Source organism: Ruegeria sp. YKSE079, from assembly GCF_059612845.1.
Map to the genome: position 1 here is coordinate 57526 of NZ_JBXWRJ010000018.1, position 43227 is coordinate 100752.

Sequence of the window (43227 nt, forward strand, 5' to 3'; positions counted from 1 at the left end):
GTGCGCGGCCTGACCACCCGGTTCGGCCCTCAGGTCGTGCATGACAATCTTGACCTCGACGTCTGGCGCGGCGAAGTGCTCGGCGTTGTCGGAGGTTCGGGCACCGGCAAGTCGGTCCTGTTGCGAACGATCGTCGGGCTGAACACGCCTGCGGCCGGGTCGATCGAGGTTCTGGGCGTTGACTTCCTCAACGGTCCCGAAGAAGACCGCCTGAGGATCGAACAAAGCTGGGGTGTGGCCTTTCAGGACGGTGCGCTTTTTTCGTCGCTGACCGTGTTGCAGAACGTGATGGCGCCGATGCGCGAACATCTCAAGCTCAGCGAACACCTGATGAAAGCGCTGGGGGAGTTGAAGATCAGCCTCGTCGGCCTGCCCCGGCTCAGCTGCGGGAAATTCCCGTCCGAGCTTTCAGGCGGCATGCGAAAGCGCGCGGCCTTGGCGCGCGCGCTGGCGCTGGACCCCGAGATCGTGTTTCTGGATGAACCGACCGCCGGGCTCGATCCGATTGGCGCGGCGGCCTATGACGATCTGATCGGCGAATTGCAGCGTGCGCTTGGGCTGACCGTTTTCATGGTGACGCATGACCTCGACAGTCTTTACGCGATCTGCAACCGGGTCGCGGTACTTGCGGAAAAACGCGTCCTGGTTGAGGGTCCTATTGATGACATGACATCTGTAGACCATCCTTGGGTACAGGAATATTTCACCGGTCCGCGCGCCAGAGCCGCGCAGAACAGGGAACGGGACAGTTAGGGGCAGCGGATGGAAACCAAGGCAAACTATATCCTGATAGGAGCCTTTACGCTGGCAGGCATTCTGGGCGTTTTCGGTTTTCTGTTGTGGCTCGCCAAGGTCGAGGTGAACCGCCAATACGCCTATTATGACATTCTGTTCGACGATGTCTCGGGCCTCGCGACCGCTTCAAGCGTTCGCTACAACGGCTTGCCCGTCGGTCAGGTCCTTTCGCTTCATCTTGACGACGACGATCCGTCAAAGGTGCGTGTACATATCGAAATCGACGCCGAAACACCGGTCAGGCAAGACACGATCGCTGAACTACAAGCCCTCGGCGTCACCGGCGTCAGCTATGTCGCGCTGTCCGGCGGCACGCCGGCTTCCGCACCATTGCCGTCCGGCGGCACCATAAAAAGCCGCCGAAGCGCACTGCAATCGATATTCGAAGGGGCGCCTGAACTGATGAGCAAGGCCATTTCCTTGCTCGAAGACCTGCAATCCATCGTGAACGAGGAAAACCGAACCGCGGTTTCGAAGCTGCTCGAAAACCTGTCCTCTGCATCGGGCCGGTTGGATCAGGCCCTGTCCGATTTCGAAACGCTGTCCAAGGATCTGGGCGGCGCATCCCGCGAAATCGCGGCCTTTACCGACAAGCTAGGCAAGCTGACGGAAACGGCGGAAACCACACTCAACACGGCAACCACCGCATTGAACGACACGCGCGACGCGGCCGTTTCCACTCTGGATACGGCAAAACAGACCTTTGCCACTGCCGACGGGCTGATGAAGAACGAAATAACCGAATTCATCGGCAAGGGCACCGAAGTCGCCGAGACCGTCAATCGCGTGGTGGCCGAGGTGGGTACAGATGTGACCAGGGTTGCCGAACGCCTGAACGCGTTGTCCGACGAAGGCAGCGTGGCACTTGCAGTCGCGACCGAAACATTTTCCAACGCCAATGAGACCCTGTCAGACATCAGCAGCGCCATGGAAAGCGCCGGGACAACGCTGTCCTCTGCCAACGAGACATTCGAGTCGGTGAACAAGGTTGTGAACGAAGACGTCGGCCAGATCGTGACGGACTTGCGCGGGGCAATCGACACATTCAAAACCACCGTCGACAATGTGGCCAACAATGTCGACCGCATCGCCGACAACGTGCTGGACGCGTCGCAATCCGCGTCGGATCTGATGGGGACGGTCGATGGCATCGTTCAACAGAACCGCAGGCAGGTTTCGGATTTCATGCGCGTGGGCCTGCCGCAACTGCAACGCTTTGTCGAAGAATCCCGCCGCCTTGTCGTCAATCTCGACCGTCTTGTGGACCGTATCGAACGCGACCCGGCACGCTTCCTTCTTGGCACTCAGGCATCGGAGTTCCGTCAATGAAACGATCTGACTTTCTTGCCCTCGTCATCGGGGGGGCTCTTCTGAGCGGCTGCACCGGTCTGGATACGCTTAAGAAAGCGGCAGAACCGAACGATCTTTACGTTCTGACCCCCAAAAGCACGTTTTCCGCGTCACTCCCGCGTCTCAGACAGCAGATCGTGATCGAAGAACCGACCGCTACGGCGGCGGTCAATACTGATCAAATCGCGGTCCAGCCCACGCCGCTTCAGGTTCAGTATCTGCCGCGCGCCCGCTGGGTCGACCGCGCGCCACTCATCGTGCAGGCATTGCTGATCGAAAGCTTCGAGAATTCCGGCAAGGTCGCTGCAGTCGGCCGTTCGACCGTGGGATTGCGGGCGGATTACGTGATCGTGCCGGAACTGCGCGAGTTTCAGGCTCATGCAATCGGCGGCGACGATCAGACGAAATCGCTACGCGTCGATGTCAGGCTGAACATCAAAATCATCGATACTTACGAAGATCACATCATCGGATCAAATTCGTTCGAAAAAGCAATCATTTCTGCTTCGGACAAAGCTCCCGATCTGGCGATGGCCTTTGATCAGGCTTTGGGTAACGCGATGAAAAACGCGGTCGAATGGAGCATTCGCAGGATCCATTCCCATGCCGCACAAAACCCCAGACCGGATTTGTTGTGATCACACGCCGTTGACTTGTGTCTGGATCGGGTAGCGGGGATGACCCGGCTCTTTCAATGTGCGAATTCGCGCAAAACCGCCCCGGCGTTCTCGTTGGTCCTTGCACCGTTGCGCATGGCCAAACGCCCGTTCACCATGACATGGGCAACACCTGACGCATAGCGCCTTGGATGACGCGCCGAACAGTTGCTGGCGATGCTGGCCGGATCGAAGACGCAGATATCTGCCCTGTGTCCCGGTGCCAGACGCCCACGGTCCTTCAGCCCCAACCGATCCGCCGGGACAGAGGTTATGCGCCGGATGGCATCGGGAAGTGACAGAACCTTTCGGTCTCGAACATAATACTGAAGAAATCGTGCGGCCCAGCCATACCCGCTCAGCGATCCGACGTGATCCCTGAGAATTCCGTCCCTGGCCACGGCGATAGTGTCGGAAATCACCGCGCATTCAGGCTGTTTCAGACACAGATCTATATCAGCGTCCCGAAATGACTTTGATGTCCAGAAGACGCCCATCAGATTGTCGCCCTCTTCCAGAAGGATATCGAGAACCGCATCATATGGATCAACGCCGCGCATCCGTCCGATCTCGGCAAAATCGGCACCGACCAGATCCTTGTTCACCGACGCGTTCAGCAGAACGATATCGCTCCATTTCCGGGCCTTCACGATCAGCCACATGGGCTGCGGATTGGCCTTGATCCTTGCGCGCTGTTCCGGATCCGAGAGGCGTTTCAGCACTTCGTCCAGTCCTCCCGCCTGCGCCCATTTGGGCAGGATTGCCGCCGTCAGCGTATGGTTCCAGTCATGGGGAATGACGTCAAAGGCTACGTCGACATCGTGGCGGCGGGCCAGATCGATCATTTCCAGCGTGTGCTCCATCGCATAGTCCGGCGCGCCGAATTTCGGCTGGATGTGCGAAATCTGCAGTTTCGCGCCCGATTGGCGGGCCGTCGCGATGGCTTCGGCAAAGCCCAGGTCATAGTGCGTATCGCGGTTTCTCACATGGGTTGCATAGAGCCTTCCGCGTTGAGCTGCCTTTTCACACATCGGCACCAGATGTTCGGGCGCGGCCAGAATTCCGGGCCAATACTCCAGACCGGTCGAAAATCCACCAGCTCCCTCCTCAAGCGCCTGTTCCACCATCCGGCTCATCCGGTCAATCTCGTCCGGCTCACCCGCCCGCAGCGCATCCCCCAGAACCGCGCGATGAATGCTGCCATGACCCACAAAGGCCATGACGTTTACGCCAAGCTCAGTGCTTTCCAGAGCATCCAGATAATCGCCAAAGCTGTGCCAGTGCGGATGATCGGCCTTGTCGGTGTACCACGGGGAAACGGCCGGGATCTCGCTGTGACTGCACACGGGCGCACAGCTGATCCCGCATTGCCCGACAACCTCGGTCGTGACGCCCTGGTGCACCTGGCTTTCGGCGCGCCCATCGGCAATCAGGGTGAAATCGGAATGCGTGTGCATGTCGACGAAACCGGGCGAAACGGCCAGCCCGCTGACGTCGATGATCTCTGCCGATCCGTTGTCTTCCAGTTGGCCAATTGCCGCGATCCGGTCGCGCGTAATACCAATATCGGCGGTGAAACTTTCCGCGCTCACTCCGTCGAAAACTTCACCGCCCTTGAGGATCAGATCGAACATCTCCTTATTCCCCTACTTTGCCGGCCCATAGACCCAGTCGGGCAGGAACAGGGTCAGATCCGGGATTAGGATCAGGATCACCATGCCGATGATATAGGCCAGAATGAACGGCAGCACGGCAACCGAAATCCGTTCGATTGAAACTCCGGAAATCCGCGCCGCGACCGTCAGGTTTGCCCCCAACGGAGGGGTCAGGAACCCGATCTCGCAGGTGATCACCGTGAACACTCCGAACAGGACCGGATCGATGCCCAACGACACGGCCAACGGCAGGAACACGGCGGTGAACAGAACGATCTGGGCCAGCGATTCCATGAAGGTGCCGATAAAGATGTAGAACACCCCGATCAGCAGCATCACCAGGATCGGGTTTTCGGTGATCGACGTGATCCCCTGTTGCACAGCGGTGGGCACGTCGTAGAACGCGGTCAATTGCCCAAAGGCCAGCGTAGGCGTCAGCAGGATCAGGATGCCGGTCAGCAAAGCCGTGAAACGCAGCGCCTCGACGATCTTTCTTGCGGTCAGTTCGCGATAGATGAAAAGCCCCACGAACAACGCGTAAAACACCGCAACGCCTGCGGCCTCGGTCGGCGTGAACGCACCACCATAAATGCCGCCGAGGATCAGCACCGGCGCTCCGATCGACCATTTTCCCTCCCAGGCGGCGTGAAGGAACGGCCGCCATGAAAAAGGATGCCCCGTCCCGCCATAGTTCCGACGGCGGGCGATGATATAGGTGGTGACCATCAGCAGGATCGTCACCAGCACGCCCGGAATGAGCCCCGCCAGAAACAGGCGCGGGATCGATGTCTCGGACACAAGACCGTATATGATCATCAGGTTCGACGGCGGGATCAGGCTGCCAAGCGCTCCGGCGCTGGCGGTTATCGCGGCGGCAAATGGGACGTCATAACCGTCCCGCCGCATCGCCGGCACCGTGACAGAGCCGATGGCCGCAGTCGTTGCCGGCCCCGACCCGGACAATGCGGCAAAAAGCATGCAGGCAAAAACCGTCACAAGCCCCATCGACCCGCGATAGGCGCCAACCAGTTTGGTCGCAATTGCAATCATCCGGTTGGCCATGCCGCCAACCTCCATCAACCGACCCGCCAGAACGAACAGCGGGATGGTCAGCAATGGAAAAGGCGTCAGGCTGGAATACCCCGTCTGCGCCATCAACGTGTAAGGGATTTCTATGAGATAGAGCGCCAACGCAGTGGTTATGCCAACAGCCACGAAAAGTGGTGTGCCGATGATCGTAAGCCCGACGAAGGCAATCGCAAGAATGAGAAGCGGATTCACAGCTGATGCTCCTGCTCGTCGGTGGTTTCATCCCATTCCTCGTGCAGCATTCCCGGGATACCTTCGCCGCCATCCCTGTACCATGTCACATAGGTCTGGATCAGGCGCACGAGCATCAGCGCGTAACCGATCACAAGCACGGATTGCGGATAGAACTGGTCGATGCCCAGACTGGGACTGCGCGAAGTGAATTTCCACAATACGGCCAGATAATCCCAACTGACCCGGATCATGAAAATCGAAAACGCGGCCCATGCCAGATCGGCGGCAAAGATCACGATACGGCCCGTCCGCTCGGGCAGGGCTTTGACGCCAACGAGGATTCGGATGTGAAAGCGTTCCCGCACGCACAGCGAGGCCCCCATGTAGACAGCCCAAACCATGCTGATCGAGGCAATCTCTTCGGACCAGTGCAATGCGGTCTCAAACACATAGCGCGCGATCACTTGCGCAAAGACGCTAAAAGAAATCACCACGAGAGCGGTGCAGCACACCACTTCTTCGAAGTGCCGTTCCAGCCATTTCAGCGCTGACATATCGGGCACCTGTTCCTTGGGCTTGGTCAGATCAGGCAGGGCGCACGCAGCGCCCCGCCAAAGCGGCGGATCTTCAGTTGGCCGCCGCCTGAATGGCGTTGACGAGTTCCACGAAGTCTTGCCCACGCTCTTCTGCAAATGCCTGCTGCACCCCCTGAGCGGCGGTAATGAAGTCGGCCTTGTCAGGCGTGGTCATCGCCATGCCGCCCTCGGCAACCAGCCATTCGCGGATTTCCTCGGTTTCCGAAGCGACCTGACGGCGCAGTTCCGCCCCGGCCTCGTTCGCGGCTTGCTGAACCATGGCACGCTGTTCGTCACTCAACCGTTTCATGAAAGCGTCCGATGCAAAAAGCGGCGCCATCGCCACGAAATGTTCGAGGATGACAAGATGGGGCTCGAACTCATAGAACTTCATGTCGCGAATGAACGAGGTTCCGTTGTCGCCACCGTCCACGGTTCCGGTCTGCAAGGCGGTTGGTGTTTCCGACCAGGCAAGCGGCACCGGCTCTGCCCCAAAGGCTTCGAAGGTCGCAATCATCACCTCGTTCTTGGGAACCCGGATCTTCAACCCTTCCATGTCCGCCATCGTATTGATTGCACGCTGCGAGTTGTAAAAATCCCGATAGAGCGCCGGACCGAAGCTCAGCAAATGAACGCTGGTCTCGGCCTGCAGCCTGTCCTTCATGATCTGACCGACTTCACCATCGACCACCCGTTCCAGATGGTCCTTGTTCTGGAATATGTATGGCAGAACCGTCACATCCATCAGTGGCCAGTGCGGCGACACGTTGTTCGCAGTGATGAAAAATCCATCAACTGTTCCCAACTGCATCGCCTTGAACGCCTCGTCCTCTGTCGAAATCTGGTTGCAGCAACGCAACTTGACTTCGATCGCTCCGTCCGAGATCGCCTCAAGCCGTTCCTTGAACAGCGTACCGAAACGGCCATAGATGGAGGCTTCGGGCGCGCCGAAACCCAGGTTCATTGTCACATCGGCGGCCGCTGCCGGTAACGCCGAAAGGCTCAGCCCGGCGGCAAGCGACACTGAGGTAGCCAGTTTAATCAAAGAACGTCTGCGCATATCTCTCCTCCCTGACAGCACAATTCGCCCATCGGCCCGGTCCCCGTCTTGTTTGCGAGCGGCTGCTTTGCCGGACGTCGATCGACGTTGTTCCAAAGGCTAGCCGAAGCCCATACCTCCAGAAAACAGGGTTTTGTGAAGCGTAATGTCACATAAAATGCAGTTAAGGCCGAAGCAGAAGATGTTCGAACGCACCTTTCTGAGCCAGAGATTTGCCCGTGTCGATGATGGCACGCACTACGGCAGAATTCTCAAGCTGCGATGCATAGCCGATGCCGTAAACCGGTTCATCCACCTCGCCCGAGATGGGAATCGGAGTATATCCCCCCTGCCCGTCGCGGTCATTGGGTCCGCAGATGTTCAGGATCGCATAGCCGAACTTGGCGCCCACCAGACCGCGCAAGACAGCGCCCGACTTGGTGCTGTGGACAATATCCGGAACCAACCCCTGTTTTTGAAACATGCTAAGGAAATAATCCCGCGTTCCATGCACATCGAGCATGATCAGAGGTTGTTCGGAAAGCTCATCAAGTGTGACCGACTTGTGCTCGGACAATGGCGAATGATGCGGAACAAGCGCCCAGGGTCTGGCCCGGAACAAGGGGACAAAGCGGTTGTCGGGATGCGTGTAACGGCGATAGGTCAATACCGCATCCACTGCACCAGAACGCAGCAATTCGTTCACGACCAGCATGTCGCCTTCCATCACATCGATACGGATGTCGGGGTAACTGTCGGCGATGCAGCGCAGCAGCGGTGGCAGAACGTAGGGGGCCGTCGGTTCGTAACAGGCCAGCCGCAGCGTCCCCGTCGGATCACCGACAAGCGACAACAAGTCGGATTCGAAAACTCTGGATTGCTCAAGGAAAGTGGCGATCTGTTTGCCCGCCATCTGTCCCAATTCGGTCGAAATCAGCCCTTTTGCCGGTATCCTGCGAAACAGTTCCGCGCCAAGGCTTTGTTCGATATGATCGATCGCCGCCGTGATCGACGATTGCGAGATGTTCATCTCGACGGCGGCGCGCGCAATCGAACCTGTCCGCATCGCAGCATCGAAATAACGCAATTGTTTGAGCGTGAATTTCATCTCAATCCACCATTCAATATATCTTATTGAGAGGTTAAATCCATTTTGCCGTGGAATAAAGTTGCGATACTCCGGCTGTTACCCGGGAGGACAGCATGCAACCCACGACCGTTTTCCGTTGCCGCAAGATCATCACCATGGACCCGAACCGCCCCGAAGCGACCCATGTGGCCGTGCGTGACGGCAAGATCCTTGCCGTAGGCGATCAGAACTGCGCCTGGCCCGGCGATGAAACGATCCTCGACGACAGTCTGGCCGACGCGGTTTTGATGCCCGGTTTCGTCGAAGGTCACGCACACATGATGGCGGGCGCGATGTGGCGCTATGCCTATGTCGGATTTCACGACCGCATGGACCCGAACGGCGTCCTGCATCGGGGGCTTGAAGACATCCCGGGCGTGATAGAACGGCTGCGCCTGTATGATGCGGACCTTCCCGAAGGCCATGCGTTGATTGCCTGGGGGTTCGATCCGATTTTCCTTTCCGGGGAAAGGCTGTCGCGGCATCACCTTGATCAGGTTTCAACAACACGGCCCATAGTTGTTCTGTTTTCGAACTTCCACCTGCTGTGTGCCAATTCGGCGGCTCTGACCGTGGCCGGATATGGCAGCCACTCCAATGTCGAAGGTTTGGTGAAGGGTGCCGACGGCGAACCAACCGGTGAACTGCAGGAAATGGCAGCGATGTTTCCGGTCATGCGCCGGACCGGGATCGACTTTCGGGCACTGACCCAGACCCCAGAGATCATCCGCACCTATGCCCAGGTCTGTCTGAGGGCCGGGGTGACGACGACCACCGACCTGTTCGCGGAAATGGATGACGCGGATGTCGATGTTCTGCTCGGCGTTACGTCCAAGCTGGACTTTCCCGTCCGTCTCGTCCCGGCCTTGGGCGCCACTGGCGGCGATCCCGCCGCGATTGCGCGCCGCGCCTTGGCGCTGAAGGCGCGATCGTCCGACAAGCTCCGTCTGGGGGCGGTCAAGCTGATGACCGACGGGTCGATTCAGGGCTGGACCGCGCGGGTGAAATGGCCCGGTTATGTGGGTGGACAACCCAACGGAATCTGGAACACGCCACCGGACCAGATATTCGCCCTGTGCGAGGCGATGCAGGAACACGGGGTGCAGATGCATATCCATGTCAACGGTGACGAGGCCTCTGACGTATCCCTCGCGGCTCTCGAGTCAGCGGCCCGCAAACACCCCTGGCCGAATGCAAGACATGTCCTGCAGCATTGCCAGATGATGGGAGCCGACCAGTTCCGGCGCTGCGCACGGCTGGGTGTCTGCACCAACATATTTTCCAATCATATCTGGTATTTCGGCGATCAGCATGCGGCCCTGACCATCGGCGAAGACCGGGCATGCCGAATGGATGCGGCGCGCACAGCGCTGGACCAGGGTGTTCGGATCGCGATCCATTCGGACGCGCCTGTCACGCCGATGGCGCCCCTGTTCACGGCCTGGTGTGCCGTCAATCGCCAGACCCTGTCAGGCCAAATTCTGGGAGAAAGCCAAAGGATCACAATACCGGAAGCCCTGCACGCGATCACACTTGGCGCGGCTTTCACATTGGGATTGGACGGCGAAATCGGAAGTATCGAAACCGGCAAACAAGCCGACTTCACCATACTCGGCGACGATCCCACGACCGTTTCCGCCGACCGGCTCAAGGATATCGCCGTGCTTGGGACCGTTCTGGGCGGCAGGGTTCACCTGCTGTGATGCGATTGCCCCTGACGGTCATCGGCGGCTATCTTGGTGCGGGAAAAACCACCCTGATCAACCGCTTGCTTGGCGAAGATCACGGATTGCGCCTTTTGGTTCTTGTCAATGATTTCGGCGCGATCAACATCGACGCGAATTTGCTGGCGTCCGCCGATGCAGACACAATTGCGCTGACCAACGGCTGCGTATGCTGCACAATGGGGGCGGACCTGTTCATGACGATCGGGGACATTCTGGACCGCCCCGACCGTCCCGATCACCTGATCATCGAAGCCAGCGGTATCGCCGACCCGGCCGCCATCGCCAACGTCGCCAATGCCGAACCCGACCTGAGCTATGCCGGGATCGTCACGGTTGTGGATGCAAGGCAAATCCAAGACCTTCTCAATGATGATTCCATTGGGCCTCAGATTGCCCGGCAAATCGCCGTGGCCGACCTTTTGGTGCTCAGCAAGACTGAAAAAACCACCGAAAACCCGCGCGACCATCTGAGGCCAATAAATACACATGCCCCAATAATCCAAGGTGACGCCCCCATCTCGCGATTGTTGTGGGAAATCACCCCGCGCCCGTTTTCGAGTAAAACACCGCCCCATCCGGCCTATACCGCGTGGTATTGCGAAAAGGCATTTGCCGAAGACCGGCGGTCACTGCAGGAAAAGCTCGATCGCCGGCCAGCCGGCATCTATCGCCTCAAAGGTTTTGTCGAAACCCGCGAAGGGCCTTATCAGGTGCAGATTGTCGGACGGGTCTGCGAGATGCGGGCCATCGTGGATGACACCAGCACCGGCCTGGTCGCACTGGGCCTTGCCGACCGTGTGACCGAAGCTGACATTGAACAATGGTGGCGCGGTGCTACCGATCAGACAGCTGGTGTTCGGCGCTGAACGTAAAAAACACCGCACCACGCAGTCACATTCCATATCCGGCAAGCAAAAAACACTGACGTGACGGCAAGTTGCGCTGAAACCTTGCCAGATCGTGCCATAGAGGCTCTACTGTCAGGGCCATCAATTCCGGCAAATAACAAGAAATTTAAGTCAGGGAGTGTGTAAAATGAAAAACCTCGTACTTGGAGCCGCGGCCGTTCTGGGCATGTCCGCCGGTGCAGCTTCGGCGCAGGAGTTCATCTCGATCGGAACCGGAGGTGTGACAGGCGTCTACTATCCAACAGGCGGCGCAATCTGCCGTCTGGTGAACAAGTCGCGCAAAGAGCACGGCATCCGCTGCGCCGTCGAATCCACCGGTGGCTCGGTCTATAACATCAACACCATCAAGGCCGGCGAGCTTGAGTTCGGCGTCGCCCAGTCCGACTGGCAATACCACGCCTTTAACGGCACCTCGAAATTCGAAGGCGATGCCGCGTTTCCGGGCATTCGCGCCGTCTTTTCGGTTCATCCCGAACCCTTCACCCTTCTGGTGCGCGCCGACAGCGGCATCGACAGTTTCGAAGGCCTGAAAGGCAAGCGCGTCAATGTCGGCAACCCCGGTTCCGGTCAGCGCGCCACGATGGAAGTCGTGATGAATGCATTTGGCATGGGAATGGATGATTTTGCTTTGGCCACGGAATACAAAGGATCGGAAATGGCCAAGGAAATCTGCGACGGCAATATCGACGCGATGATCTATACCATCGGGCACCCGGCGGCGGCCATCAAGGAAGCCACCACAACCTGCGACGTGAAACTGGTCAGCGTCACGGGCGAGCCGATCGACAAGCTGGTGGGCGACAATCCCTATTATCGTGTCGCGACGATCCCCGGTGGCATGTACGCCGGAAACGATCAGGAAACGACTACTTTTGGTGTTGGCGCAACATTCGTGACCTCGGCCGATGTGTCGGATGACGTGGTGTATGTCGTGGCAAAATCGGTGATGGAGAATATTGACGATTTCCGTCAGCTGCACCCGGCCTTTGAAAATCTTGACCCCGCGGAAATGGTCAGTGACGGTCTCAGCGCACCCCTGCACCCGGGGGCGGAACGCGCCTATAAAGAACTCGGTCTGATGCAATAAGCGTCAACTTCCAGCACATCGGATGCGCCCGGCAGCGGGCGCATACCCATTGGCGAAACGCCGTGGACAGGGGGACGACATGACTGACCAGACCCAACCCGAACGCAGCGCTGACGACATGGTTGCCGAGGCCGACACCGGGGCAAGAAACCCGGTGGGCTGGCAGGGCCGGTTGATCATCGGAACCTGTATCGTGTGGTCCCTTTTCCAGCTTTACATCGCGTCAAAAATACCCGGCATCATCGCCCAATCGACCGGCATCGGGATTTTCGCCAATATCGTCGCACAGGCCCGCTTTGTGCACCTGGCCTTTGCCATCATGCTGGCGACGCTTGCTTTTCCGCTTTTCAAGACCTCTCCGCGCGACCGCATACCCGTCTATGACTGGGTCTTGCTGATCCTCGGCGTGGGCGCTTGTCTGTATCTGGTGATCTTCCGGTTCCAGATCGCCGACCGCCCCGGCCTTTGGACCCCCACCGACATCGCGGTTTCAGCCACCGGGATGTTCGTTCTGATGGTGGCCGTCTATCGCTCGCTCGGATTGCCGCTGGTCGTCATCGCCAGCTGTTTCATCCTGTTTGCCTTTTTCGGCGGATATTCGGAATGGGCCCGCAACATCACCAATTACGGCGGCGCATCACTGTCCAAGGCCCTGGGCCATTACTGGATGCAGACCGAGGGGGTTTTCGGGGTGGCGCTCGGCGTCTCGACCACGATGATTTTCCTGTTCGTCCTGTTCGGCGCTTTGCTGGATCGGGCGGGTGGCGGCAACTGGTTCATCAAGGTCGCCATCGCCATGCTGGGCGCCCTAAGGGGCGGACCAGCCAAGGCTTCGGTGCTGTCCTCGATGATGACCGGCATGATCTCGGGCTCATCCATCGCCAACACGGTCACCACCGGGACGTTTACTATCCCCCTGATGAAACGGATCGGCTTTCCCGCCGAAAAGGCCGGCGCGGTCGAGGTGGCGTCATCCACCAACGGTCAGCTGACCCCGCCGGTTATGGGGGCCGCGGCCTTCCTGATGGTGGAATATGTCAACATTCCCTATATCGATGTGGTCAAACACGCCTTTCTGCCGGCGGTCATCAGCTATATCGCCCTGCTCTACATCGTGCACCTTGAAAGCCTGAAGATGGGGCTGGAAGGCCTGAAAAAGGAAGGTCGCAAGATCGGCGTCCTGATGATCCTGATCCTGTTCCTGTCCGGTTTCATTTTCCTGGGCCTCTGCACCTTCCTGATGATCGGTTTGCGCGCCCTGCTCGATCCGGTCATGACCGAAAGCGTCTATGGCGCCGTAGCCATCGTCGCGGGTCTCTATCTGATTCTCGTCTACATTTCCTCCCGTTATCCGGACATCGAAATCGACGACCCGAACGCCCCGGTCCCGGCGGCGCCACGACTGACACCGACGCTGATTGGCGGAGCCTATTTCGCGCTGCCGATCTTCATCCTGATCTGGAATCTCATGGTGCGCACCGACAGCCTGGAGCGGCTTTCGCCCGCCCTGTCCGCCTTCTGGGCCACTGTCTTCATGATCATCATCGCCCTGACTCACCGCCCGATCAAAGCGTTTTTCAGGGGCCAGGATTTCGCCGGTGAAACCCTGCACGGCTGGAATGACTTTGTTCAGGGTCTGATCCTCGGCGCGCGCAACATGATCGGGATTGGCGTGGCAACGGGTGCGGCCGGTATTATTGTCGGAACCATCTCCCTGACAGGCGCGCATCAGGTCATAGGTCAGGTGATCGAGGTCATCTCGGGCGGCAACCTGATGATATTGCTCGTTCTGGTCGCCGTTCTGTCGCTGATCCTCGGCATGGGGCTTCCGACAACGGCCAATTACATCGTTGTCTCGTCTCTGATGGCTCCGGTCATCGTGTCGGTGGGGGCGCAGTCCGGCCTGATCGTGCCGCTGATTGCCGTTCATATGTTCGTCTTCTATTTCGGCATCCTCGCCGATGACACGCCGCCGGTCGGCCTTGCGGCATATGCGGCGGCGGCCATATCGCGGGGCGATCCGATCAAGACGGGCATTCAGGGCTTTGCCTATGACATCCGGACAGCGCTTTTGCCGTTCCTCTTCATTTTCAACACCGATCTGTTGCTGATCGACGTGGGTCTCGCCAAGGCGGTGCTGGTCTTTTTCGTGGCCCTTCTTGCGATGTTGCTGTTTGCTGCGGCCACGCAGGGTTATTTCGTGGCCAAATCAAGGGCATGGGAAAGCGTGGTGTTGCTGTTCATCGCCTTCCTGCTGTTCCGGCCCGGGTTCTTCCTGGATCAGGTCAGCGAACCTTATGCAAGCGCCGATGGACCCGCAGCCATTGCGCTGATGGCCGATGCCGATGACGGCAAGGACATCCGCATAACAATTGCAGGCCCGGATTTCGACAACGCCGAAATTCGCCCGACCACGATCGTGATCCCGGCCGTTGCCGGCGATGCCGAGGCCGCACTCTCGGCTCAGGGCCTGTCCTTCATCGAAAGCGGTGACACCTTGGAAATGGAGGAACCGTTTGGCGGGCCCTTTGGATCGCTCAGTATCGATTATGACTTTTACGGCGATACCCCGGTTCATCTGGTAAAGGCCGAGATAGAAAACGACCGAATGCCGAAAGAAATCTTCTTCATCCCTGCCCTGCTGTTGCTGGCGGGCATCGTCATGATTCAGCGGCCTCGCGCCACGCAACCCGCATTCTGAGGGAGTATGGCCATGTTCAAGACCCTACTGATAGCCGTCGACATCAGCGACCCTCTTGGAGCGGCGCGCAGCACACAAGCCGCAGTCAACATGGCGCGTGCCGAGAAAGCGACCTTGCATGTGCTGAACGTCATTCCCGACAGCGGCATGGCGATCGTGGGCGCAATGCTTGGACCGGATCATTCGAAAAAGATTGCAGATCAGGCCAAATCCGAACTCGAAACCTGGGCCAGGGATGCAATCCCACCCGATATCGATGCGCGGCTGCATATCTCGCATGGCACGATCTATGACCAGATCATCAAGGTCGCCGATCAATTGGGTGCCGATGCGATCTTTGTCGGCGCGCACCGGCCGGAATTGCAGGACTATCTGATAGGCCCGAATTCCGCCCGCGTGGCCCGACATGCGCGACAATCCGTGTTCGTCGTTCGGTGATATCCGCCCTGACGGCCGCGCGTTCGCCGAAAAAACCGGCGCCCAATCAATGCGAATTCGATGGGCGGTCTAACGCACTGCACTCGACACCATGGCTTCGTTTATTGTTCTGCGCGTTGTGCCTGTTTCCAGCGTAGACATGATCGGCTCGGATCTGGCGATGACTTTTCCGCTTCGGACCACCACCAGACGGTGCGCGCGCAGCCGTATCGCTTCGATCTTGTCTGCCGCCTGCAACAGGACGAAATTCGCCCTGCACCCTTCGGCAACACCGTACCTGTCCAATCCCAGTATTTTGGCGGGGTTTTCCGTCACCGCATCAAAGCACCAATCCATATCCGCTCGACTGGAAAGCTGGCCGACGTGAAGCCCCATCATGGCCACATCCAGCATGTCGGCCTTGCCCAGCGAATACCAGGGATCCATCATGCAATCCGACCCAAATCCAACGACTATTCCGGCGTCGCGCAGCTCACGAACCCGGGTCTGCCCCCTGCGCTTGGGATAAGTGTCGTGCCGGCCCTGAAGCATGATGTTGATCAACGGGTTCGGGATGGCGTGAACCTGCGCTTCGGCCATCAGGGGGATCAGCTTCGAGACATAATAGTTGTCCATCGAATGCATCGACGTCAGGTGCGATCCGGCGACCCGACCCTGCAGGCCAAGCCGCTGGGTCTCGAAAGCCAGGGTTTCGACATGTCGGCTGAGAGGATCGTCACTTTCATCGCAATGCATGTCGACCATCAACCCGCGCTCTGCCGCGATCTCGCATAGCAGCCGCACCGACTCAGCCCCATCCGACATCGTGCGTTCGAAATGAGGGATGCCCCCCACGACGTCCACGCCCATGTCCAGCGCCCGCACCGTGTTCCGCATCGCGGTCGGATCACGCAGAACGCCGTCCTGAGGGAACGCGACCAGCTGCAGATCAAGGTAATCCTTGACCCTCTCACGCACCTCCAATAGGGCCTGAACCCCTTTCAGTTCGTCGTCGCAAGTGTCCACGTGGCTGCGGATTGCGCCGATGCCCTTCGATATGGCCAGATCACAATAGCGCAACGCACGTTCGATGATGTCATCGACCGATTGAATCGGTTTCAGCTCACCCCAAAGCGCGATGCCCTCCAGCAACGTGCCGGACATGTTCATGCGCGGAGTGCCCAGCGACAATGTCGCGTCCATATGGAAATGAGGATCAACAAAGGGCGGCGACACCAGGTACCCGCCTGCATCGATCTCCTCTCGCGCCTCTGCGGCGATGCCGGGTTCAACCGCGGTGATCCTGCCGCCCTTGCACCCGATATCCAGACCCTTGCGGCCATCTGTGAGGGTGGCATTTCTGACAATCAGGTCGAACATCTCATCTCCTACCTCTGCCCCTTGAACCACGGGGTCAACAACGCGCGGGGATAGTCCGCCGAGCGAGCGGCAATCACAAGCGCGATGATTGACAGGATATATGGGGCCATCAGGAAAACCTGGCCGGGCACCAGGGCGCCCATTTCCGTTTGCAAACGCACCTGCAATGCATCGAACGCCCCGAACAGCAATGCGCCAAACAGCGCCTTTCCCGGTCGCCAGCTTGCAAAGATAACCAGCGCGATGCAAACCCAGCCGCGCCCGTTGACCATGCCAAAGAAAAAGGCGTCAAACGCGCTCATCGTCAGGAATGCGCCGCCAAGCGCCATCAGCGCGGACCCCGCAACAATGGCCCCGATCCTCAGCCCATAGACGGACAACCCCTGCGCATCGACGCTGTCGGGGTTGTCTCCGACCGCCTGAATGGCGACCCCCAGGGCCGTGCGGTTCATGACGTACCAAACAACCGCCACCATCAAAAGCGCAAGCCAGGTCAATGCGGTCTGCTGAAACAGAACCGGCCCGATGAATGGCAGGTCTGACAGGACAGGCAGCTCGATGGCCCGGAAAGGCTCGATCCTCGGAGGAGAAGAAACATTCGGCAATGCCGTGCGATAGGAAAAGTAACTGACCGACGTGGCAAACAGCGTAATCCCAAGGCCCGAGACGTGCTGTGACAACCCCAGGGGAACGGTCAGTATCGCGTGCATCAGGCCAAAGAAAGCGCCTGCCAGCGCGGCCACCAGAACGCCCCCCCACAACCCCGCCCCCAACCACACGGCCATCCAGCCACTCATGGCGCCGATCACGAAAATACCCTCGATCCCGAGGTTGAGAACGCCAGAGCGTTCGCAGATCAACGCCCCCAGAACACCAAAGATCAGCGGCGTGGCAATCCGCAGCGACGCCGCCCAGAAGCTTTCGCTCACAAGAATGGTCAGAAGATCCATCATGTCCGCGCGCTCCCGGAATGGGTGCGAACGACCCGGTATCTGGCGATGAAGCCTCCGACAAGAACACACAACAGTGCGACCGACACCACGAGATCGGCAAGAAAGGACGACACACCCAACGCGCGGCTCATGGAATCCGCTCCAACGAAAACCGAAGCGATGAAAATGGCCGCAACCACCACGCCCGCAGGCGACAGCCCCGCCAGCATGGCGACCACGATACCGGTATACCCAAAGCCCGGAGACAGATCGGACGTCACATACCCTTTCAGACCGGCAACCTCGCTGACGCCGGCCAACCCGGCCAATCCGCCGGAAATGACCGCAACGCCAAACAGCGAGCGGTTCACGTTGATGCCGGCATGCCGGGCGGCGGCGGCATTCTCGCCGACAGCCCGAAGCTTGAACCCCCAAACCGAACGCGCCAGCATGAATTGCGCGATGGCCGCCAGCACCAGTGCCAGCAACAGCCCGGAATGAACCCGCATGCGATCCACCAGCGGCGGCAGCATGCCCTGATCCAGCACCGGTGCCGATTGCGGCCAGCCAAGCCCCATCGGGTCCTGCAATGGGCCTTCCAGCATCATCTGAAGAAAGATCAGAATGATGAAATTCAACAGCAGGGTCGTCACAACCTCATCTGCCCCGAAACGCACCTTCAGAAAGGTCGGCCCGGCCATGCCGACCGCTCCCGCAGCTGCGCCCAATACAATGATCAGCGGTACAAGAAAGACACCGGGAAGATCGACTGCCCCCGATCCGATGGCGACAGCCGCCATGGCGCCAAGGTAAAGCTGCCCCTCGGCCCCGATATTCCAGAGTTTTGCGCGAAAGGCGAGTGCCGCCGCCAAGCCGGTGAAAATCAAAGGCGTGGCGCGTGTCAGCACCTCGGAAATCGCAAAGACTGATCCAAAGACGCCCTTGATCATTTCCCCATAAGCGACGATCGGATTGGCGCCCGCAGCCATCAAGGGGATCGCCGCGAAAGCCAATGACACCGCCGCCGACAAGATCGGAATACCCACCGCATACAAGCGGGACGGGTTTTCCCGTGGCTCGATCCGTATCATGCCGTCTCTCCTGCCATCATCAGACCAATCCTTTCCCGGTCATGGCTGGCGGCAGTCACAAGGGTTCCGTCACGGATAACCATGATGCGATCCGCAAGGCCCAGAATTTCGTCCAGATCCTCAGATATCAGCACGACACCCGCACCGCGTTCGCGGGCCTCCAAAAGCCGTCGCCCGACTTCGGCCGCAGCCCCCATATCAAGGCCACGCGTCGGCTGATTGGCAAGGATCAGACGCGGTGCTCGATCAAAGACGCGCGCCAGGATCAGTTTCTGGATGTTGCCGCCGGACAGCAGGCGTGACGCGACATCGACCCCCGGACCGCGCACGTCATAGGCTTTGGACAGCTTCTCGGCATTTCCCCGAATTGTGTCCTTGCGCAAAAGACCACCAGATTGAATTTCGGGATCGTCCAGCCGTTCGATCACCAGATTTTCCGCCACCGTCATCGCCCCCACGATCCCTTCGTGATGGCGGTCTTCGGGAATGCGCCCGACGCCGGACCGTATCATGACGGCAGGGCTGGGTTTGGCAATCTCTTCCCCGTTCACGCGAATGGAGCCTTCTATTGGCCGGACAAGGCCCGAGATCACATTGGCCAGCGCGCCCTGACCGTTTCCCGAAATACCAGCAATGCCAAGGATTTCGTGCGCATGCACGGTCAGAGTCGCATTTTTCAACGTGTCGCGTTGCGAACGGCCCGCGACCGAAACGCCCTCGATCGACAGGACAGGCGCGCCGGGAGCCATCTGCACCCGGGCGACCTTCGGTGTATCGGCACCAACCATCATGCCCGCAATGGCCTTTTCGTCCGCCTCGGATGTGGCCATTTCCCCGACTTTCCGCCCATGTCGCAGGACCGCAATCCTGTCAGAAAAAGACAGCACTTCCCGCAGCTTGTGGCTGATGAAAATGACGGCCAGACCTTCCTTGGTCATCAGCTTGATATTTTCGAAAAGCGCATCCGCTTCCTGTGGGGTCAGCACGGCGGTGGGTTCGTCCAGAACCAGAATGCGCGCATCCCGATAGAGCGCCTTGAGTATCTCGACCCTTTGCCGCTCGCCCACGGAAAGGCGACCAACGGGCACATCCAAAGGCGCGCTGAGACCACTTTGCGTTATGATGTCTTCGATTTTCCGGCGCGCGGCTTGCCGGTTCCGGCGCAATCTGAGCAAGGGTTCCGACCCCAGCGTGATATTGTCCAGGGCGTTTATGTTTTCGGCCAGAGTGAAATGCTGATGCACCATGCCGACACCCGCCTCAAGCGCGGCCTGCGGGTGACCAAGCGGCAGAGCGCGCAGCGTTCCGCCGCTGTCTGCCACTTCAACCGTGCCCGCGTCCGGCAGGTAATGTCCGAACAGCATGTTCATCAGCGTGGTTTTGCCCGCGCCGTTTTCCCCCAGAAGCGCCAGCACCTCGCCGCGCTTCAAGGTCAGGCTGACATCATCGTTGGCCACTACCGGGCCGAACCGCTTGCACAGCCCGGCAAGCCTGAGAACCGTGGTCTCTGTCATTGGAAAACAAGGGCCGGCGGTTTCGCCGGCCCCCATGAAATCAGTTGTCGGAAACCGGGCGGGCATCGTTCACGTTGACACGGAACAGCCCGTCCAGGATCTCGGTTTCGCGCGCGTTCACGGCATCGATCACGTCTCCCGAGACCAGGTTTTCATCCAACACCAGCGAACCGCCGCCATAGGCCATAAAGCTGAACTGGCCATAATCAGCAGCTTCGAACGATCCGGCGGATACGTTGGCAATCGCTTTGTCAATGGTGGGCTCCATGTGCCAGAGCGCCGAGGCCATGATCGTCCCCGGATAATCCTGCGAGGTGTCGATCACGTTTCCGACCGCCTTGACCCCGCGTTCGACCGCAGCGTCCGACACGCCAAAGCGTTCGGCATACATGATGTCGGCCCCTGCATCCATCATCGCAAAAGCGCTTTCCTTGGCCTTGGGCGGGTCGTACCAGCTGTCTATGAAATTCACGATGAACTTGACGTCCGGGTTGGTTTCCCGCGCGCCTTCCATGAACGCATGCATCAATCGGTTCACTTCGGGAATGGCATAACCCCCGACCATACCGATGACATTGCTTTCCGTTGCGGAACCGGCAACCATGCCGGTCAGATAGGATGGTTCGTGAATCCAGTTGTCAAAGACAGAAAAGTTCGGAGCAACCGGACCAAAGGAAGACCCCATCAGGAACGCGGTGTCGGGATAGTCCTTCGCCACCTTCCGCGCGGCGCGTTCCAGACCAAAGACTTCACCAACGATCAGTTGCTGCCCCTGCTCGGCATACTCGCGCATGACCCTTTCATAATCCGTATTTGCGACGTTTTCCGAAAACACATATTCGATGTCCCCGCGTTCGGCCGCAGTGTTCAATGCCTTGTGTATGCGGCTGATCCACTGCTGTTCCACGGGAAGCGTATAGATTGCGGCCACCTTCACTTTGTCGGCGACTGCGGTTCCGGCGGTTAGGAGGGTCGAGGCGGCAACAAACGCTGCAAGCATCACCCTTCGAGTGACTTTACGTATTCTCATTTTCCTCTCCTGTTTTTTGATAAGCGTGCATTTTTTGACCAAATAATCAATTATTTTCGGTGGCGTGCCTCCACGAAAACGATGAGGACAGCGAAAACCCTTCGCCTCCTGCTGCCTGGCTATCCGATCCAACTGAGATTTTGCAGACCGCCTGAAAAGGCGGTCCGGCATTGTCGCGGCAGACAATTGGCCCACCTTCCCCGGCTTCAGGTCGGCACCCTTGCTTCAAGCCACCGGAAGAACAACGCGATGATGCCCGCAATGACCATGTAAACCGCCGCCAGCAACAAAAGCGGTTCATAGACGATGAACGTATCCGCCCGCACGCGCGAGGAAACCGCATAGATTTCGATCACGGTAATCGTGGCAACCAGCGGCGTCGCCTTGAGCTGCAGGATCGTTTCACCGCCCAGCGTCGGCAAGACGTTTCTGACCGCCAGCGGCAGCCAGATACGGCGGAACATGGTAAATCGAGGCATCCCAAAGGACTTGGCGGCCTCCAACTGACCCTTGCCGACCCCGGCGAAAGCGCCGCGCATGACCTCTCCCTCGTATCCGGCATAGGACAGGGTCAGCGCCAGAACCGCATAGGGCCAGGCCTGACGCAGATATGGCCACAGCTCGCTCCCCCTGATCCAGGGATACTGGGGAAACAGCGAGCCAAGCCCATAGTACAGCAGCCAGATTTGCAACAGCAGCGGCGTACCCCGGATAATCGTGCAAAAGATCCGTGCAGGCGCGGCCAGATACCACGGGCCAATGGCCTGCGCCAAACCCAGCGGCACCGCAAGCAAGAACCCCAGCACCGTCGTCACCACCAAAATCCAGATCGTGCGCCAAAGCCCCTCAAGCGCCAGCGGCATGTATTTCGGAATCCAATCCCACCGCAACGTCAGGGCGCACCACAGCACGAACAGCGCAAAAAGACCCATAAGAACCAAACGGTGCGGTTGCAGCAGCGCGCGCAGGTCGATCATTTTGCGCCGCCTTTCAGTGAGGGCTGACCACGCCGCGCCCATTTCTCAACCCAGCCGAACACCGCACCCGAACACAGGGTGATCGTCAGATACAGTGCCCCTGCCGCCATGAAAAAGGTGAAATAGGCGCGTGTGCTGCTGGCCGCCTGCCGTGTCTCCAGGGTAAGCTCGGAAAACCCGACAATCGCCAAAAGCGCGGTATCCTTGGTCGCAATAAGCCACAGGTTCGCCAACCCCGGCGTGGCAAAGGACATCATCGCCGGAATCGTCACGCGCCTCATGATCATGAATGCGGGCATGCCAAACGACCTGGCCGCCTCGATCTGTCCCGGCGGAACCGCCTTAATGGCCCCACGCAAAACCTCGGTGGAATATGCGCCCTGAACAATGCCCAGCACCCAGATACCGGCCAGCACGCCGCTGATCTCGACCCGGCCATAGCCCATCATCGCGGCCGCCTTGTTGATCAGGTCCGAACCGACGTAATAGAGGATCAGGATCAGAACCAGTTCCGGAACCGCCCGGATCACCGTCGTATAGATGGCGAGCAGATCCCGCAGGACCGGCCCGCCATATAGTTTTCCATAAGCCCCGAACAGTCCGATCACCAGACCCAGGCCATAGGCCCCGAAAGCGATCTGCAGCGAATTGGCGAGACCGCGCAACAGGTTCGCACCCCAGCCCGGCGGAGACAGCGACAACAGTTGCGCGCTCTCCGCCAGACCAAGCGATGCCAGGATCGTTTCCAAGACCGACCCTTAGTTGCTGTAGATACTGGTCGTGAAATAGTTCCCGGTGATCTTGTCATGAGTGCCGTCGGCCAGGATTGCCGCAATCCCCTTGTTCAAGGATTCGCGCAACGCGTCGTCGCCTTTGCGCACACCCGCACCAACACCCTTGCCGAGAATGCTCTCGTCATTGGCAACCGCACCCTTGATCTCACAGCACCCGCCCGCATCGGTTCCCACGAAATCCGCCATTGCGATGCTGTCAGCCTGGGTGGCATCGATACGACCTGCAACCAGATCCTGATTGGCCTCGTCCTGTGTCTGATAGACGCGCAGCTCGGAGTCCTTGAAATACTCCTGGGCATAGGCCTGGTGGATGGTCGACGCCTGAATCCCGACGATTTTCCCAGCCAAAGACTCCGGCGTCGGCTGAATGTCCAACGCCTTGTCCGCAACGATGACCGCCGGCGTGTTGTAATAGGGGTCGGAGAAATCGATGGTTTTCATCCGCTCTTCGGTGATCGACATCGAAGCCATGATGGCGTCGATCTGCTGGCCGGTCAGCGACGGGATGATGCCATCCCAGGCAACGGGCGTGATGACGCAATCAAGTTCAGCTGCCGTGCAGACGGCGTTGATCACGTCGATCTCCCACCCGACCCAGTTGCCAGAGGAATCCAGCGAGGCGAAGGGCGGATAAGGTTCCGCCGCAACGCCGATCTTGACCTGTTCGGCAGAAGCGGCCCCTGTTGCGACAGCAAGTGCCGCGGCGGCAAGCATAAGTCTGGTTTTCATTGTGGTCTCCCTGTTGTCAGGCCTGCGGCCCATTTTTTTCAGTCAATGCACTGATTTCAGAAACTGTTTCAGACGGTCCGATTTTGGGTTGCCGAACACCTCGGCAGGCGGTCCCTGCTCCTCGATGCGGCCCTGATAAAGATAGACCACATGATCGGCGACCTCGCGCGCGAACTTCATCTCGTGCGTCACCAAAAGCATCGTGCGGCCCTCGGCGGCCAGATCCCTGATCACCGTCAGCACTTCTCCGACCAGTTCGGGATCTAGCGCAGAGGTCGGCTCGTCGAACAACATCACGCTGGGATCGACGGCCAGCGCGCGGGCAATCGCGGCGCGTTGCTGCTGTCCGCCCGACAGGAACGAGGGGAAAACATCCGCCTTGTCGCCCAGGCCAACCCGCTCCAACAGCTCGTGCGCGCGTCGTGTCGCCTCGGCCCGCGGTACTTTCAAGACATGGACCGGCACTTCGATCACGTTTTCCAACAGTGTCCGGTGCGTCCAAAGATTGAATTGCTGAAACACCATCGCAAGCCGCGTCCGGATACGCTCGATCTGACGCCTGTTCGCCGGGCTGCCATCGGCGCGCATCTCGACGGTTTCGCCCCCGATGACGATTGTTCCCGATGACGGCGTTTCCAGAAAGTTGATACATCTCAGCATGGTCGACTTCCCCGACCCGCTGCCGCCGATAATGGCCACCACGTCGCCCTTGTTGGCGGTCAGGGAAACGCCTTTCAGAACCTCGAGACTGCCGAAAGATTTGTGCAAATCATCGACACGAATGGCCTCTTCCGAGGTCTCGGCAATCGCTGCCCTGTCAACGGCCAAGGTTTCTGGCATGGTACGGCTTCCCCGCTTTTCCGCTTGTAGTAAGCCGCAACACCAGTAATTATGCAAGCGTATAATTACGTCGGTCATCAAGACGGAACAGCGCATGCCCGAAGAACGCCGAAAGTTTACGCGTGAAACGCCCGAGCAACGCAAGATTGCGTTGATCGAGGCCGCGCTCGAACTTGTGGCGGAAAACGGCGTCAGGGGTGCGACGGTGCGCGAAATCGCGGAACGGGGCGATGTCACGCAAGGCCTGATCCGGCATTACTTTTCATCAAAGGATGACCTGATCGTTGCCGCCTACGGGCACCATATGGATCGGATGACGGATCTCACCTTCGCCCCGGCCGCCGAATTCAGCGGGTCCGCAACAGACCGTCTGGCGATATTCGTTCGCGCCGCGCTCAGCCCGCCTGTGGTCGACCCGCGTTCGATCGCCTTGTGGGCCAGCTTTCTCAACAAGGTGAAAAACGACGCGCAGATGAAGGCCACGCACGAACGCACCTATGACAAGTTCCGAAACCGCCTCGAAGATCTGATTTGTGCCGCGCTCAGGGAAAACGGTCGGAACGAAACGCCAAGGCGGCTGCACCACCTCGCGACGGCCTGCAACGCGGTCATCGACGGGCTGTGGATGGAGGGCGGCGCACTGCCCGACATTTTCGACACCGAGGAACTGGTCGGTATCGGCCTTGAATCGGTCGGCGCCATTATCGGGTTGAAGCTTGAACAATGAAAGTACGACAATGAAAACCGCTGCAATTACAACGCGTCTGGCAGGGCTCGGTGGCGCCAAATGGGACGTCCATCAAAAAGCCCGCGAGATGCGTGATCAGGGGCTGGATGTCATCGAAATGACCATCGGTGAACCGGATGTTCCGACGCCCACCGCATTGATCGATGCCGCAGACCGCGCCATGCGCCGCGGAAGAACCGGCTATTCCGATGGCCGCGGCGAGGCCGGACTGCGCCGGGCCTTGGCCGAAAGGTACAGCCAAACGCACGCCCGCCCTTTCAGCCCCGAGAACATCCTGTGCTTTCCGGGAACCCAGACCGCGCTTTTTGCCGTGCTGATGGGCGTCGCCGAACACGGGGACGAAGTTCTGGTCGGCGACCCGATGTATGCCACGTATGAGGCCGTGATCCGCGCCACGGGCGCGGACATGGTTGCCGTTCCGCTGCAAGCCGAAACCGGCTTTCGGATGCAGGCCAAAGACATCGCTGCGCGTATCACGCCGCGCACCCGCGCCATTCTGCTGACCACGCCCCACAATCCGACAGGCGCAATTCTGACCGCCTCCGACATCAGCGCCATAGGTGATCTGGCAAAAAAGCACGACCTGTGGCTGATTTCCGACGAAGTCTACCAGGACCTCGTCTTTCCGGGGCAGGCTTTTGTTTCGCCGCTGTCCTCGCCGGACCTGGCCGACCGGGTCATTGCCGTGTCATCGATATCCAAATCCCACGCCGCACCCGGGTTTCGCAGCGGCTGGTGCGTGGCGCCGGCGGCGTTCTGCGACGCGCTGCTGCCGGTCTCGGAAACCATTCTGTTCGGAAACCAGCCGTTCATTGCCGATATGACCGAACTGGCCGTCCGCGAAGGCTCAGCTGTCGCCTCCGGCATGCGCGAGCGGTTCGCAGCGCGCGCCGCCCTGCTGGCAGATCGTCTGAACCATGATACCAGCCTGATCGTTCATGAACCGCAGGCCGGAATGTTCGCGATGGTCAACGTGGCCGCGACCGGACTGGACGGGAAAACCTTTGCCCTTGACCTGCTGGACAAGGCAGGCGTTGCCGTGATGCCCGGCTCCTCTTTCGGCGCATCGCTCGACGGCTGGATCAGGGTTGCCCTGACCATCGATGACGACACATTCACCACGGCAATCGACCGCATGATCGCCTACGCCAAAAAACTGGGGCGCGACGCCGCATGACCCACGGAACACAGATGATGAACAACCCTTCCTTCGAATTCACCCATGCAATCACCCGCCGCCCGTCCGCAAGCGTCGTCAACGGTCTCAGGGCCGAAGACACCGGCACACCGGACCTCGCATCGATGCTGGCGGCACACGCCACCTATGTGACCGCCCTGAAAAGCACCGGCGCGACGGTGATCGAGCTGGAGCCACTGGATGCATTCCCCGACTCGGTGTTTGTCGAGGACACGGCCCTGTGCCTTCCGCAAGGCGCGGTCCTGATGCGTCCCGGCGCCCCCTCCCGTCTGGGGGAAGTTGCCGAAATGGCCCCTGCCCTGACCGAATGCTTTGACGACATCCACGAGATCAAAGGGCCCGGATTCATCGAAGGCGGCGACATTCTCGTAACCGGCCGCGAGATTCTGGTTGGCCGGTCCGCCCGCACCGACGAAGCCGGGGTTCGGGAACTGCGCGACATCGTGTCCGGCTGGGGGCACAGCCTGCGCGAAGTGTTTACGCCAAAAGGTGTCTTGCATTTCAAGACCGATTGCTCGCTGATGGATGCGGAAACCGTGCTTTCGACACGGCGGCTGGACGCATCGGGCTGTTTCGACGGGTACCGGGTTCTTCATACCGCCGACGGCGAAGAAGCCGCGGCCAATGCGATCCGTTTCAACAATCTGGTCCTCTTCCCCGCAGGCTTTCCCCGCACCGCCGAGATGCTGGACCGCCAAGGCTTTGAGGTGGTCGAGATCGACAACCGTGATTGCGCCCGGCTTGACGGCGGCATGTCCTGCCTGTCGCTGAGATTTTCGGCCAGACCCGGGTAACCACACCGGGCGCACCTCCCGGCACAAAAGGAACCGCCGCACCCTGCGTTCCACCGCTTGACGGACCACCGCCGATTGAATATCTCGAAATCACAGAGCGCGGGTATGGTGAAAAGGTATCACGCGAGCTTCCCAAGCTTAAGTTACGGGTTCGATTCCCGTTACCCGCTCCAAGGCTCCTTGATATTTCTCTCTACTTTCAACGCACTATCGCCCACTCTTAATACGGAGCCGCTGAGGCAATTAAGCTGACATGGAAAAACCGGCAACGTCTGGGTGTATTGCAGAGCCTGAGCCCCAGACATTTCCCAAAACCTGAAAACCGAAACGGCATCCATCTTGAACCTGTCAGCATGGCCTCACGTTCCGGGGCCTGTTCACTCTCATTCTACAGCTCGGACAATTGACGACTTTCCACCATGTCCTGGGCTTGCTTGAATGCCGTTTGCGGGACGTGATCATGTGAAAAATGCCAGAAATGTTTCCGTCTCATTCCATCGAGAACACATTCGGCCACTGCGTCCGGGCCCATAGAATCATGGATACGCCTTAGTGTTGCTTTGACACACCAGACATTCTTTAAGTTTCATCCGAGTTTTTCGTCACAGTGTCTTGGTTGAGAAAGGACGGAGAACTCTAAACCCGAGTGGTATAGGATTGCGTCCGAGCACAAGTTGGGTTTGTCTAACGTGAGAGGTCACTAACATGCGATCTGGTGTTTTAATGCCAGGCGCAGATTTCGAGGGATTAAGTCAATAGTGTTCCTTAGCCGATCTACAAATACAATGAAGCTTCAAAGTATCGTACGGGTTTTCGTTGCGTCTACAGCGATTAACCTTCTTCCCGCAATGGCTGGCTCATTTTCTTTTTCCAAGTCTGAATGCGAAATACTGGAGCGTCCAGATTTTCGAGCGGACTATGACTATATGCGGGCAACTGCTGAAGCTTGCATCAAAAGCGGCCGAGGTAACGAGTGTAGCTCCGATCCCGGGAAGTGGCAGGAAAACATTCGCGCTACGCTCTTTTTAGGAGAAATTCTGAACACCCCGATTCTGCAAGATATCGATGATACGTTGCAGGTGTTTGGTGAAGATTTTAGTGAAGCTACTGGTTTAGAACTGAACACTCAGTTGCCGTTTGACGCTTCGGGTAATCCCCAAGATTCGTTTGGCAACATGGTTGTTTTTTTTCTGGATGACCAAGTTGACCGTTACATTCGCCGAACGGGGGCATTTTACCCTCTAGAACGGTACGACGTAATGAGCAGTAAAACTGATTGGTGCTTTGCTAGGGTCTACTTCAAGAACAAAGACATCACACTTGCTCTCTTGGCTGTAGGGCCAGATGTGCCAAAAAAACGAATTCCAAGATGCGTTCTGGAGGAGGTTTTCAATTCGACAGGTCTTACAGGTGATCCGGAAGGTTATGGCTCAGTTTTTGATAAATATTCTCTAGATTACACAGGTGGTATCCCTAAGTTAAGTGAGGATTTGAAGTTGATGATGAAAATGCACTATCATTTTTTTGACTTTGACGCCCAGACAGTGTTCCAAAACCAATGTCAGGCGGCGTTGGAATAACTCAATGCCGCTGGGCGCTGTCAGTTCGTCGCAGCGTCCGGAATTTCGCAACCCATGGATGTTCGTCGCCGCGGCAACAAATCATCAACGTCACGATCCGGTGTTATGTGAAGCGATCTCTGGTTGAACCGCTCCCTACGGCATCTAGGTGTCCGTCGTCAGGGATTCCAGCCTCAATCGCTTCACCCACCATTTCCCTGAATGCACTGGTTTTCTCTGAAACCGGAGCAGGCCTGTGCGTGTAGTCCGGGCGTTCTCCGGCCAAAATATGAGAGCGTGTCGCACCGGGACACAGAACCGACGAAGTGACCTTCGAACCGGACGCCCGCAAATCTCTTTCCAAAGACTGCATCAGGCCGACAACGGCAAACTTTGATGTGTTATACGCCGCCAGAAACGGCACGCCATACAATCCCGACTCGGATGCAGTTGCAAGAATGTGGCCTTCGTTCTGGGCCTCGAACACTGGCAGGAAAACCTGTATCCCGTTAATAACACCCCACAAATTGACGGACAGAACCCACTCCCATTCCGCCATCGTCGTTTCTTGCACAGACGCGAACGGTCCCACACCAGCGTTGTTGCAAAGCAAATGAACAGCACCAAACGCGCGTATCGTCTCGTCTGCTGCACGCTGAACATCTTCCAGCTTTGAAACATCCGCGACGACGCAAATGGATTTGCCTGCAAGACCGGATGCGGTCTCTTCAAGGGCCGCACCGTTATGTCCGACCAGAACAAGGTTCATGCCGGCTTTTGACAAAGCCTGCACAAGACTGCGACCGATGCCGCGTCCGGCCCCTGTTACAACTGCTGTTTTTCCCACGGTTTCCATATTCACCGCTCCATCTGGTCACGGCCTGACAGCCACCGCGTGACACAGGCTGTCTACCGCAACAAAACATCTCCGAATTCATCGCGGAGCTTGCGTTTCAGAACCTTGCCGGTGGCATTCAGCGGCAAGGCATCGACAAACACCGCCTTGTCCGGAATCTGCCAACTGGCGATCTTGCCTTCGAAATAGGCCAAAAGCTCTTGCTCGGTCGGGTCTTCGCCTTCGGCTTTCACCGCGACCAACAGCGGGCGTTCGTCCCATTTCGGGTGTTTCACACCAACAACCGCCGCAGTGGCAAGCTTGGGATGGGCCACGGCGATATTTTCCAGCTCCACCGAACTGATCCATTCCCCGCCGGATTTGATGATGTCCTTCGACCGGTCGCGAATGGTCATGTACCCGTCTGCGTCGATTGTCGCCACATCTCCGGTGGCAAACCAGCCATCCTGCAGAATTTCCTGATCTTCCATGTGGAAATAGCTGTCCAGCACCCAGTGCCCGCGCACCATAAGGTCGCCCTGTGTCACACCGTCATGCGCAAGGTCATTGCCGTCATCATCGACGATCTTCAGATCGACCCCGAATGGCGGGCGCCCCTGGCTTTCGCGCAGCCGGTATTGTTCGTCGATCGGCAGATCCCGGTGCTTGGCCAGCGGTATGTTGGCGCTTCCCAGCGGGCTCATTTCGGTCATGCCCCAGGCGTGAACCGTATCCACCCCGTATTGGTCCCGGAATGTCGCAATCATCGACGGCGGGCAAGCCGACCCGCCAATGATGGTTCTTTTCAGGCTGCCCAGCCTGCTGCCCGATTTCGCGGCAGCGGCCAGCAATCCCTGCCAGATCGTCGGCACGCCCAGCGAGGTTGTCACCTCATATGTATCGATCAATTCGACAAGCGCCTCACCGGTCAGGTTCGGCCCCGGCAGAACCATGCGCGAACCGGACATCGCGCAGGCATAAGGCGACCCCCAGGCATTTACGTGGAACATCGGCACCACGGGCAGCACCGTGTCCATCGCCGAGTATCCGATCACATCCCGAGTGTTCGACGCAAAGCTGTGCAGCACGGTTGACCGATGGGAATACAAGACACCTTTCGGATGCCCGGTGGTTCCCGATGTATAACAAAGGCTTGACGCGGTGTTTTCATCAAAACTGGGCCATTCGAAACCGGCATCCCCGGTTTCGATGAACTCGTCATAAAACAAAAGCCCCGGTATCTGATCGGCGGCGTTCTGGTCGCGCGGCCCCATCAGTATGAAATGGCGCACTTCGGTCAGCTTGTCGTGCAGCGCCGCGATGAGCGGTACAAAGGTCGCATCAAAGAATACCACGCGGTCTTCGGCATGGTTGATGATGTACACCAGCTGCTCGGGGAACAGGCGGGGATTGATCGTGTGACAGACAAACCCTGCGCTGGACGCCGCGAAATAGGCCTCCAGATGGCGGCGATTGTTCCAGGCGATCGTGGCCACCCTGTCCTGCGGTTCCAGCCCAAGACGCGTCAGGGCCGACCCCAGACGATGGGCGTTGACAGCAACCTCACCCCAACTTGACTGCGTGACACCGCCCGTGGTCTCGACAGACCAGATCTCGGTCGTCCCGTGATATCGTTCCGCGTGATCGATCAAGGACGAGATCAGCAACGGCTGCGTCATCATCTGTCCAAGCATGCAAAATCCTCCCCTTCGGCAGGGCGGTATTCACTCCGCCCCTGCCTGACATCCCTGTCCCGTGGTCCCGGCAAGACACACCGGGGCACACGCCCTCCTGCGTGGAACAGTGCCAATCAATCGATGCCAAGACAACCGCTTAGATTGGATCAGCCAGCCCGGTCGCTCCCGCCGCCTCAGTCCCTCCGGTGCCGAAGTGCATAGGCAACCAGCGCCGCGGTCGAGCCATCCTTGCCATCGGCGGCAGCCTCACCATCGACGATCGGCCCCAGCGATGTGGCCAACTCCTTGCCCAACTCGACACCCCATTGATCAAAGGAGTTGATCCCGAGAATGATACCCTCGACAAAGACGCGGTGTTCATAAAGAGCGATGATCTGGCCCAGGACATAGGGTGTCAGCTTTGGATACATCAAAGTTGTCGAGGGGCGGTTGCCAGAAAAAACGCGATGCCGCGCCTGACGTTCCAGTTCCGCCCCGGTCAACCCCGTTTCCGCCATCCTCGACCGCGCCTCCTCCAGCGAACGACCACGCATCAATGCTTCGGATTGCGCCAGGCAGTTGGCCAGCAACAGCCTGTGATGATGTCTCAGTTCCGGTTCATGCCCCTCGGCCGCGACCATGAATTCGCAGGGGATCACGTCCGTGCCCTGATGGATCAACTGGTAAAACGCGTGCTGGCCGTTCGTACCCGGCTCTCCCCATACAATCGGCCCCGACGGGAACGGCAAGGCGGTACCGTCCATGGCGACGGACTTTCCGTTCGATTCCATCTCCAACTGCTGCAGATAGGCCGGCAGACGCAAAAGCCTCTGATCATAGGGCAGAACCGCACGGCTGGGGTGACCCAGAACCTGACGATGCCAAACGCCGGCCAGGGCCAGCATCACCGGCATGTTCTCGTGCCAGTCCGCCGATCGGAAATGCAGGTCCATCGCCTGGGCCCCGCGCAAAAAGGTGTCGAACGCCTGGGATCCGACGGCAATCAACACCGGAAGACCGATAGGCCCCCAGACCGAGTATCGCCCGCCAACCCAATCCGCGAAACCGAATACCTGCCCGGACGGAATGCCAAAGGCTCCGGTCCGATCCGCAGCGGAGGAAACGGCCGCAAACTGCAGGGCCGGATCGCCGCCGCCTTCCGTCATCCAGGCCCGTGCCGTACGGGCATTCGTCATGGTCTCGATGGTCGTAAAGGTCTTCGACGCCACGATCACCAATGTGCGCGCGGGATCCAACGGGCGCAGCGTATCCGCGATATGCGCGCCATCCACATTCGACACGAAATGCATCCTCGGCCCGTCATGATACACAGACAGGGCCGCCGTCGCCATGACCGGCCCAAGATCCGACCCGCCGATGCCGATGTTCACGACGTCGGTGAAACTGCCCCCCGCCCCTCGCAACGCGCCGCCACGTATCTTTTCGGCAAACACCCGCATGCGCTGCAGGGTTTCCAGAACATCCGGCATCACGTCCTGCCCATCCACCACGACCGGGCCGCCGTCGAGGTTGCGCAACGCCGTGTGCAAGACCGCGCGGCCTTCGGTTTCGTTGATGGCTGCCCCCGAAAACATCGCCTCGCGGCGCTCGGCCAGTCTTACCGTTTCACACAGCGCCAAAAGACGCTTTCGGACATCCTCGTTGATCTGTGTCTTGGAATAGTCGAACAACAGATCGCCGGCAGCGACGGAAAACCGTTCGGCACGGTTCGGATCGTGCTCGAACAGATCCAGGATTTTCCGGTCCCGCGAATGTGCGGCGACACCTTTCAATTCATCGAACATCACCGCTCTCACGCTGCCCAGTGAATGGTCGCACCGCGAAGCACCGCGGTAATCGGGGCGTCTTCGGGAGGAAGCGACATCGCCCGTTCCAGGGCCTCGCGTTTTTCCGCCCCATAGATGACCAGATGTTTGGACAACGCCCCGTCCAGGACCGGCCCGGTCAGCGTGATCCTGGTTTCGGGCTGGGTCTGCGGGCGCGCCACGGCCAGCACCGGCGCGTGGTCGCCCATCGCGTCCATCAGCCCCGGCATTCCCGGAAACAGAGAAGCCGTGTGCATGTCCTCGCCCATTCCCAACACCAGAACCGACAGCGGCAATTCCGGCGCAAGCATGGCCTCAATGTCGGTCAGTACATCCTCTGGCTCGGAACCCGGCACGTATAACGGCAAAAAGCGCGCCGACGACGCGCGGTTCACCAGCAGACGTTCCTTGATCAGCCGTGCGTTCGAGCGTTCGTGATCTTCGGGCACGCAGCGCTCGTCGGTTGGCAGAACATGCACCCTGTCCCACTCGATATCCGCCGCGCACAGACTGTCGAATATCGGCCCCGGCGTGGTACCTCCGGGTACGGCAAATGACGCCGTTTCTTCGTGAAACAATACTGCCTCAAGCTCACCGGCCAGCATGTTCGCCACATCCATCGCCAGCAAATCCCGATCCGCATATTCCTGAATTTTCATGGCTTGATCCCCTGCCAGCGACGACCGTCGCGTTTCATCAACAGTTCGGCGTCACCCGGCCCGATACTGCCACAATCATAGGGTTTGGGCACATCATTTCGCGCCTCCCATCCCGCGATGATCGGATCGGTCCAGGCCCAGGCGGCCTCGACCTCGTCACCGCGCATGAACAACGTCTGGTTGCCACGAACCACATCCATGATCAACCTTTCATAAGCATCGGGCGGATCCTGGTTTTCAGGCCCCAGCGCTTCGGCGAAACTCATGTCCAGCGGAACGTCCACCAGACGCATACCACCCTGCCCCGGCTCCTTGATCGTCACCTTCAGCGTAATGCCTTCGTTGGGTTGCAACCGGATCGACAGAACATTCGCGTGGCGTCCGGCCTCTTCGCCAAAGATTGAATGCGGCGCATCCTTGAACATCACGTTGATGACCGAAGACCGGGCCACCAACCGTTTGCCCGTGCGCAGATAAAAAGGCGTTCCCGCCCATCGCCAGTTGCTGATATGCGTGCGCAGCGCGACATAACTTTCCGTGCTGGAACGCGGATTTCCCACCACATCCCGATATCCGGTCAGCCCTTGTGCGGTCGCAAACTGCCCTCGCACTATGTGATGCGGCAAGACCGGATCAAGCGCGCGGATCACCTTGAGCTTTTCGTCCCGAACCGCGTCAGGATCGAACTTGGCGGGCGGCTCCATCGCGATCAGGCACAAAAGCTGCATCAGGTGGTTCTGCATCATGTCCCGCATCGCGCCGGCGCGGTCGTAATACTCTTCGCGCCCGTCCACACCGACCGTTTCAGCAACGGTGATCTGAATGTGATCCACGTATTGGCTGTTCCACAGCGGCTCGAACAGCATGTTGCCGAACCGCACCGCCATCAGGTTCTGAACCGTTTCCTTCCCCAGATAATGGTCGATCCGGTAAATCTGCCGTTCCTGGAAATGACCCGCCAATGTCCGGTTCAAATCCCGGGCACTGGCAAGGTCATGGCCGAACGGCTTCTCGACCACGATCCGCGTTTGGTCGGTGACCATGCCATGCGCCTCGATCCGCTCGGCCAGCGCACCGAACAGGCGCGGTCCGACCGAGAAATAAAAGGCCCGAACCCTGTCCGGCGACAGGCGCTGGGCAAGCTCCCTCCATCCTTCCGATCCCTGCGCCTCGATTCGCACATATCCGACACGTGCCAGGAATGCCTGCAGGGCCTGCCCGTCTTTCGCCCGCTCCCCGGCGTGGTCTTTCAGGAATCCTCCGACGAGTTCGCGATAGCCTTCATCGTCAAGATCGCTGCGCGCAGCCCCCAAAAGCAGCACATCATGCGGCCATTGCCCCGCACAAAAGCGCCGAAACAGCGCCGGAAGGATCTTGCGCCGGGCAAGATCGCCCGTACCGCCAAAAATTACGAGGTCGAACGGATCAACCGGAATAACGCGTGAAACCATAACTTGTCCTTAACGTCGATCTGGTTGCCTGTCCAATGTTAGCGCAATCATAACCCTGCTCTCTTCAAATCAAAACTCTGTCAGCACCTGATGGCCTACTTTAACTTTCTTCCCGCGTCAGGCTAGAACGAACCGACAAGTTCAACAGCCGGATGTGGGTATGAAAGACAACGTGTTGCACAAAGCAAACCTGGGCAAGTTCCAGGACAGATACGTGACAGCCGACGGACAAACCCGCGCGTCCGTCCGCCTGAGCGACCCCCGGACCCTGTGGTTCAATACCGGAACCCTGTGCAACATCGAATGCGCCAATTGTTACATCGACAGCAGCCCCACCAACGACGCGCTGGTCTATATCACCGCCGCAGAAGTGCGCGAGTACCTCGACCAGATTGCAGCCCGCAACTGGCCGATCCGCGAAATCGGCTTCACCGGCGGCGAACCATTCATGAATCCGCAAATCATCGACATGGCCCGCGCTTCGCTGGAGCGGGGATTCGAGGTCTTGATTCTGACAAACGCCATGCAGCCGATGATGCGCCCGAAAATGCGCCACGGGCTGATCGGCCTCAAACAGGATTTCGGAGACCGCCTGACATTGCGCATCTCGCTTGATCACCCCCGACCGGAACTGCACGACACCGAACGCGGCACAGGCAGTTTTGACAGAACACTCGAAGGCATGAAATGGCTTCGTGACAACGGGATTCGGATGACCATCGCGGGCCGCACCGTCTGGGGCGAGACAGACGCCGAAAGCCGCCAGGGCTATGCTTCTTTCTTCAAGGAACACGGTATCGACATCGACGCCAACGACCCCGGCCAGACCGTGCTGTTTCCCGAAATGGATGAAACCGTCGAAGTGCCCGAAATCACAACAGCCTGCTGGGGCATTCTGAACAAGGCGCCAACCGACGTGATGTGCGCAACCTCGCGCATGGTGGTCAAACGCAAAGGGGCGTCGAAACCGGCTGTTCTGGCCTGCACCCTTCTGCCTTATTCGCCGGAATTCGAATTGGGCTCCACGCTGGAAGACGCCGAGGCGGACGTACATCTGAACCACCCCCATTGCGCCAAGTTCTGCGTTCTGGGCGGGGCCAGCTGCTCGGCCTGACCCCTAGTTCAGTTCCGGCGATTTCCAGTATTTCGTGCCGGACGCGCTCGCCGCGACGCGCCACCCCTTCTTGCTGAGCACGAAAAACGTCCGGCCATCGACGAATCTGGCCGCTTCCTGAGTGGTGTCGTCGCCGAACATCGCCCCGGTTTCCGCTGTCGCGTCGTATCCCTCGGTCACGAACTTGTCGAAATCCGCCTGCGTTTCGAACAGGATGACGAACTGGGTCTTGAAACCACCGATCCCCAACGAAGCACCAACACCGCCGGTTCCCATGTTCATATACGTCCGCCGGGCATCAAGCCTGGACACCGCAACGCCGCGCCCGTAACCGGCAGATACCGGGAACACGGTCACTTTGCGCGTGTCGAACGCCGCATATCCCTCGCTGATCTCGAACAACTGGGCCGCATCTGCATTCTCGGTCAGGAGCCTTGCCAGAATGTCGTCCGCCATCGCGTCGAGCTTCGCGCGCGTCTCCTCCGGCGTGGCTTCGTTCGTGACCAGTTCGGCGGTCGAGTCGACCGTGTCACCGACGGCCTCCGCTCCCTTTTCCAGCGCTTTTCCGGCCTTTTTGGCCCCGCGCCCCACGGCATCCGCTGTATTCTCTGCCCCCTTCTTGACCTTGTCCAGAAACCCGTCGGCCATCACAGGACTGCTCAAAGCAGTCAAAACACCCAAAGTGATAACAAGTCTGAGCATGAATTCCCCCGTGATTCGACCAACAGTTCCCCGACAATACCCAACCCGGTTTCAAATTGGCGTTCTTTCGATGCCCGGAAAGAAATCGCAAAGCTGGATCAGGCAGCCGCCGGCCCGGCGCGTGGCCTGCGCCCACGAATTGCTGCGGCGAACCCTGTCTTGGCCGGGGCCGGTGCAAAATCACCGCATTGGCAGGCGCTGCTTGGCATTCGGCATGCCCAGCACTTTCTTGTGCGCCTTGATCCAGTCGCTCAACTGCTTTTCAAATCCTGCAACGCTCTTTTCCATGTAACGCTCGATCAACGAGTTCGATTTTGCCACCTTGCAGTTCTTCAGGTCCTTGGACCGCAGCTGCGCCGCCACGCGCGCGCTCTTTTCTGCCGTCTTCATGACCAGCTGCAGCTGATTCCGCATTTTCGCTTCGGCCTGCAAATAGGCCTGTTCAGCCTTGCGCATGTCCTCGACCAGTTTGATCAGCCTGTCGTTTTCCTTTTTGAACTTGTCATGCTGCCTCAACAAACCATCCCCAACCTGAACCCAGGCAGTCCGGCATTTCTCGTCAATCCTGATCTGCGGCGTATGCCATAATGCATCCATCGAGTTTCCCCCCTCGAACTGGTTTCCGATCCCAAACGGCGGGCATTATGCACCGGTTGCGAAAATTGGCCAAATACACCCCTTCGCCGCGATCTGCTGAATGAACACTCAACCGCCTTGCCCCCTGCGACCCGGATACTCCAACACGCCTGGCCGCATGAGAGGTGGACAGATACACAGGATTGCATTATTTGAACACCTGTTCATATCCGGGGAGAGGAACCAGAAATGCAGCTCAGCACCACCGCCGTCATCGTCACCGGAGGGGCCTCGGGCCTTGGCGAGGCCACCGCCCGCTATTTCGCCACAAACGGCGCGCAGGTCACCATCTTTGACCGCGATGTCGAGCGCGGTCAAAATGTCGCCGCCGAGATCGGCGGGCATTTCGCCGAAACCGATGTAACCAGTGAAACGTCGGTCGCCGCCGCCATCGCCAATGCCGTCGACAAGATGGGGCGGATCACCGCCGCCGTGAACTGCGCCGGGATCGGCACCGTCGGCAAGACGCTGGGCAAGGACGGCCCGCTGCCGCTCAAGACCTTCGACATGACGATCGATATCAACCTGATCGGCAGCTTCAACGTCGCCCGCCTCGCCGCCGCCGAAATGGCAAAGAATGAACCGGATGAAAACGGCGAGCGCGGCGTGATCATCAATACCGCCTCCATCGCCGCCTTTGACGGACAGAAAGGCCAGGTCTCCTACTCCGCCTCCAAGGGCGGCATCGTCGGCATGACCCTGCCGATGGCCCGCGACCTTGCCCGTGACAGCATCCGCGTCATGGCCATCGCGCCCGGCATCTTTCTGACCCCGATGCTGCTGGGCCTGCCGCAAGAGGCGCAGGATCAGCTTGCCGCCGAGGTCACCTGCCCGCCGCGTCTGGGCCGCCCCGAAGAGTTTGGCCGCATGGCCGGCTTCATCGTCGAGATGGGCTATCTCAATGGCGAGGTCATTCGCCTCGACGGCGCGTTGCGGATGCGCTGAACGGTTCTGACGAAACGGCCCGGAGCTATGCTCCGGGCCGGTTTTCATATGTACATTTTGGACAACCGGGGTCTGAAACCCGGTACAATTCGCACAATCCGGCTCAACCGGCCTCGGCCTTCTCTTCCAGCATCAGCCATTCCTCCTCGGCTGCGGCCAGCTTTGCCTGCCGCTCGACCAGCGCCTCGGTGGCCTTCTGAAACTTGACCGGCTCACGGGTGTACAATTCCGGATCCGACATGAACTCCTGCAACTTTCCGATCTCGGCTTCCAGCCGTTCGATCTCCTTTGGCAGCTTTTCAAGCCGGTGTTTTTCCGAGAATGTCAGGCCCTCTTTCGGCTTGACTTCCAACTTTATCTTTGGCGTTGATGCCTTTGTTTTTTCTTCTTTTTTTACAGTTTCATCACTGCGCTGCGCGATATAATCCGACCAACCTCCGGCATAGACGACGGCACGCCCGTTGCCCTCCATCGCGATCGTGGTGGTGGCTACCCGATCCAGAAAATCCCGGTCGTGGCTGACCAGAAGGACGGTACCGTCATAGTCGTCCAACAACTCCTGCAACAGATCCAGCGTTTCCACATCCAGATCGTTCGTCGGCTCGTCCAGCACCAGCAAATTCGACGGCTTCGCCATCAGTTTCGCCAGCAGCAACCGCGCTTTTTCCCCACCCGACAACGACTTGACAGCCGCCCTTGCCTGTCGTTCGTCAAACAGAAATTCTTTAAGATAACCAACGACATGCTTGGGAATGCCGCGCACCATGACCTGGTCTGCCTTGCCCGAAACACGCATCTCCGGATTGCCTGTCAAACTGTCCCAAAGGCTCATCTCGGGATCAAGTTGCGCCCGGGTCTGATCGAATACCGCCACTTCCAGATTGGTGCCTGTTACTACCGTTCCGTCGTCCGGCTCAACTGTCCCCAGCAACATATTGAGAACAGTTGTTTTTCCAACACCATTCGGTCCGACAAACGCGACCCGGTCACCGCGCTGGACCAGCAAATCAAAGTTGCGGACGATCTGCTTGCCGTCGAAGCTTTTGCTCACGCCCTTGGCGTCAATCACCTTGCGACCGGATTTCGGACCTGATTCCAAAGACATAGCCGCAGACCCCTGCCGCTTGATCTGCGCCGCACGTTCGGCTCTCAGCGCCTGCAGCGCCCGCACCCGTCCCTGATTTCGCTTGCGCCGCGCACTGATGCCTTCGACCGCCCAGCGGGCCTCGGACTTGATCAGCCGATCCAGCTTGTGGCGCGCGGTGTCCTCTTCTTCCCAAACTTGATCGCGCCAGGCCTCAAAAGCCTCGAAACCCCTCTCTTGCCTGCGAACCATTCCTCTGTCTATCCAAAGGGTTGCGCGCGTCAGCTCACGCAAGAATGCGCGGTCGTGCGAGATCAGGACATAGGCCGCACGAGTGGCCTTCAACTCATTTTCCAGCCATCGGATCGCCTCGATATCCAGATGGTTCGTCGGCTCATCCAACAGCATCAGATCGGGGGCTTCGGCCATCAGCTTGGCCAGCGCGGCCCGTCGCCGCTCACCGCCCGAAGCGGTGTTTACCGCACGGGCGGGATCGAATTTCAACCCTTCCCCAGCGCGCTCCACCTTGTACAACTCGCCGGGCTCCAACCCGCTCGATGCATAATCCCCCAGCGTCGCAAAACCCGACATATCCGGATCCTGCTCCATGTAACCAACTGATTTACCTGGAGGAATAACTATATCGCCTGCATCCGGCTCCACCAGTCCAGCCATCACTTTCATCAGGGTCGACTTGCCCGATCCGTTTCTCCCCACCAAAGCGACCCTGTCGCCCGGCTGGATTACCAGATCGAGATCGGAAAAAACCGGATCACCCCCGAAAGTCAGGGAAATGCCGGACATCTGCAACAAAGGAATTCTCGCCATTCCCGCCAGCTAAACCGGAGCGCTCACCGCGTCAACGGCCTGTGCTTCTTCCTGTTCCAAATACCCGGCGACTGAACGCAACAAGCGCTTGCGCGACGCAGGGATCGCGCCGATTTCAAGCCCGGTAAAGACATGCAGCGTGTTCATGTACCGATCCACAACCGCGTGATCGCCAACCCAACCGCCCATCGCCAGATATGTCCTGAGCATTGGCGGCATCCTCAACATCGCCTGCTTCACATCCGGCCGCCTCCTCAGCCGCGCGGCAAACCGGAATACATCCGGCGACTTGACGCGCGGTAGCCAGCGTTTCGGGCCGAGGTGTCTGTCCTTCAACATGGCAAACGCATCCAGGTATTGCCTGGTTTCAGTGCCAGCAAACGAAGAGCACCCAAACAGCATTTCCACATTGTACCGGTCCACGAAAACCGCCATCGCCCCCCATGCGACCCGCAGAATATCAGGGTCATTCCAATCGGGGTGTACACAGAACCGTCCCATTTCAACCATACGTCCGGTGAAATCGTACAACCCCGAAAGGTCATAATATTGTGCGGAATAACTGCGATGAATGTCACGTCCGCAGTCAAGCGTCAGCATCCTGAAGCAACACACGATACGCCCGTTCGCGCGCATGTCCTCAATCAGGACATGTGTACAGCGTTGATCGAATTCGTCCTGATCCAGCACTTTTGCTTTGAACGCAAGACTACGCAATGCCTGTGCGTCAGCGACATCCCCAGCCGAAGAGGCACATCGCGCCCTATAACGTCCTTTGTCCACCAAAACCGTTTCTGCCAAGGTTGACTTCCCCGCAGCGCCGCCCGGATCACGTAAGCACATTCGCTGCGTCACGCAAGCGGCGACAAGGGCAAATCGGCATAACAATAGGCCATTATCAGTTCAACGCGTTTGCCGGGTTGAAGCTTCCGATGCTGCCCAACAACTGACGCAGGAAGGTCTTGTCCTCCACGCTGGAACTGGTCACTCGACGCTCGAGCGGCACGACGATCCCATCTTCCAGCGTATAGCGCTCGATATTGCGTAGCACGCCACGCTGGTCAAAGGTGATGGCTACCAGTTCCCGCGACACAACCTCGGGCTGTTTCGGGCCATAATGACGGAACCGGGACACGACATAATAATACCCAGAATCCTTCAACACCCCGGATGCCCCCGGTGCGCCGACCGCTTCGATCACGCTATCGCGGGTATCAACCCCAACTTTCAGTTCAGCCAGTTCGGCCTGGCTCGGAGCATAACCGTGCTTCTTGTATATCGGCGTACAGGCCGTGGCGACAGCCAGACAGGTCCCGAATGCGATCACCCGGATTGCCGGTGTCAGCAGATCATTAAACTTTACCATCCAGAACCTCTTGCCTTGGCGCCACGCGGCTTCTATCCGATTACAGAAACCAACGCGCCGGTTCAACACACGAAAGATCCCGGATGAGAGACCAGACACCCCTTCGGGTCGCCGACCTTGCCCAAAACACGCCAACGGAGTTCCACCTGCGTCCCGACGCATCTGAACTGGAGCGCATCAGAGATGAAATGGACCTGTTGGGCTTGCGTAAACTGAGCTTTACAGGAGAGCTTCGGTCACGAGGAAAACGCGATTGGGTTCTTTCGGCAAAGCTGGGCGCAACCGTGGTCCAGCCTTGCGTGATCTCTCTGGAACCTGTCACCACCCGCATCGATTCCGATGTGCGCCGCGTGTTTCTGGCCGATTGGCAGGAACCAGACGAAGCCGAGGCCGAAATGCCCGAAGATGACGAGACCGAGGCACTGGAAGCATTCATCGATCTCGACACTGTGATGATCGAAGCGCTGTCTTTGGCCTTGCCACAATATCCTCGCAAGGACGGTGCCGATCTGGGTGAAGCAGTATATACGGAACCGGGAAAACAAGCCATGACAGACGAGGACGTAAAGCCGTTTGCGGGTTTGGCCGAATTGCGCAAGACGCTAAAAAAAGACAAGTGACATGAGGCCCGAGACCTGTCATAGCAGGCGCTCAGAAAAACCACTTGAACATGACGAGAATCGCAGTATTTTCGCGCGCTCATCGGATTTTGGGTTGGACATCGTGAGGGCAGTGCCCTAAACGCGCGTCACGCCACGAGAAAACGAAGAATGTAACCCGGCCGGCGGCAGATCCGCAGGCCCCAGTCAGACAAAGGTTGAGACAATGGCTGTCCAACAGAACAAAGTTTCCAAGTCGCGCCGCAACAACCGCCGCGCGCACGACGCTCTGGTTGCTGCCAACCCGAACGAGTGTCCGAACTGTGGCGAGCTGAAGCGCCCGCACCATGTGTGCGCGTCCTGCGGTCACTATGACGACCGCGAAGTCGTCGCTCAGGCCGACGAAATCGACCTGGACGAAGACGCGGCCTAAGCCCGTTCGAGTGCAGGCCACCACATGACGGCTCAGCCAGATCAGACCGGTTTCAGGAACGGACAGATCATAATCTCGGTTGACGCCATGGGCGGGGACGCGGGTCCTTCGGTCGTTGTGGCGGGCATCTCGATTTCGGCCAAGAAGAATCCGGAAATCGGATTCATCCTGCACGGCCCGGAAGA

40 protein-coding genes, 1 tRNA gene and 1 pseudogene (1 of these 42 only partly in view) are annotated in these 43227 nt (G+C 58.8%); 18 read left to right on the plus strand and 24 right to left on the minus strand.

The window, feature by feature from the left end:
• The 3 genes in view from AC2FMY_RS16325 to AC2FMY_RS16335 are tightly spaced (at most 9 nt apart) and all read left to right on the plus strand, a layout consistent with a single transcriptional unit that may run on beyond the window.
• Positions 1-753: the 3' portion of an ABC transporter ATP-binding protein gene (locus AC2FMY_RS16325; protein WP_496746081.1), read on the plus strand. The gene continues 57 nt to the left of window position 1, outside the view; 753 of the gene's 810 nt are visible here — the last part of the coding sequence; the start codon falls outside the window, past its left edge; the stop codon is at positions 751-753.
• 9 nt (positions 754-762) lie between these two features.
• Positions 763-2124 carry an MlaD family protein gene (locus AC2FMY_RS16330; protein ID WP_480749995.1) on the plus strand — a complete coding sequence of 454 codons (1362 nt, stop codon included), beginning with the start codon at positions 763-765 and terminating at the stop codon, positions 2122-2124.
• Positions 2121-2783, plus strand: coding sequence for an ABC-type transport auxiliary lipoprotein family protein (locus AC2FMY_RS16335; RefSeq protein WP_480749994.1), 663 nt, complete (start codon positions 2121-2123; stop codon positions 2781-2783). The genes AC2FMY_RS16330 and AC2FMY_RS16335 overlap by 4 nt, the downstream gene beginning before the upstream one ends.
• 53 nt (positions 2784-2836) lie before the next feature.
• Here AC2FMY_RS16335 and AC2FMY_RS16340 read toward each other — a convergent pair whose 3' ends face one another.
• From AC2FMY_RS16340 to AC2FMY_RS16360, 5 genes are all read right to left on the minus strand, one after another.
• Positions 2837-4435 carry an N-acyl-D-amino-acid deacylase family protein gene (locus tag AC2FMY_RS16340; protein WP_496746078.1) on the minus strand — a complete coding sequence of 533 codons (1599 nt, stop codon included), beginning with the start codon at positions 4433-4435 and terminating at the stop codon, positions 2837-2839.
• Positions 4436-4447: 12 nt separating this feature from the next.
• Positions 4448-5737, minus strand: coding sequence for a TRAP transporter large permease (locus AC2FMY_RS16345; protein ID WP_480749992.1), 1290 nt, complete (start codon positions 5735-5737; stop codon positions 4448-4450).
• The gene (locus AC2FMY_RS16350) at positions 5734-6273 is read right to left on the minus strand and encodes a TRAP transporter small permease (protein WP_496807738.1); all 540 of its coding nucleotides are present in this window, start codon (positions 6271-6273) and stop codon (positions 5734-5736) included. Before AC2FMY_RS16350 ends, AC2FMY_RS16345 begins: the two co-directional genes overlap by 4 nt.
• A 73-nt stretch (positions 6274-6346) precedes the next feature.
• Positions 6347-7354 (minus strand): TRAP transporter substrate-binding protein, encoded by a 1008-nt coding sequence (locus AC2FMY_RS16355; RefSeq protein ID WP_496807727.1) that lies wholly within the window; start codon positions 7352-7354, stop codon positions 6347-6349.
• Between the two features lie 163 nt (positions 7355-7517).
• Positions 7518-8441: a LysR family transcriptional regulator gene (locus AC2FMY_RS16360; protein ID WP_480749989.1), complete on the minus strand. Its 924-nt coding sequence runs from the start codon at positions 8439-8441 to the stop codon at positions 7518-7520.
• A 95-nt stretch (positions 8442-8536) separates the two neighbouring features.
• Here AC2FMY_RS16360 and AC2FMY_RS16365 point away from each other — a divergent pair, with 95 nt between their 5' ends.
• From AC2FMY_RS16365 to AC2FMY_RS16385, 5 genes are all read left to right on the plus strand, one after another.
• Entirely contained in the window at positions 8537-10165 is a 1629-nt protein-coding gene (locus AC2FMY_RS16365; RefSeq protein WP_496807728.1) for an amidohydrolase, read from the plus strand.
• Entirely contained in the window at positions 10165-11055 is an 891-nt protein-coding gene (locus AC2FMY_RS16370) for a CobW family GTP-binding protein (protein WP_480749987.1), read from the plus strand. The genes AC2FMY_RS16365 and AC2FMY_RS16370 overlap by 1 nt, the downstream gene beginning before the upstream one ends.
• Positions 11056-11224: 169 nt before the next feature.
• Positions 11225-12184 (plus strand): TAXI family TRAP transporter solute-binding subunit, encoded by a 960-nt coding sequence (locus tag AC2FMY_RS16375; protein WP_480749986.1) that lies wholly within the window; start codon positions 11225-11227, stop codon positions 12182-12184.
• 79 nt (positions 12185-12263) lie between these two features.
• Positions 12264-14885, plus strand: a complete 2622-nt coding sequence (locus AC2FMY_RS16380) for a TRAP transporter permease (protein WP_496807729.1) — start codon at positions 12264-12266, stop codon at positions 14883-14885.
• 12 nt (positions 14886-14897) lie between these two features.
• Entirely contained in the window at positions 14898-15323 is a 426-nt protein-coding gene (locus tag AC2FMY_RS16385) for a universal stress protein (RefSeq protein ID WP_496746064.1), read from the plus strand.
• A gap of 69 nt (positions 15324-15392) precedes the next feature.
• On the opposite strand, the gene AC2FMY_RS16390 is transcribed toward AC2FMY_RS16385, so the two are convergent.
• From AC2FMY_RS16390 to AC2FMY_RS16430, 9 genes are all read right to left on the minus strand, one after another.
• On the minus strand, positions 15393-16682 hold the full coding sequence (locus tag AC2FMY_RS16390) for an amidohydrolase family protein (RefSeq protein ID WP_496746062.1): 1290 nt from the start codon (positions 16680-16682) through the stop codon (positions 15393-15395).
• An 8-nt stretch (positions 16683-16690) separates the two neighbouring features.
• Complete coding sequence (locus tag AC2FMY_RS16395) at positions 16691-17632, minus strand: ABC transporter permease (RefSeq protein ID WP_496746088.1); 942 nt, start codon at positions 17630-17632, stop codon at positions 16691-16693.
• Positions 17632-18702: an ABC transporter permease gene (locus AC2FMY_RS16400; RefSeq protein ID WP_496746086.1), complete on the minus strand. Its 1071-nt coding sequence runs from the start codon at positions 18700-18702 to the stop codon at positions 17632-17634. Before AC2FMY_RS16400 ends, AC2FMY_RS16395 begins: the two co-directional genes overlap by 1 nt.
• Entirely contained in the window at positions 18702-20219 is a 1518-nt protein-coding gene (locus AC2FMY_RS16405; RefSeq protein ID WP_496746060.1) for an ABC transporter ATP-binding protein, read from the minus strand. Before AC2FMY_RS16405 ends, AC2FMY_RS16400 begins: the two co-directional genes overlap by 1 nt.
• A gap of 40 nt (positions 20220-20259) precedes the next feature.
• Positions 20260-21249 (minus strand): BMP family protein, encoded by a 990-nt coding sequence (locus AC2FMY_RS16410; protein WP_496807730.1) that lies wholly within the window; start codon positions 21247-21249, stop codon positions 20260-20262.
• A gap of 206 nt (positions 21250-21455) precedes the next feature.
• Positions 21456-22226 carry an ABC transporter permease gene (locus AC2FMY_RS16415; RefSeq protein WP_480749980.1) on the minus strand — a complete coding sequence of 257 codons (771 nt, stop codon included), beginning with the start codon at positions 22224-22226 and terminating at the stop codon, positions 21456-21458.
• Positions 22223-22975, minus strand: a complete 753-nt coding sequence (locus AC2FMY_RS16420) for an ABC transporter permease (protein ID WP_480749979.1) — start codon at positions 22973-22975, stop codon at positions 22223-22225. The genes AC2FMY_RS16415 and AC2FMY_RS16420 overlap by 4 nt, the downstream gene beginning before the upstream one ends.
• A gap of 9 nt (positions 22976-22984) precedes the next feature.
• Complete coding sequence (locus AC2FMY_RS16425; RefSeq protein ID WP_496746056.1) at positions 22985-23749, minus strand: transporter substrate-binding domain-containing protein; 765 nt, start codon at positions 23747-23749, stop codon at positions 22985-22987.
• A gap of 42 nt (positions 23750-23791) precedes the next feature.
• Positions 23792-24589, minus strand: a complete 798-nt coding sequence (locus tag AC2FMY_RS16430; RefSeq protein ID WP_480749977.1) for an ABC transporter ATP-binding protein — start codon at positions 24587-24589, stop codon at positions 23792-23794.
• A gap of 94 nt (positions 24590-24683) precedes the next feature.
• On the opposite strand from AC2FMY_RS16430, the gene AC2FMY_RS16435 reads away from it, so the two are divergent.
• From AC2FMY_RS16435 to AC2FMY_RS16455, 5 genes are all read left to right on the plus strand, one after another.
• Positions 24684-25316 (plus strand): TetR/AcrR family transcriptional regulator, encoded by a 633-nt coding sequence (locus AC2FMY_RS16435; protein ID WP_496746055.1) that lies wholly within the window; start codon positions 24684-24686, stop codon positions 25314-25316.
• 10 nt (positions 25317-25326) lie between these two features.
• On the plus strand, positions 25327-26514 hold the full coding sequence (locus AC2FMY_RS16440) for a pyridoxal phosphate-dependent aminotransferase (RefSeq protein WP_496746053.1): 1188 nt from the start codon (positions 25327-25329) through the stop codon (positions 26512-26514).
• A gap of 17 nt (positions 26515-26531) precedes the next feature.
• On the plus strand, positions 26532-27329 hold the full coding sequence (locus tag AC2FMY_RS16445; RefSeq protein WP_496746051.1) for a dimethylarginine dimethylaminohydrolase family protein: 798 nt from the start codon (positions 26532-26534) through the stop codon (positions 27327-27329).
• Between the two features lie 99 nt (positions 27330-27428).
• Positions 27429-27502 (plus strand) — tRNA-Gly (locus AC2FMY_RS16450).
• A 675-nt stretch (positions 27503-28177) separates the two neighbouring features.
• Positions 28178-28909, plus strand: coding sequence for a hypothetical protein (locus AC2FMY_RS16455; RefSeq protein WP_496807731.1), 732 nt, complete (start codon positions 28178-28180; stop codon positions 28907-28909).
• Positions 28910-29012: 103 nt separating this feature from the next.
• Here AC2FMY_RS16455 and AC2FMY_RS16460 read toward each other — a convergent pair whose 3' ends face one another.
• The 5 genes from AC2FMY_RS16460 to zwf form a co-directional block, all read right to left on the minus strand.
• A complete protein-coding gene (locus AC2FMY_RS16460; protein ID WP_496807732.1) occupies positions 29013-29735 on the minus strand; it encodes an SDR family oxidoreductase in 723 nt (240 codons plus the stop codon).
• Positions 29736-29797: 62 nt separating this feature from the next.
• The gene (locus AC2FMY_RS16465; protein ID WP_496807733.1) at positions 29798-31417 is read right to left on the minus strand and encodes a long-chain-fatty-acid--CoA ligase; all 1620 of its coding nucleotides are present in this window, start codon (positions 31415-31417) and stop codon (positions 29798-29800) included.
• A gap of 176 nt (positions 31418-31593) precedes the next feature.
• The gene (pgi, locus tag AC2FMY_RS16470; protein WP_496807734.1) at positions 31594-33204 is read right to left on the minus strand and encodes a glucose-6-phosphate isomerase; all 1611 of its coding nucleotides are present in this window, start codon (positions 33202-33204) and stop codon (positions 31594-31596) included.
• Between the two features lie 8 nt (positions 33205-33212).
• Positions 33213-33884, minus strand: a complete 672-nt coding sequence (pgl, locus tag AC2FMY_RS16475; protein ID WP_480749971.1) for a 6-phosphogluconolactonase — start codon at positions 33882-33884, stop codon at positions 33213-33215.
• Positions 33881-35335, minus strand: a complete 1455-nt coding sequence (gene zwf, locus AC2FMY_RS16480) for a glucose-6-phosphate dehydrogenase (RefSeq protein WP_496746042.1) — start codon at positions 35333-35335, stop codon at positions 33881-33883. The genes pgl and zwf overlap by 4 nt, the downstream gene beginning before the upstream one ends.
• A 160-nt stretch (positions 35336-35495) precedes the next feature.
• Here zwf and AC2FMY_RS16485 point away from each other — a divergent pair, with 160 nt between their 5' ends.
• The gene (locus AC2FMY_RS16485; RefSeq protein WP_496807735.1) at positions 35496-36449 is read left to right on the plus strand and encodes a radical SAM protein; all 954 of its coding nucleotides are present in this window, start codon (positions 35496-35498) and stop codon (positions 36447-36449) included.
• A gap of 3 nt (positions 36450-36452) precedes the next feature.
• On the opposite strand, the gene AC2FMY_RS16490 is transcribed toward AC2FMY_RS16485, so the two are convergent.
• Positions 36453-37151, minus strand: coding sequence for a lipid-binding SYLF domain-containing protein (locus AC2FMY_RS16490; RefSeq protein ID WP_480749968.1), 699 nt, complete (start codon positions 37149-37151; stop codon positions 36453-36455).
• Between the two features lie 180 nt (positions 37152-37331).
• Entirely contained in the window at positions 37332-37748 is a 417-nt protein-coding gene (locus AC2FMY_RS16495) for a hypothetical protein (RefSeq protein ID WP_480749967.1), read from the minus strand.
• Between the two features lie 228 nt (positions 37749-37976).
• Here AC2FMY_RS16495 and AC2FMY_RS16500 point away from each other — a divergent pair, with 228 nt between their 5' ends.
• The gene (locus AC2FMY_RS16500; protein ID WP_496746038.1) at positions 37977-38732 is read left to right on the plus strand and encodes an SDR family NAD(P)-dependent oxidoreductase; all 756 of its coding nucleotides are present in this window, start codon (positions 37977-37979) and stop codon (positions 38730-38732) included.
• A gap of 103 nt (positions 38733-38835) precedes the next feature.
• On the opposite strand, the gene AC2FMY_RS16505 is transcribed toward AC2FMY_RS16500, so the two are convergent.
• The 3 genes from AC2FMY_RS16505 to AC2FMY_RS16515 are packed head-to-tail and all read right to left on the minus strand — an operon-like array spanning position 38836 to position 42010.
• Positions 38836-40644 carry an ABC-F family ATP-binding cassette domain-containing protein gene (locus AC2FMY_RS16505; RefSeq protein WP_496807736.1) on the minus strand — a complete coding sequence of 603 codons (1809 nt, stop codon included), beginning with the start codon at positions 40642-40644 and terminating at the stop codon, positions 38836-38838.
• Positions 40645-40653: 9 nt separating this feature from the next.
• Positions 40654-41487 (minus strand): GNAT family N-acetyltransferase, encoded by an 834-nt coding sequence (locus AC2FMY_RS16510; RefSeq protein ID WP_480749964.1) that lies wholly within the window; start codon positions 41485-41487, stop codon positions 40654-40656.
• A gap of 55 nt (positions 41488-41542) precedes the next feature.
• Positions 41543-42010 carry an outer membrane protein assembly factor BamE gene (locus AC2FMY_RS16515; RefSeq protein WP_480749963.1) on the minus strand — a complete coding sequence of 156 codons (468 nt, stop codon included), beginning with the start codon at positions 42008-42010 and terminating at the stop codon, positions 41543-41545.
• Between the two features lie 83 nt (positions 42011-42093).
• On the opposite strand from AC2FMY_RS16515, the gene AC2FMY_RS16520 reads away from it, so the two are divergent.
• The 3 genes and pseudogenes from AC2FMY_RS16520 to AC2FMY_RS16530 form a co-directional block, all read left to right on the plus strand.
• The gene (locus AC2FMY_RS16520; RefSeq protein WP_480749962.1) at positions 42094-42630 is read left to right on the plus strand and encodes a YceD family protein; all 537 of its coding nucleotides are present in this window, start codon (positions 42094-42096) and stop codon (positions 42628-42630) included.
• A gap of 205 nt (positions 42631-42835) precedes the next feature.
• A complete protein-coding gene (rpmF, locus tag AC2FMY_RS16525; RefSeq protein WP_008756996.1) occupies positions 42836-43042 on the plus strand; it encodes a 50S ribosomal protein L32 in 207 nt (68 codons plus the stop codon).
• Positions 43043-43066: 24 nt separating this feature from the next.
• Positions 43067-43227 (plus strand): annotated as a pseudogene (locus AC2FMY_RS16530) (phosphate acyltransferase PlsX); the annotation flags it as partial.

Coding starts and splice junctions, on each gene's coding strand:
- AC2FMY_RS16330 (WP_480749995.1), top strand. CDS start 763: ATGGAAACCAAGGCAAACTATATCCTGATAGGAGCCTTTACGCTGGCA.
- AC2FMY_RS16335 (WP_480749994.1), top strand. CDS start 2,121: ATGAAACGATCTGACTTTCTTGCCCTCGTCATCGGGGGGGCTCTTCTG.
- AC2FMY_RS16340 (WP_496746078.1), bottom strand. CDS start 4,435: ATGTTCGATCTGATCCTCAAGGGCGGTGAAGTTTTCGACGGAGTGAGC.
- AC2FMY_RS16350 (WP_496807738.1), bottom strand. CDS start 6,273: ATGTCAGCGCTGAAATGGCTGGAACGGCACTTCGAAGAAGTGGTGTGC.
- AC2FMY_RS16355 (WP_496807727.1), bottom strand. CDS start 7,354: ATGCGCAGACGTTCTTTGATTAAACTGGCTACCTCAGTGTCGCTTGCC.
- AC2FMY_RS16360 (WP_480749989.1), bottom strand. CDS start 8,441: ATGAAATTCACGCTCAAACAATTGCGTTATTTCGATGCTGCGATGCGG.
- AC2FMY_RS16365 (WP_496807728.1), top strand. CDS start 8,537: ATGCAACCCACGACCGTTTTCCGTTGCCGCAAGATCATCACCATGGAC.
- AC2FMY_RS16370 (WP_480749987.1), top strand. CDS start 10,165: ATGCGATTGCCCCTGACGGTCATCGGCGGCTATCTTGGTGCGGGAAAA.
- AC2FMY_RS16375 (WP_480749986.1), top strand. CDS start 11,225: ATGAAAAACCTCGTACTTGGAGCCGCGGCCGTTCTGGGCATGTCCGCC.
- AC2FMY_RS16380 (WP_496807729.1), top strand. CDS start 12,264: ATGACTGACCAGACCCAACCCGAACGCAGCGCTGACGACATGGTTGCC.
- AC2FMY_RS16385 (WP_496746064.1), top strand. CDS start 14,898: ATGTTCAAGACCCTACTGATAGCCGTCGACATCAGCGACCCTCTTGGA.
- AC2FMY_RS16390 (WP_496746062.1), bottom strand. CDS start 16,682: ATGTTCGACCTGATTGTCAGAAATGCCACCCTCACAGATGGCCGCAAG.
- AC2FMY_RS16395 (WP_496746088.1), bottom strand. CDS start 17,632: ATGGATCTTCTGACCATTCTTGTGAGCGAAAGCTTCTGGGCGGCGTCG.
- AC2FMY_RS16405 (WP_496746060.1), bottom strand. CDS start 20,219: ATGACAGAGACCACGGTTCTCAGGCTTGCCGGGCTGTGCAAGCGGTTC.
- AC2FMY_RS16410 (WP_496807730.1), bottom strand. CDS start 21,249: ATGAGAATACGTAAAGTCACTCGAAGGGTGATGCTTGCAGCGTTTGTT.
- AC2FMY_RS16415 (WP_480749980.1), bottom strand. CDS start 22,226: ATGATCGACCTGCGCGCGCTGCTGCAACCGCACCGTTTGGTTCTTATG.
- AC2FMY_RS16425 (WP_496746056.1), bottom strand. CDS start 23,749: ATGAAAACCAGACTTATGCTTGCCGCCGCGGCACTTGCTGTCGCAACA.
- AC2FMY_RS16430 (WP_480749977.1), bottom strand. CDS start 24,589: ATGCCAGAAACCTTGGCCGTTGACAGGGCAGCGATTGCCGAGACCTCG.
- AC2FMY_RS16435 (WP_496746055.1), top strand. CDS start 24,684: ATGCCCGAAGAACGCCGAAAGTTTACGCGTGAAACGCCCGAGCAACGC.
- AC2FMY_RS16440 (WP_496746053.1), top strand. CDS start 25,327: ATGAAAACCGCTGCAATTACAACGCGTCTGGCAGGGCTCGGTGGCGCC.
- AC2FMY_RS16445 (WP_496746051.1), top strand. CDS start 26,532: ATGAACAACCCTTCCTTCGAATTCACCCATGCAATCACCCGCCGCCCG.
- AC2FMY_RS16455 (WP_496807731.1), top strand. CDS start 28,178: ATGGCTGGCTCATTTTCTTTTTCCAAGTCTGAATGCGAAATACTGGAG.
- AC2FMY_RS16465 (WP_496807733.1), bottom strand. CDS start 31,417: ATGCTTGGACAGATGATGACGCAGCCGTTGCTGATCTCGTCCTTGATC.
- pgi (WP_496807734.1), bottom strand. CDS start 33,204: ATGTTCGATGAATTGAAAGGTGTCGCCGCACATTCGCGGGACCGGAAA.
- pgl (WP_480749971.1), bottom strand. CDS start 33,884: ATGAAAATTCAGGAATATGCGGATCGGGATTTGCTGGCGATGGATGTG.
- zwf (WP_496746042.1), bottom strand. CDS start 35,335: ATGGTTTCACGCGTTATTCCGGTTGATCCGTTCGACCTCGTAATTTTT.
- AC2FMY_RS16485 (WP_496807735.1), top strand. CDS start 35,496: ATGAAAGACAACGTGTTGCACAAAGCAAACCTGGGCAAGTTCCAGGAC.
- AC2FMY_RS16490 (WP_480749968.1), bottom strand. CDS start 37,151: ATGCTCAGACTTGTTATCACTTTGGGTGTTTTGACTGCTTTGAGCAGT.
- AC2FMY_RS16495 (WP_480749967.1), bottom strand. CDS start 37,748: ATGGATGCATTATGGCATACGCCGCAGATCAGGATTGACGAGAAATGC.
- AC2FMY_RS16500 (WP_496746038.1), top strand. CDS start 37,977: ATGCAGCTCAGCACCACCGCCGTCATCGTCACCGGAGGGGCCTCGGGC.
- AC2FMY_RS16505 (WP_496807736.1), bottom strand. CDS start 40,644: ATGGCGAGAATTCCTTTGTTGCAGATGTCCGGCATTTCCCTGACTTTC.
- AC2FMY_RS16510 (WP_480749964.1), bottom strand. CDS start 41,487: ATGTGCTTACGTGATCCGGGCGGCGCTGCGGGGAAGTCAACCTTGGCA.
- AC2FMY_RS16515 (WP_480749963.1), bottom strand. CDS start 42,010: ATGGTAAAGTTTAATGATCTGCTGACACCGGCAATCCGGGTGATCGCA.
- AC2FMY_RS16520 (WP_480749962.1), top strand. CDS start 42,094: ATGAGAGACCAGACACCCCTTCGGGTCGCCGACCTTGCCCAAAACACG.
- rpmF (WP_008756996.1), top strand. CDS start 42,836: ATGGCTGTCCAACAGAACAAAGTTTCCAAGTCGCGCCGCAACAACCGC.